Origin of the sequence: Pseudomonas sp. SJZ079, from assembly GCF_007993865.1 — a bacterium.
GTDB lineage: Bacteria > Pseudomonadota > Gammaproteobacteria > Pseudomonadales > Pseudomonadaceae > Aquipseudomonas.
Genome location: NZ_VIUH01000026.1, coordinates 1 through 57671, shown reverse-complemented (window position 1 = coordinate 57671; position 57671 = coordinate 1). Strand labels below are relative to the sequence as shown.

Annotated in this window: 41 protein-coding genes (1 of these 41 running past the window's edge); 31 read left to right on the top strand and 10 right to left on the bottom strand. The window is 64.2% G+C overall.

Going from position 1 to position 57671, the window contains the following annotated elements; translation table 11 throughout:
• The 8 genes from FBY03_RS19255 to FBY03_RS19220 form a co-directional block, all read left to right on the top strand.
• Nucleotides 1-489 carry the 3' end of an acyl-CoA synthetase gene (locus FBY03_RS19255; RefSeq protein WP_147173968.1) on the top strand. 1161 nt of this gene lie to the left of the window's left edge, so only the last 489 of its 1650 coding nucleotides appear in the window; its start codon lies beyond the left edge, outside the window; it ends in the stop codon at nucleotides 487-489.
• Between the two features lie 16 nt (nucleotides 490-505).
• Nucleotides 506-1273 carry a 3-hydroxyacyl-CoA dehydrogenase gene (locus FBY03_RS19250; RefSeq protein ID WP_147173967.1) on the top strand — a complete coding sequence of 256 codons (768 nt, stop codon included), beginning with the start codon at nucleotides 506-508 and terminating at the stop codon, nucleotides 1271-1273.
• A gap of 99 nt (nucleotides 1274-1372) precedes the next feature.
• Nucleotides 1373-2563, top strand: a complete 1191-nt coding sequence (locus FBY03_RS19245) for an acetyl-CoA C-acyltransferase (RefSeq protein WP_147173966.1) — start codon at nucleotides 1373-1375, stop codon at nucleotides 2561-2563.
• 60 nt (nucleotides 2564-2623) lie between these two features.
• Nucleotides 2624-3751, top strand: coding sequence for an acyl-CoA dehydrogenase family protein (locus FBY03_RS19240; RefSeq protein ID WP_147173965.1), 1128 nt, complete (start codon nucleotides 2624-2626; stop codon nucleotides 3749-3751).
• 352 nt (nucleotides 3752-4103) lie between these two features.
• Nucleotides 4104-5246: a gluconokinase, GntK/IdnK-type gene (locus tag FBY03_RS19235; RefSeq protein WP_371920792.1), complete on the top strand. Its 1143-nt coding sequence runs from the start codon at nucleotides 4104-4106 to the stop codon at nucleotides 5244-5246.
• Nucleotides 5247-5310: 64 nt separating this feature from the next.
• On the top strand, nucleotides 5311-6588 hold the full coding sequence (locus tag FBY03_RS19230) for a TRAP transporter large permease (RefSeq protein WP_147173964.1): 1278 nt from the start codon (nucleotides 5311-5313) through the stop codon (nucleotides 6586-6588).
• 112 nt (nucleotides 6589-6700) lie between these two features.
• On the top strand, nucleotides 6701-7714 hold the full coding sequence (locus FBY03_RS19225; RefSeq protein ID WP_147173963.1) for a TRAP transporter substrate-binding protein: 1014 nt from the start codon (nucleotides 6701-6703) through the stop codon (nucleotides 7712-7714).
• Between the two features lie 78 nt (nucleotides 7715-7792).
• Nucleotides 7793-8812, top strand: a complete 1020-nt coding sequence (locus FBY03_RS19220) for a LacI family DNA-binding transcriptional regulator (protein ID WP_147173962.1) — start codon at nucleotides 7793-7795, stop codon at nucleotides 8810-8812.
• Nucleotides 8813-8872: 60 nt separating this feature from the next.
• On the opposite strand, the gene FBY03_RS19215 is transcribed toward FBY03_RS19220, so the two are convergent.
• Nucleotides 8873-9805, bottom strand: a complete 933-nt coding sequence (locus FBY03_RS19215) for a LysR family transcriptional regulator (RefSeq protein WP_147173961.1) — start codon at nucleotides 9803-9805, stop codon at nucleotides 8873-8875.
• 158 nt (nucleotides 9806-9963) lie between these two features.
• Here FBY03_RS19215 and FBY03_RS19210 point away from each other — a divergent pair, with 158 nt between their 5' ends.
• On the top strand, nucleotides 9964-11193 hold the full coding sequence (locus tag FBY03_RS19210; protein ID WP_147173960.1) for an acyl-CoA dehydrogenase: 1230 nt from the start codon (nucleotides 9964-9966) through the stop codon (nucleotides 11191-11193).
• A gap of 154 nt (nucleotides 11194-11347) precedes the next feature.
• Here FBY03_RS19210 and FBY03_RS19205 read toward each other — a convergent pair whose 3' ends face one another.
• From FBY03_RS19205 to xthA, 4 genes are all read right to left on the bottom strand, one after another.
• Entirely contained in the window at nucleotides 11348-11545 is a 198-nt protein-coding gene (locus tag FBY03_RS19205; protein ID WP_147173959.1) for a hypothetical protein, read from the bottom strand.
• The gene (locus FBY03_RS19200) at nucleotides 11542-12540 is read right to left on the bottom strand and encodes a TerC family protein (protein WP_147173958.1); all 999 of its coding nucleotides are present in this window, start codon (nucleotides 12538-12540) and stop codon (nucleotides 11542-11544) included. The genes FBY03_RS19205 and FBY03_RS19200 overlap by 4 nt, the downstream gene beginning before the upstream one ends.
• 267 nt (nucleotides 12541-12807) lie before the next feature.
• Nucleotides 12808-14190 carry a phosphate ABC transporter substrate-binding/OmpA family protein gene (locus FBY03_RS19195; RefSeq protein ID WP_147173957.1) on the bottom strand — a complete coding sequence of 461 codons (1383 nt, stop codon included), beginning with the start codon at nucleotides 14188-14190 and terminating at the stop codon, nucleotides 12808-12810.
• Nucleotides 14191-14387: 197 nt separating this feature from the next.
• On the bottom strand, nucleotides 14388-15200 hold the full coding sequence (gene xthA / locus FBY03_RS19190) for an exodeoxyribonuclease III (protein ID WP_147173956.1): 813 nt from the start codon (nucleotides 15198-15200) through the stop codon (nucleotides 14388-14390).
• Nucleotides 15201-15345: 145 nt separating this feature from the next.
• Between xthA and FBY03_RS19185 the strand changes: the two genes are divergently transcribed.
• The 5 genes from FBY03_RS19185 to tpx all read left to right on the top strand — a co-directional run bounded on the left by FBY03_RS19185 (nucleotide 15346) and on the right by tpx (nucleotide 23734).
• Entirely contained in the window at nucleotides 15346-15987 is a 642-nt protein-coding gene (locus tag FBY03_RS19185; protein WP_147173955.1) for a GNAT family N-acetyltransferase, read from the top strand.
• A 137-nt stretch (nucleotides 15988-16124) separates the two neighbouring features.
• A complete protein-coding gene (locus FBY03_RS19180) occupies nucleotides 16125-17852 on the top strand; it encodes an autotransporter assembly complex family protein (RefSeq protein ID WP_147173954.1) in 1728 nt (575 codons plus the stop codon).
• A complete protein-coding gene (locus FBY03_RS19175) occupies nucleotides 17849-21463 on the top strand; it encodes a translocation/assembly module TamB domain-containing protein (protein ID WP_147173953.1) in 3615 nt (1204 codons plus the stop codon). Before FBY03_RS19180 ends, FBY03_RS19175 begins: the two co-directional genes overlap by 4 nt.
• A gap of 321 nt (nucleotides 21464-21784) precedes the next feature.
• Nucleotides 21785-23161, top strand: a complete 1377-nt coding sequence (locus FBY03_RS19170; protein ID WP_147173952.1) for a sodium:alanine symporter family protein — start codon at nucleotides 21785-21787, stop codon at nucleotides 23159-23161.
• 72 nt (nucleotides 23162-23233) lie between these two features.
• Nucleotides 23234-23734 (top strand): thiol peroxidase, encoded by a 501-nt coding sequence (tpx, locus tag FBY03_RS19165; RefSeq protein ID WP_147173951.1) that lies wholly within the window; start codon nucleotides 23234-23236, stop codon nucleotides 23732-23734.
• Between the two features lie 94 nt (nucleotides 23735-23828).
• Here the strand turns inward: tpx and FBY03_RS19160 are convergent, their stop codons facing one another.
• Nucleotides 23829-24824 carry an aldo/keto reductase gene (locus FBY03_RS19160; protein WP_147173950.1) on the bottom strand — a complete coding sequence of 332 codons (996 nt, stop codon included), beginning with the start codon at nucleotides 24822-24824 and terminating at the stop codon, nucleotides 23829-23831.
• A 117-nt stretch (nucleotides 24825-24941) separates the two neighbouring features.
• Between FBY03_RS19160 and FBY03_RS19155 the strand changes: the two genes are divergently transcribed.
• From FBY03_RS19155 to FBY03_RS19080, 16 genes are all read left to right on the top strand, one after another.
• Nucleotides 24942-25865, top strand: a complete 924-nt coding sequence (locus FBY03_RS19155; RefSeq protein ID WP_147173949.1) for a LysR family transcriptional regulator — start codon at nucleotides 24942-24944, stop codon at nucleotides 25863-25865.
• Nucleotides 25866-26345: 480 nt separating this feature from the next.
• A complete protein-coding gene (locus FBY03_RS19150) occupies nucleotides 26346-27554 on the top strand; it encodes an MdtA/MuxA family multidrug efflux RND transporter periplasmic adaptor subunit (RefSeq protein ID WP_147173948.1) in 1209 nt (402 codons plus the stop codon).
• Nucleotides 27551-30649, top strand: coding sequence for an MdtB/MuxB family multidrug efflux RND transporter permease subunit (locus tag FBY03_RS19145; RefSeq protein ID WP_147173947.1), 3099 nt, complete (start codon nucleotides 27551-27553; stop codon nucleotides 30647-30649). The genes FBY03_RS19150 and FBY03_RS19145 overlap by 4 nt, the downstream gene beginning before the upstream one ends.
• The gene (locus tag FBY03_RS19140) at nucleotides 30646-33753 is read left to right on the top strand and encodes an efflux RND transporter permease subunit (protein ID WP_147173946.1); all 3108 of its coding nucleotides are present in this window, start codon (nucleotides 30646-30648) and stop codon (nucleotides 33751-33753) included. Before FBY03_RS19145 ends, FBY03_RS19140 begins: the two co-directional genes overlap by 4 nt.
• Nucleotides 33750-35219, top strand: a complete 1470-nt coding sequence (locus FBY03_RS19135; RefSeq protein WP_147173945.1) for an efflux transporter outer membrane subunit — start codon at nucleotides 33750-33752, stop codon at nucleotides 35217-35219. The genes FBY03_RS19140 and FBY03_RS19135 overlap by 4 nt, the downstream gene beginning before the upstream one ends.
• A 95-nt stretch (nucleotides 35220-35314) precedes the next feature.
• A complete protein-coding gene (locus FBY03_RS19130; RefSeq protein ID WP_147173944.1) occupies nucleotides 35315-35794 on the top strand; it encodes a chemotaxis protein CheW in 480 nt (159 codons plus the stop codon).
• Complete coding sequence (locus FBY03_RS19125) at nucleotides 35781-37334, top strand: CheR family methyltransferase (protein ID WP_178090712.1); 1554 nt, start codon at nucleotides 35781-35783, stop codon at nucleotides 37332-37334. Before FBY03_RS19130 ends, FBY03_RS19125 begins: the two co-directional genes overlap by 14 nt.
• On the top strand, nucleotides 37319-37927 hold the full coding sequence (locus FBY03_RS19120; protein WP_147173942.1) for a chemotaxis protein CheW: 609 nt from the start codon (nucleotides 37319-37321) through the stop codon (nucleotides 37925-37927). The genes FBY03_RS19125 and FBY03_RS19120 overlap by 16 nt, the downstream gene beginning before the upstream one ends.
• A gap of 17 nt (nucleotides 37928-37944) precedes the next feature.
• Nucleotides 37945-39579 (top strand): methyl-accepting chemotaxis protein, encoded by a 1635-nt coding sequence (locus FBY03_RS19115; protein ID WP_178090709.1) that lies wholly within the window; start codon nucleotides 37945-37947, stop codon nucleotides 39577-39579.
• 64 nt (nucleotides 39580-39643) lie between these two features.
• Nucleotides 39644-41401 carry a methyl-accepting chemotaxis protein gene (locus FBY03_RS19110; protein ID WP_147173940.1) on the top strand — a complete coding sequence of 586 codons (1758 nt, stop codon included), beginning with the start codon at nucleotides 39644-39646 and terminating at the stop codon, nucleotides 41399-41401.
• A 7-nt stretch (nucleotides 41402-41408) separates the two neighbouring features.
• Nucleotides 41409-43607 (top strand): response regulator, encoded by a 2199-nt coding sequence (locus FBY03_RS19105; protein WP_147173939.1) that lies wholly within the window; start codon nucleotides 41409-41411, stop codon nucleotides 43605-43607.
• A 12-nt stretch (nucleotides 43608-43619) separates the two neighbouring features.
• A complete protein-coding gene (locus tag FBY03_RS19100; RefSeq protein WP_147173938.1) occupies nucleotides 43620-44672 on the top strand; it encodes a chemotaxis protein CheB in 1053 nt (350 codons plus the stop codon).
• Between the two features lie 2 nt (nucleotides 44673-44674).
• Entirely contained in the window at nucleotides 44675-48298 is a 3624-nt protein-coding gene (locus tag FBY03_RS19095) for an EAL domain-containing protein (RefSeq protein ID WP_147173937.1), read from the top strand.
• A gap of 9 nt (nucleotides 48299-48307) precedes the next feature.
• Nucleotides 48308-48490: a hypothetical protein gene (locus FBY03_RS19090; RefSeq protein WP_147173936.1), complete on the top strand. Its 183-nt coding sequence runs from the start codon at nucleotides 48308-48310 to the stop codon at nucleotides 48488-48490.
• A gap of 151 nt (nucleotides 48491-48641) precedes the next feature.
• Nucleotides 48642-49325, top strand: coding sequence for a phosphoribosyltransferase (locus tag FBY03_RS19085; RefSeq protein WP_147173935.1), 684 nt, complete (start codon nucleotides 48642-48644; stop codon nucleotides 49323-49325).
• A gap of 20 nt (nucleotides 49326-49345) precedes the next feature.
• Nucleotides 49346-50008, top strand: coding sequence for a dienelactone hydrolase family protein (locus FBY03_RS19080; RefSeq protein WP_147173934.1), 663 nt, complete (start codon nucleotides 49346-49348; stop codon nucleotides 50006-50008).
• A 60-nt stretch (nucleotides 50009-50068) separates the two neighbouring features.
• On the opposite strand, the gene FBY03_RS19075 is transcribed toward FBY03_RS19080, so the two are convergent.
• Both FBY03_RS19075 and FBY03_RS19070 read right to left on the bottom strand, forming a co-directional pair.
• Entirely contained in the window at nucleotides 50069-51184 is a 1116-nt protein-coding gene (locus tag FBY03_RS19075) for a CapA family protein (RefSeq protein WP_147173933.1), read from the bottom strand.
• Nucleotides 51185-51229: 45 nt separating this feature from the next.
• Nucleotides 51230-52207 (bottom strand): ribose-phosphate pyrophosphokinase, encoded by a 978-nt coding sequence (locus tag FBY03_RS19070; RefSeq protein ID WP_147173932.1) that lies wholly within the window; start codon nucleotides 52205-52207, stop codon nucleotides 51230-51232.
• A gap of 379 nt (nucleotides 52208-52586) precedes the next feature.
• Here FBY03_RS19070 and FBY03_RS19065 point away from each other — a divergent pair, with 379 nt between their 5' ends.
• Entirely contained in the window at nucleotides 52587-54653 is a 2067-nt protein-coding gene (locus FBY03_RS19065) for a bifunctional diguanylate cyclase/phosphodiesterase (protein WP_147173931.1), read from the top strand.
• Nucleotides 54654-54788: 135 nt separating this feature from the next.
• On the opposite strand, the gene FBY03_RS19060 is transcribed toward FBY03_RS19065, so the two are convergent.
• Entirely contained in the window at nucleotides 54789-55796 is a 1008-nt protein-coding gene (locus FBY03_RS19060) for a DctP family TRAP transporter solute-binding subunit (protein ID WP_147173930.1), read from the bottom strand.
• Nucleotides 55797-56173: 377 nt separating this feature from the next.
• A complete protein-coding gene (locus tag FBY03_RS19055; protein WP_147173929.1) occupies nucleotides 56174-57463 on the bottom strand; it encodes a glycosyltransferase in 1290 nt (429 codons plus the stop codon).
• Nucleotides 57464-57671 lie beyond the last annotated feature (208 nt).

The following is a 57671-nucleotide window of genomic DNA, read 5'->3' as shown; positions in this document are numbered from 1 at the left end:
ATTCTGGCGCTGGACCGGCCGCGTTCGCCGCTGTTCTGGTTCCCCGGCTACCAGAACATGCCGACCAAGGCCTTCGTCGGCGACTACTACCTCAGCGGCGATACCGTCGAGCTGAACGAGGACGGCAGCATCAGCTTCGTCGGCCGTAGCGACGACGTGATCACCACCTCCGGCTACCGGGTCGGCCCGTTCGACGTGGAGAGCGCGCTGATCGAGCACCCCGCGGTGATCGAGGCGGCGGTGATCGGTAAACCGGACCCGGAGCGCACCGAGCTGGTCAAGGCCTTCGTGGTCCTGCAGCCGCAATTTCGCGCCGACGCCGCACTGGCCGAGGAGCTCAAACAGCATGTGCGCAAGCGCCTGTCGGCGCATGCCTATCCGCGCGAGATCGAATTCGTCGGTGAGCTGCCGAAGACTCCGAGCGGCAAGATCCAGCGCTTCCTTCTGCGCAACCAGGAGATCGCCAAGGCCCAGGCGGCCGCTAACTGAACAAGGAACCACAAACATGCGTATCGAAGACCGGGTATTTCTAATCACGGGTGGTAGTTCCGGCTTGGGCCTGGCCACTGCCCGTGCGCTGATCGAGCACGGCGGCCAGGTGCTGCTGGCCGACATCAACGCCGAGGCCGGAGCGGCGCGCGCCGCGGAGTTGGGCGCCCAAGCGCGCTTCGTGCAGACCGATATCACCCGTGAGGAGGATGGTCGCCGCGCGGTGGCCGCGGCGCTGGAGGCCTTCGGCGGCCTGCACGGCTTGGTCAACTGCGCCGGAGTCGCGCCGGCGGAGAAAATTCTCGGGCGTAACGGCGCCCATGGCCTGGACAGCTTCAGTCGGGTGATCCAGATCAACCTGGTCGGCAGCTTCAACATGCTGCGCCTGGCCGCCGAGGCCATGGCCCAGGGCGAGGCGAACGCGGAGGGCGAACGCGGGGTGATCGTCAACACCGCCTCGGTTGCCGCCTTCGACGGGCAGATGGGCCAGGCGGCCTATGCGGCTTCCAAGGGCGGCGTGGCCGCCCTGACCCTGCCGGCGGCGCGCGACCTGGCACGCTCGGGCATCCGCGTGATGTGCATCGCCCCGGGCATCTTCGAGACGCCGATGATGGCCGGCATGCCGCAGGAGGTGCGCGATTCCCTGGCGGCCAACGTGCCATTCCCGCCGCGCCTGGGCCGCCCGGACGAGTACGCCGCCCTGGTGCGGCACATCATCGAGAACCCCATGCTCAACGGTGAGGTCATCCGTCTGGATGGCGCCTTGCGCATGGCGGCGAAATAACGCGGTCCAACTAATGTGAGTGCCCGAGATTTTTACCTCCCGGGCTATATATGTAGGCTGGGTAGAGCGCAGCGAAACCCAGCGAAGAGGGCAGAACATATGAGCAGTCAACACGATCCGGTGGTCATCGTCAGCGCCGCACGCACGCCGATGGGCGGCTTCCTCGGCGACTTCAACAATGTCAGCGCAGCGCAGCTTGGCGCTGCGGCAATCCGTGCCACCCTCGAGCGTGCAGGCCTGGCGCCGGATGCGGTGGACGAGGTGATCATGGGCTGCGTGCTGCAGGCCGGTCAGGGCCAGGCGCCGGCGCGTCAGGCGGCGCTCGGTGCGGGTCTGAGTCAGGGCACGCCGTGCTCGACGCTGAACAAGATGTGCGGCTCGGGGATGAAGGCGGCGATGCTCGGCCACGACCTGCTGCTCGCCGGCAGCGCCGAAGTGGTGGTCGTCGGCGGCATGGAGAGCATGTCCAACGCGCCCTATCTGTTGGAGCGGGCGCGCAGTGGTTACCGCATGGGCCACGGCCAGGTGCTCGACCATATGTTCCTCGATGGCCTGGAAGACGCCTACGACAAGGGTCGCCTGATGGGCACTTTCGCCGAGGACTGCGCCGAGACCTATGGTTTCACTCGCGAACAGCAGGACGCCTTCGCCATCGCCTCGCTGACCCGTGCGCAGCAGGCCATGAACGAGGGTCGCTTCGCCGCCGAGATAGTCGCGGTCGAGGCCAAGGTCGGCCGCGAGCTGTGTCTGATCGACAGCGACGAGCAGCCGCCCAAGGCGCGCCCGGACAAGATTGCCACGCTAAAGCCGGCGTTCCGCGAGGGCGGTACGGTGACCGCGGCCAACGCCAGCTCGATCTCCGACGGCGCCGCCGCGTTGCTGCTGATGCGCCTGTCCGAAGCCGAGCGGCGCGGCATGACGCCGTTGGCGGCGATCCGTGGGCACGCCAGCTTCGCCCATGCGCCGAATTTGTTCGCCACCGCGCCGGTCGGCGCCGTGCAGCGCTTGATGAGTCGTACCGGCTGGGCGCTGAGCGAGGTCGACCTGTTCGAGATCAACGAGGCCTTCGCCGTGGTGCCGATGGCGGCCATGCGTGACCTGGATATCCCTCACGACAAAGTCAACGTATATGGCGGCGCCTGCGCCCTCGGCCACCCGATCGGTGCCTCGGGAGCGCGGGTACTGGTGACCCTGCTCAATGCCCTGCGTCAGCGTGACCTCAAGCGCGGTATCGCCTCGCTGTGCATCGGCGGCGGCGAAGCCACGGCCATGGCCATCGAACTGCTGTAGGTGCCACTCGCCTCTGTAGGCGACTAGGGCGAAATCAAATTGTTTGCTGGGAGATCGACAATGATTCCATCCGAAGAAGAACTGCAGATCCGCGACATGGCCCGCCAGTTCGCCCAGGAACGGCTGAAGCCGTTCGCCGCCGACTGGGATCGCGAGCATCGTTTTCCCGCCGAGGCCCTGGCCGAGATGGCCGAACTGGGCTTCATGGGCATGCTGGTGCCGGAACAGTGGGGCGGCGCGCAGACCGGCCACCTGGCCTACGCCATGGCCCTGGAGGAGATTGCCGCTGGCGATGGCGCCTGCTCGACCATCATGAGCGTGCACAATTCGGTGGGCTGCATGCCGGTCCTCAAATTCGGCAGCGACGAACAGAAGCAGCGCTTCCTGCGTCCCCTAGCCGAGGGCAAGATGCTCGGCGCCTTCGCCCTCACCGAACCCCAGGCTGGCTCGGACGCCAGCGACCTGCGCACCCGCGCGCGCCGTGATGGCGACCACTATGTATTGAACGGCAGCAAGCAGTTCATCACCTCCGGCAGTCATGCGGGCATGGTCATCGTCTTCGCGGTGACCGATCCGGCGGCCGGCAAGAAGGGCATCAGCGCCTTTATCGTGCCCACCGACAGCCCCGGTTATTCGGTGGTGCGGGTCGAGGAGAAACTCGGCCAGCACGCCTCGGACACCTGCCAGATCCAGTTCGACGACTTGCGCCTTCCTGCCAGCCTGCGCCTGGGCGAGGAGGGCGAGGGCTATCGCATCGCCCTGGGCAATCTGGAAGGCGGACGCATCGGCATCGCCGCGCAGTCCGTCGGCATGGCCCGCGCGGCCTTCGAGGCGGCGCGCGATTACGCCCATGAACGGCAGACCTTCGGCAAGCCGATTATCGAGCACCAGGCGGTGGCCTTCCGCCTGGCCGACATGGCCACCGAGATAGCCGTGGCGCGGCAGATGGTGCATCACGCCGCCAGCCTGCGCGAAGCCGGCTTGCCGTGCCTGACCGAGGCCTCGATGGCCAAACTGTTCGCCTCGGAGATGGCCGAGCGGGTCTGTTCGGCGGCTATTCAGACTCTCGGCGGCTATGGCTACCTTAAGGACTTCCCGGTCGAACGCATCTACCGCGACGTGCGCGTGTGCCAGATCTACGAAGGCACCAGCGACGTACAGCGGATGGTGATCGCCCGCAGCCTGTGAGGCGGTAAAGCTGATCGCGATGTTGTGGAAGGGGCCTTGGCCGCGATCAGTCATAGGTTAGGAGGCCTATCGGGGGCAAGCCCGCTCCCACAGGGGCGGCTGGCGCTTTGTAATCCGTGGTTTACCAAGCGCCCGTGAACGGCCCGGCCATGCACTGTTCGCACGCGCCGCGAGTCCCTCCCGTCAAGGCGCGGCGTGTCTATTCGCGCTGGCCATGCGCGCTATACCCGCAGACACACCTTTCGTCAGTTCCTGCAAACAGTCGCAATTGCAGGGTTGTCGGACAGCTTTGTTAGCGCTACCATTCGGCAAAACAAAAATGGCGCAGTCCTGATAGCGCTTTGGAGAATCGATGAATACTCGCCTTTCTGCCCATGCCGTAGTGCCCGCTGACCGCGCCCTGGTGGTGATGGGTGTCAGCGGTTCCGGCAAGAGCGACATCAGCCAGGCCGTCGCCACCAAACTCGGCTGGCGGCATATCGAGGCCGACCAGTTTCATCCCCAGGAAAACGTCGAACGCATGCGCGCCGGCATCCCGCTTAGCGACGACGACCGCGTGCATTGGCTGGATGCACTGATCACCGAGATGCAGGCTGCTCAACTTGCCGACGAAGGCTTCGTGCTGGCCTGTTCGGCGCTCAAGCGCAGCTACCGCGAGCAGTTACGCAGTGCCGTGCAGGGACTGCAGTTTGCCCACCTGCATATTGATCACGCCACCGCCTTGCAGCGCGTCGGCGCGCGTCCGGGGCATTTCATGCCGACCTCGCTGGTCGATAGCCAATTTGCCACCCTCGAAGCCCCGGTTGGCGAGCGCGGCGTACTGACGGTGGACGCCGCGCAGAGCCGCGCCGCGGTGGTCGAACAAGTCTGCGCCTGGGTGCGTGGCAGTACCGTGGAGCTTGAGATCGCCGAGCAGGTGGATCTTTCTGCACAGTCCTTTGATAGCGCTAACAGTGAAGGCGGCGCTCACCTCACCGGCGCGCCGATTTACGGCGGCGGCCTGGCGCGCGGCTTCGACCGTTTGACCGATAACCTGATGGCGTTGTTGATGGGCTTCATGGTGCTGGTGGTGTTCGGCAACGTGGTGCTGCGTTACGCCTTCGATTCCGGTTGGGCCGGCGCCGAGGAGTTGTCGCGCTTGGCTTTCGTCTGGCTGGTGTTCGTCGGTGTGGCCTCGAGCATGCGCCGTGGCGAGTTGATGCAGTTCTCGCTGATCCGCGACCGCTTTCCGCAGGCCGTGCGACGGCTGGTCGATTCGGCCAGTTGGTTGCTGGTGGCGGCTGCCAGCGGGCTGTCGACCTGGGGCGCCTGGCAGCAGGTGCAGTTCGGCTGGCGCAATTCCAGTCCGGTGGTCGGCTACCCCTTGGCCCTGGCGATGGTGCCGGTGCTGGCCTGCATGGCGGTGCTGGTGCTGCTGGCATTGCTGCAGCTGGTCAACGTCTGGCGCCGGCCACAGACGCAGGCCGCTGCGCTGGCCAATGTCACCGTCGATTGAGCCGCGATACACGTTGCGCTTATTCCAATAACAACACCGGGCACCGCCCACCGAGGACCCGCTGATGACTGTCGCCGTATTCCTTTCTTCCCTGCTGGGTTTCATGGCCTTCGGCATGCCGATCGCCTTCGCCCTGATCCTCACCGGCGCGGCGCTGATGTGGTACCTGGAGTTCTGGGACGTGCAGCTGCTGGCGCAGAACCTGCTGGCCGGCGCCGACAGCTTTCCGCTGCTGGCCGTGCCGTTCTTCATCCTCGCCGGCGAACTGATGAACGCCGGCGGCATATCCAAACGCATCATCACCATGGCCCAGGCCTATGTCGGGCATAAGCGCGGCGGTCTGGGCTTCGTCGCCATCGCCGCCGCGGTGCTGTTGGCCAGCATGTCCGGCTCGGCCCTGGCCGACACCGCGGCCTTGGCCACCCTGTTGTTGCCGATGATGCGTCAGCGCGGTTATCCGCTGCATGCCTCGGCCGGGCTGGTGGCGGCCGGCGGCATCATCGCGCCGATCATTCCGCCGTCGATGCCCTTCGTGATCTATGGCGTGGTGACCAACACCTCGATCAGCCAGTTGTTCATGGCCGGTCTGGTGCCGGGGCTGATCATGGGCGGCGGCTTGATCTTCGCCTGGACCCTGATCGCCCGGGGCTTCACCGAGCCGACGCCGCCCAAGGCGAGCAAGGCCGAGCGGCGGGCCGCCTTGGTCGACGGCGCTTCGGCGCTGATGCTGCCGGTGATCATCGTCGGCGGTTTGCGCTTCGGCATCTTCACCCCGACCGAGGCGGCGGTGGTGGCGGCGGTCTACGCCCTGGCGGTGTCGACCCTGCTGTACCGCGAGCTGAACTGGAGCACGCTGGTCGAGTCGATGACCCGCGCCAGCCGTACCACCGCCTCGGTGATGTTCCTTTGCGCCGCGGCCACAGTGTCGGCCTACATGGTCACCCTGGCGCAGTTGCCGGACGAGATCGCCGCCATGCTTGGCCCGCTGGCCAACCACCCGCAACTGTTGGTGGCGGCGATCATGTTGCTGATGATCGCGGTGGGCATGGTCCTCGACCTGACGCCGACCATCCTCATCCTGGCCCCGGTGCTGGCACCGATTGCGGTTAAGGCCGGGGTCGACCCGGTGTACTTCGGCGTGATGTTCGTGCTGATCGGCTCCATTGGATTAATCACCCCTCCGGTGGGCACCGTGCTCAATGTGGTCGCCGGCATCGGCCGGCTGCGCATGGAAGTGCTGGTGCGCGGAGTGATGCCGTTTTTCCTGATCTACCTGGCCATCGTGCTGCTGCTGATCGCCTTCCCGCAGATCGTCACGCTGCCGTTGGCATGGTTGCGCTAAAGCATCTGCCCGAGCGTATCGCCCGGCGCGCAGGCGTCGGGGTAAGCCCGCTTTTGCCTGATGGCAAAGTTCGTCCCAATCCCTCATCCAACAACAACAAAGGTACCGCCCCATGAGACGTTTTCTGATCACCGGCCTGACCGCCGCCATGTTGCTCAGCCCCCTCGCCAGCCTCAGCGCCCACGCCGATGAGGTCCGCTCACGGATGATTCGCTTCGGTTACGGCCTCAACGAGGACAGCAACCAGGGCCGCGCCGCCAAGCTGTTCGCCGAGGAAGTCGCCAAGGCCTCCGACGGCAAGCTGAAAATGCGCACCTTCGGCGCCGCCAGCCTGGGCGCCGACAACCAGATGCAGAACGCGCTGATCGGTGGCGCCCAGGAAATGATGGTCGGCTCGACCGCCACCCTGGTCGGCATCACCAAGGAAATGGCGGTGTGGGATACGCCGTTCCTGTTCACCAGCGAACAACAGGCCGATGCCGTGCTGGACGGTCCGGTCGGTCGGCAGGTCATGGACAAGCTGGAGGAGAAGGGCCTGGTTGGCCTGGTGTACTGGGAGAACGGTTTCCGCAACATGACCAACAACGTGCGGCCGATCACCAAGCTGGAAGAGTTTTCCGGGATCAAGCTGCGCGTAATGCCCAACCCGGTGTTCCTCGAAACCTTCAAGCTGATGGGCGCCAACGCCGTACCGCTGCCGTTCTCCGAACTGTTCACCGCACTGGAAACCAAGGCGGTGGACGGTCAGGAGAACCCCTTCAACACCATCCTCTCGTCGAAGTTCTACGAGGTGCAGAAGTACCTCACCGTGACCAATCACGTGTACAGCCCGTGGATAGTCACCGCCTCCAAGCGCTGGTGGGACGGCCTGTCGCAGACCGAGCAGGGCATCCTCATGGATGCGGCGATCAAGGCGCGTGACTTCGAACGCCAGGACACCCGCGCCGAGGCCTCCAAGGCGCTGGCCCAGCTGCAAGCCAATGGCATGCAGGTCAACCAGATCAGCGCCGAGGAGATCCAACGCATGCGCGACAAGGCGCAACCGGCGCTGCAGCAGGTGGTCGACACGGTTGGCCCCGAGTTGTTCGAGCAGGTGCAGGTCGAAGTGCAAAAAGCCGCGCAGTGACACATCGGGTACGCTGGCGCCGGGTAACCGGCCAGTGTGCCCTGTTAGAATTGTCAGCCGCCTTTCAGGGAAGTTCTCATGAGCCAACGTCGTCGCCGTTCCGCGGAACGGGTCACCCTGTCCGATGTGGCACGTGCCGCCGGCTGCTCGCTGATGTCCGCCTCGCGCGCGCTGTCGCAACCGGAGATGGTCTCCGATGCGCTGCGCGAGCAGGTGATGCAGGCAGTCAAGCAGCTCGGCTATGTGCCGCATTCGGCCGCCCGGGCGTTGGCCAGTTCGCGCTCCAACCTGGTCGCGGTGATCATCCCGTCGCTGTCCAACTCGGTGTTCGTCGACACCGCCGAGGCCATCCAGCGGGTGCTGATGCCGGCCGGTTTCGAGACCATGATCGGCGTCAGCCACTACCGTGCCGAGGAGGATGAACGCTTGCTGCGTGCTTACCTCGCGCATCAACCGGCGGGCCTGCTGCTCACCGGTTTCGAGCGCAGTGATGCGGCGCGGGAAATTCTTGGCGGCTACCGCGGGCCGATCGTCACCATGATGGAGCTGAGCGACGCGGTGGATGACTACTGCGTCGGCTTTTCCCAGCTGGAGGCGGGCGCGGCCATGACCCGTGCGCTGATCGAGCGCGGCTACCGGCACATCGCCTTCGCCGCCGCGCAACTCGACCCACGCACCCTGCAACGCGCCGAAGGCTATCGGCAGGTGATGCGCGCGGCTGGCCGGCATAACCCGGCGCTGGAGCTGTTGACCCCGGAGCTGTCTTCCATTGGCTTGGGCGCCAACCTGCTCGATCGTTTGCTCGAGCAACATCCGCAGACCGATGCGGTGTTCTTCAACAACGACGACCTGGCCTTGGGCGCCTTGTTCCGTGCGCGCCAGCTCGATCTGGCGGTGCCCGGGCGTCTGGCCATCGCCGGCTTCAACGACCTGCCGGCCGCCGCCTGGGTCCATCCGGCGCTGACCACGGTGCGCACCACGCGCGGCAAGGTCGGCGAACTGGCGGCCGAGATGCTGATGAGCCTGATGCGTGGCGAACAACCGCCCAGCCATCGAGTCGATGTCGGTTTCGAAGTGGTGCTGCGCGACAGCGCCTGATCGCCGCCGGCATCAATAAAAAAACCCGCTGCGCGGGTTTTTTTATGCGATCCGAATCCTTCAGTCCGAGGCTTTTTCCAGTTTCTTTTCCTGCGTGGTCACCTGCTGGCAGATCTCGATGATCTGCTCGCGCATCCAGCGGTTGGCCGGGTCCTGGTCGGTGCTTTCATGCCAGTACAGATGGGTTTCCTGGAGGGCGATGTCGTTCACCGGCAGTTCGATGTAGTGCAAATCGTTACGCCGGGCGAAACGCACCGGCACGGTCATCGACATGTCGGTGTTCTGCATCACGGTAGTGGCCATCAGGTAATGCTGCGAGCGCAGGGCGATCTTCCGCTGCTTGCCCATCTTGCCCAGCGCCAGGTCGACATAGCCGAGGCCGCTGCGGCGACTGGATATATGGATATGAGTCAGCGCCAGGTATTCCTCCAGGCTGATCTTGTCTTTCGCCAGCGGGTGGCCCTGGCGCAGGGCGCACACGTAGCGGTCTTCCATCAGCTTGACGTGACGCACCTGCGGGTCGATGTTGAGCGGCGCATCGACGGCGAAATCCAGGCGCCCGGCTGCCAGCTCCTTGGTGGTTTCGCGGCGGCGGGCGAGCATGCTTTCGATGATCACATTCGGCGCCAGGCGACGCAGGCGCTGGAATAAGGGTGGCAGGATCACCGCCTCGGTAAGGTCGGTCATGCTGATGCGGTAGGTCTTGTTCGCTTGGGCGGGGTTGAAAGTGCGGCTTTCCTGCACGGAGATGCGCAACTGCTGCAGGGCACTGCGCACCGGGCCGATGATGTTCTGCGACATCGGCGTGGGCACCATGCCCTGCGCGGTACGCACGAACAATGGGTCGTTGAAGGTCTCGCGCAGCCTGGCCAGGGCGTTGGAGACCGCCGGTTGGGTGATGCCGACGATCTGCCCGGCGCGGGTCAGGTTGGCCTCGGTATAGATGGCGTCGAAGACGATAAAGAGGTTGAGATCGACCTTGTTCAGATTCATTCCGCACGTGCTCCGGGGGTTGTCCGCATCAGTGAATCATATATCGGTGATGAATGTTTATACACGGTGAAAATAGGTTAGATAAATCTTAATCGCTGTTCTAGCATCATTTCCACATTGTAAAAACCTCACCAAACACCCGACAGAAGGTAGCTCCCATGGATTTCGCCTACTCCCCAAAGGTTCAGGAACTGCGCGAACGCGTCACCGCGTTCATGGAGACCCATGTCTATCCGGCCGAGGCCGTGTTCGAGCAGCAGGTCAATCAGGGTGATCGCTGGCAGCCGACCGCGATCATGGAAGAACTGAAAGCCAAGGCGAAAGCCGAGGGGCTGTGGAACCTGTTCCTGCCCGAATCCGAACTCGGCGCGGGTCTGACTAACACCGAGTACGCGCCGCTGGCGGAAATCATGGGCAGCTCGCTGATCGGTGCCGAGCCGTTCAACTGCGCCGCGCCGGACACCGGTAACATGGAAGTATTGGTGCGCTATGCCAATGAGGCGCAGAAGGAACAATGGCTGAAGCCGTTACTGAGTGGCGAGATTCGCTCGGCCTTCGCCATGACCGAACCGGGCGTGGCTTCATCGGACGCCACCAATATGCAAGCCAGCGCCGTGCGTGAGGGCGACGAGTGGGTGATCAACGGGCGCAAATGGTGGACGTCGGGCGCCTGCGACCCACGCTGCAAGATCATGATCTTCATGGGCCTGACCAATCCGGACGCCCCGCGCCACCAGCAGCACTCGATGATTCTGGTGCCGATGGATGCACCCGGCGTCAAGGTCGTCCGGCCGCTGCCGGTGTTCGGCTACGACGATGCGCCGCACGGTCACGCCGAAGTACTGTTCGAGAACGTGCGGGTGCCGTACGAGAGCGTGCTACTGGGCGAGGGCCGTGGTTTCGAGATCGCTCAGGGTCGCCTCGGCCCAGGCCGCATCCACCACTGCATGCGCTCGATCGGCATGGCCGAGCGTGCCCTGAAGCTGATGTGCGAACGCTCGGTCAACCGCACCGCGTTCGGCAAGCCGCTGGCCCGTCTGGGCGGTAACATCGATCACATCGCCGACTCGCGCATGGAGATCAACATGGCGCGCCTGCTGACCCTGAATGCGGCGTACATGATGGACACCGTCGGCAACAAGATCGCCGCCAGTGAAATCGCCCAGATCAAGGTAGTGGCGCCGAACGTCGCGCTCAAGGTGATCGACCGTGCCATCCAGATCCATGGTGGCGCCGGGGTCTCCAACGATTTCCCGCTGGCCTACTGGTACGCCATGCAACGCACCCTGCGCCTGGCCGACGGCCCGGACGAAGTGCACCGCGCGGCGATCGGCAAGTTCGAAATCGGTAAATACATGTCGCGTGAGGCGATGAAAGCCAGCCGCTAAGCCGACAGAGCCTCTGGCATCAGGCAGCCTGTGAAGGAACCAGCTTGCTGGCGATCCTGACGCGCCATTGCCGCGTCAGCAGCTGACTCCATATAGAAACAGCCGCAAACCACAAGGCCCGCATCGTGCGGGCCTTGTGCTTTTTACGGAAAACTCAGGACGGCCGGCGGTCCGCATCATCATCCTGTTGGTTCTGCTGCCTCAGCCAGCTCAGGCGCATGTGCAACTGGGCGGCAAAGGCGCGCGCGGCCAGCTCTTCCTGGAAGGTCAGGGCGCGGCGGCCCATGCGTACCTGCCACAGCTGGCGGCCGCCGTGCTGCAGCGGTTCGATCTGTATATCGACTCTGTTCAATTGCCTTGCCGGTCCTTTATCGGGCGATTGCGGGTTTTCAACAGCGACAACAGCACGCCCCCCGCCAGTAGGCCAAAGGTTACGCTAAGCGAGACCAGGGCTGGAATCTTGCCGATAAAACCGTGCAGAAAAATCTTTCCGCCGATGAACACCAGCACCAGTGCCAGGGCGTATTTCAGGTAAATGAACCGATGCATCAGCGCCGCCAGGGCGAAATACAGCGAGCGTAAGCCGAGAATCGCGAAGATGTTCGAGGTGTAGACGATAAACGGGTCCTGGGTGATGGCGAATACCGCCGGCACACTGTCCACGGCGAACAGCAAATCGGCCAGCTCGATCAGCACTAACGCCAGCAGCAGTGGCGTGGCATAACGCAACGTCTTGCCGCTAGCAGGGTCGCGCAGGCGCACCAGAAAGCGCCCGTCGTGCAGCTCATCGGTGATGCGAATATGTCGGCGGAGAAATTTCAATATGAAGTTTTGCGCCAGATCGGGGTGTTGTTCCTCGCGGCTGAAGAGCATTTTGATGCCGGTCAGCAGCAAGAAAGCCCCGAACAGATAGAGCATCCAATCGAACCGCTGCACCAGTGCGGTACCCAGTCCGATCATCAGCGCGCGCAGCACGATCACCCCGAGAATGCCCCAGAACAGCACGCGGTGCTGGTAACGCCGGGGAATGCCGAAGAAGCCTAAAATCAGCGCCATGACGAACACGTTATCCATCGACAGCGATTGCTCGACCAGAAACCCGGTGTAGAACTCCAGCGCCGCTGTCGCCCCCAGTTGCCACCAGACCCAGCCACCGAAGGCCATGCCCACGCTGAAGTAGCCGCTGTAGAGCAGCAGGCTCTCGCGGATTTCGATCTCATGTTGCTCGCGATGCAGCACACCGAGGTCGAACACCAGCAGCGCCAGGACGATGCCGATGAACGCTAGCCAGAACCAGCTGGGGGTGCCGAGAAAAGGACTGCTGAAGAGATCCGCTAGAGCGGTCATAGACCCTCTCTGTTGTCCGCCTAAGTTGAACATCAACTTAGTGACGCCGACATCACGGTGAGGGTTCACCGCCAGAGGGGCCCGGTGTCACATAGGCTTAAGGCTAGAGGCGAAAGGCGAGGGCGGCAAATACGCAGCAGTTACCCCCTAGTACTCGCCACCCTGATTCGGTGCAGCGGGATGATTGCCTGGGCCTGGTACTGAAAGCCGGCGACAAGCCATGTGCAGTGGGGATGTCGCCAACATATGCGCTATCAGGGCAAAGCTTCAGTACACCCAGACTTCGACACGCCGGTTCTTGATGCGGCCCTCATCGGCATCGTTAGCGGCGACCGGCAGTTCGTCACCCAACCCGGTTATTTCGCGGAAGATAACCCCCTGTTTGGCCAGCTCGCGGCGTACCGCCATGGCTCGCAGCTTGGACAGCAACTGGGCGCGGGCCGGATCCGATTTGGGGTCGCCAAAGCCCACCAGCACTACTTTGTGCTGCAGCTTGTCCTGGCTTTTCAGGTAATCAAGCAGTCGTTCGAGGTCACGCTGGGCCTTGTTGTCCAGGCTGGCGCTGCCTTGCTGAAAGCGGAAGTTCACTGACAAGCGCTGCGCTTCACCCGCCAGCACCCGATAGGCCGCCGGCATGGCGCTGTTGGGCGTGACCTTGACCGCCTGCACGGTCTGCGCGATGAAACCGTTCTGCGCGACAATGGCTTGGCCGCGTGGGCTATGGGCAAAGCGCACCAGGGCCTTGGCCCAGGGGTTTTCCAGGGTCTCTTGGTTGTACAGAAACAGGCGACGAGACAGCGGGTAATCCTCGGTGGCTATCAGGGTCACGCTCGGCGGCATCGGCTGCGACTCGCCGGCGGCGATGGCCACGGCTTTGGCCTGTCGAATAGACGGCAGACCGATAAAGCCGATGCCTTGCGGGTCCTGGCTGACCCGGTCGGAGAGCAGGTCGCTGGACTCGAAACGCTGGGCAGTCGCCGACAGGGTCTTGCCATTCGCGCTCAGCACCAGCTCTTTGAAGGTGTCGTAGGTGCCGGAGTTGTCATCGCGGGCATACAGTTTGATGGTTCCGCTATGACCGCCCAGTTGTGCCCAGTCGGTCACTTCGCCGGCGAAAATGCGGGCCAGTTGATCGGTGTGCAGGGCGCTGATCGGGTTGCTCGGGTGGAGGATGATCGCCAGGCCATCGATGGCGATGATCTGCTCGGCGCTACGACTGCGCAGATTGCCCAAGGCTTGCAGGGCGTCGAGTTCGCTGTCCTTGATCGGTCGCGAGGCGGCGGCCAGTTCGGCGCTGCCATCTTTCAGTGCGGCAAACCCGGTACTGGAGCCGTGGGCGGCTACATCGACCGTCACGCGGCGGCCATCGGCAGTTTTACCGATGATTTTCTGCTCGTTCTCTGCCGCGCCGGCTTCTACCCGAATCGCGCTCAGGCCTTGTTCCTCGAACAGTCCCCTGACCAGCGCCGGACCGAGCTTGGCGCCTATGGTGTTGGAACCCTGGATGCGCAGCGCGCTGCTGTTATCGGCGGGGATCGGCAGGGCGGCGTACGTCGACCAGGGCAGAACGCAGCAGAGTAAACCGAGCAGCAGCGAGGCTGCGGAGCGGTTCCAGGTGGCGTGACGGGCAGTAATTGTGGCGCGCGGCATGCGGCATACACCTTCTATGGGTGAATGAGAGTGCCGCGACGATAAGACAATAAAGTGACAGCAATGTGACAACTGCCGGAGGGCTAGACCGCTCTGAGACGGCTGTTGCAGGTGCTGCCGAGGTTAGCAGACCGACCCGAGACGTTGAGAAGGGTCGGCGGGCGCCGTCAGTGCCAAACCCTCCACCCGGCAATGCTTTAGCTGAGCTCGAGCCAGATCGGTGCGTGATCCGAGGGTTTCTCCATGCCGCGCAGCTCATAGTCGATACCGGAGGCCTTGAGGCGCGGCTGCAAGGCGTGAGAGGCGAGGATCACATCGATGCGCAGCCCGCGTTTCGGTTCATCCTCGAAGCCCCGGCTGCGGTAATCGAACCAGCTGAATCGATCGTCGACCGCCGGGTACAGGTGACGGAAACTATCGGTCAGCCCCCAGCTCTTCAAGGTCGCCAGCCATTCGCGTTCTTCCGGCAGGAAACTGCACTTGCCGGTTTTCAGCCAGCGCTTGCGGTTCACTTCACCGATGCCAATGTCGCAATCCTCTGGCGAGATGTTGATATCGCCCATCACCACCAGCGGCTGCTCGGGTTGGAATTGGCTGACCAGCAATTGCTGCAAATCGGCGTAGAAACGCTGCTTGGCCGGGAACTTGGTCGGGTGATCGCGGCTTTCACCTTGCGGGAAGTAACCGTTCATGACCGTCACCGGATTGCCTTGGGCATCGGCAAAGGTGCCATAGATGAAGCGCCGCTGCGCGTCCTCGGCATCGCCCGGAAAGCCCTTGTGCAGCGCCAAAGGGGCCTGGCGCGAGAGCAGGGCAACGCCGTAGTGACCCTTCTGGCCGTGGTAATGCACGTGGTAACCAAGGGCGCGGATGTCGGCTTCGGGGAATTGCTCGTCGGCGACCTTGGTTTCCTGCAGGCCGATCACATCCGGCTGGTGTTTGTCGATCAACGCCGCCAGTTGATGCGGGCGCGCACGCAGGCCGTTGATATTGAAGGAGACGATCTTCATGGTCGGCAGGTCCTGAGCTTTCTATCTGGAGAGCCTGCGATGCTAGCCGATCCAGCGGGCAGGGGGCCAGTTATCTGGCAGGTGTGGGAATGCGGTGCTAACGTGGCGTTGGGCCCAATAAATAAAGAACAAGAGGTCACTGCGTATGCCGAACAGTCCTGCTGAAGTTCGTTTGCTCGATGGGGGGTACGCCCGCGAGGCGCGCTCGCTGCTGTACCACGCCTACCGCCATACACCGACTTTTTCCTACCTGTTCGAAGCCGAACGGCCGGGCTATGACCAGCGCGTGCGCGCCACGGTGCGCGAACTGGTACAGCAACACTTCAGCGAAGAGCTGCCGGCACTGGGCCTGTTGATCGACGACCGTCTGATCGGCATGGCGCTGATTGCCCCACCACAGCGCCGCCTGGATATCACCGAGAGCTGGGGCTGGCGCATGCGCATGCTGTTGACCGCCGGTTTTCGCTGTACCAAACGCTACCTGGCCTACCATGACGCGGTGCTCGCCTGCCTGCCGCCCGGTCCTTACCATGTGCTGCCCCTGCTGGGTATTCACCCGGAGTTCCAGGGCCAGCATTTCGGCGAACAATTGCTCGAAGCGCTGCACAACTGGTGCGCCGATGAGGCCAGCTCGCAGGGTGTGGTGCTGGATACCGGCGATGCGCACTACCTGGATTTCTACAAGCGCCAGGGCTACGAGGAGGTCGGCGTAGTGGCGATCGGTCCGATCATCGAACACGTGTTCTTTCACCCTAATCCGCAGCAGGCGATTAAAGCCAGCGCTTGATCCCGGGCGCTACTGGCGGCTTATCGAGCTCAGGTTCGGCAGCTGTAATGAGTGCCATGGGGCGCGCCGTCGATTCTCGCTGGCACAGGTGCTATCCGCTCTAGGATGGTGCTTGCCGCGTGGTAGCATCCCAGTCTATGAGCCTGCTCACCAAACTCTGCACCACCTTCGCGCTGTTGCTGCTTAGCTCGTCCGTCCTGGCCGAGGCGCGGCTGCTCGTCCGCGTCGAGCCGGCCAACAAGGCGCTGAAAGACAACGTGGTGGGTTATGTCGGCAGCCTGGGCGAGCGCGATGCAGAGTCCTTGCAGCGTTTGCGGCGGGTGGCGGAGGCCCAGGCAGAAAAGGCTGCGCAGGCCTTGGGCTACTACCAGGCGCAGATCAGCACTGAGGTGGATGAGGCCGATCCACCCGGCTTGATCATCCGCATCAGCCCTGGCGAGCCGGTGCGGCTGCGCGATGTGACCCTGCGAGTCGAGGGGCCGGCCAGCGAGTTGAAGGCGTTTCGTCTGCCCAAGAAGGCCCGACTGCAATCTGGCGAAGTACTCAACCACGGCCGCTATGAAGCGGCCAAACGGCATATCCTCAACCAGGCCGCACGTTACGGTTTCTTCCAGGGGCGCTTCACCCGGCAACGTCTGGACATCGACCCGCGTGCCGGGGTGGCAGATGTCGAGCTGATCTATGCCAGCGGCCCGCGCTATCGCCTGGGTACGATCGAGTTTGCCGGCGACGTGCCCTTCGATGAGCAACTGCTGCAACGCATGGTGCCGTTCGCCACGGACAGCCCTTATGACTCCGAACTGATCGCCGAGCTGTACCAGGCGCTGCGCTCCAGCGGTTACTTCGAGTCGGTACGGGTCGATGCCAACCCCGCCGAGGCTGAGCAGCAGCGGATTCCGGTGAAGGTGCAACTGCACACGCGCTTACCACGCACCATGGGGCTGGGCCTGGGCTTCTCCACCGACGTGGGGCCGCGCGGCAAGGCCAACTGGACGCGGCACTGGGCCAACCCGCAAGGGCACAGCTATGGCGCGGAGACGGAGCTGTCGGCGCCACGGCAGAACGTCGGCCTGTGGTATGACGTGCCACTGGACCCACCGCTGACCGACAAGCTGCGCTATGCCGGCGGCTATCAATATGAAGAGCTGGCCGATACCGACAGCCTCAGTCGCCTGCTGACCCTTGGTCCTGAATGGCACAGCAAGCTGGAGAGTGGCTGGCAGCGGGTGATTTCCCTGAAGTGGCAACACGAGGAATACCGCCTCGGCGATGACGCGGGCCTGAGTACCCTGCTGATGCCCGGCATCAGTTACGCCTACCTGAAGAGTGACAACCCCCTCGACCCGAGCCAGGGTTATCGCCTGCAGTTCGACCTGGCGGCGGCCAAGGAAGGCCTGTTCTCGGACGCCAACGTGCTGCACGGCAATGTCGTGCTCAAGGGGCTGACCACCCTGGCGCAGAAGCACCGCTTCCTCGGTCGGGTGCAATTTGGGGCCACCGAGTCCAATGGCTTTAGTGGGGTGCCGCCGTCCCTGCGCTTCTTCGCCGGCGGCGATCAGACCGTGCGCGGTTACGACTACCAGAGCCTGTCGCCGGAGAACTCGGACGGCGACAAGATCGGTGGACACTACCTGTTTGCCGCCAGCGCCGAGTATCAATACAGCGTGGCCGAGCGCTGGCGGGTGGCGAGCTTCATCGACCAGGGCAACGCGTTCAATTCGCTGGACTTCACCGGATTGAAAAGCGCGGTCGGCATCGGTTTGCGCTGGGTCTCACCGGTTGGCCCACTGCGCCTCGACCTGGCCCATCCGCTGGATGACCAGGGCGGCGTGCGCCTGCACTTTTCCATGGGGCCGGAGCTGTGAAGCGGGTGCTGAAAAACAGCCTGTTGGGCCTGCTCGGCGGCGTGTTGCTACTTCTGTTCTGCCTGACGCTATTACTCGGCAGCACTGCTGGCAGCCGCTGGACCCTGGCGCGCGTGCCGGGCTTGCAGGTGGAGAATTTCAGCGGCCGGCTGGCTGGGCAGTGGTTCGCGGAGCGGCTGACCTGGCAGCGGGGTGACGACCGGGTGGCGGTCAGCGCGGCCGAGTTCGCCTGGTCGCCGCACTGCTTGCTGCGCCTGACCCTGTGCATCGAGCGACTGCACGCCGAGCAAATCAGCCTCACGCTGGCACCCGGCGACGAAGACAGCGACGAGCCCCTGAGTCTGCCGGAGTTGCACCTGCCGTTGGCCTTGCGCCTGGGCGAAGTGCGTATCGGCAGCTTGCTGCTGGATGGCGACGAACAGCTGCAAGGCCTGCAATTGGCCGCACAATGGCGCGCGGACGGTCTGCAGATCGACAGCCTGAGCCTGCAACGGGGTGACTTGGCGCTGGACCTGCACGGCAGACTGGAACCCCGCGGCGCCTGGCCGCTGAGTGCCGAAGGCAGCCTGAAGCTGCCCGCGCCCGATCAGCAACCCTGGCAGCTGGTCGTGCAGGTCAGTGGTGAACTGCTCAACAGCCTGCAGCTGATCGCCGATAGCACGGGTTACCTGAACGGCCGGCTGACCGCCGAGGTGCAGCCGTTGGCCGAGCACCTGCCAGCCCGTGCGCAGTTGCTGGCCGATGGTTTCAAGGGCAGCAGCGAACTGCCGGATACCCTGCGCCTGGATAAGCTCGAACTCAATGCCCAGGGCGACCTGGCCAAGGGGTATCGAGTCAACGGCAGCGCTGAGCTGCCGGGGCAGGGCGGACCGTTGGCCCTGACGCTACAGGGCCTGGTTGACGCGGGCGGCGCCGAGGTCGCGGCGTTGGACCTGAACGCCAGTGCCGAGCAACGCCTGCACCTCAGCGGCCAGCTCGACTGGCGCGAGGACTTCAGACTCGACAGCCGTTTCGACTGGCAGGATTTCCCCTGGCGCCGGCTCTACCCCACGGCTGAAGAGCCGCCGGTGCTGCTGCGTCGACTCAAGGGCGAATTGGCGTACCAGAATGGCAATTACCTGGGCCACTTCGACGCCGACCTGGAAGGCCCGGCGGGCGCCTTCAGCCTGCAGAGCCCGTTGAGTGGTGACCTGCAGCAGGTGCACCTGCCCGAACTGCAGCTACGCGCCGGTCAGGGACAGGCCGATGGCCAGCTGAGTCTGGGCTTCGCCGATGCCTTGGAATGGGATGCACAACTGCAGCTGAGCAACTTCGATCCGGCCTACTGGCTGGCGGAGTTGCCCGGTCAACTGGCCGGCCCGCTGCGTAGCCAAGGCCAATTCAAGGACCAGCAACTGAGCCTGAGTGCAGATATCGACCTCAAGGGACGTTTGCGTGGCCAGCCGGCGCAGTTTCAGGCCCAAGGGGCGGGTGCCGGCGAGCAATGGACGTTGAGTCGGCTGGACCTGCGCCTGGGCGATAACCGTATCCAGGGCAGTGCGGTACTGGCTCAGCGCCTCAGCGGGCAGTTGCGCCTGGCTTTACCACATCTGGGTCAGCTCTGGCCTCAGTTGCAGGGGCAGCTCGACGGCCAGCTCGACCTGGCGGGAACCCTGCAAGCCCCGCAAGGCCAGTTGCACCTGCAAGGCCAGCGTCTGGCGTTCGCCGAGCAACGGCTGCAGCGTTTGCGCCTCGAGGCCAGCCTCGACAGCGCCCAGCGGGCTCGGATCGAGCTGAATGGCGAGGGCATCGCCCAGGGCGAGACCCAGCTCGGCCAACTGACACTCGAGGGGCAGGGCGATCAACGGCAGCAGCAGCTTGAGCTCAAGCTGCAAGGCCCCTTGTTGCGCAGCAGCTTGGCCCTGGACGGTCGTCTGGATAAAGGCACCTGGCGTGGCCGCCTGAGTCGCGGCGAGGTGCAGAGCGGCGGGCAGGATTGGCGCCTGCAACAGCCGGCCACGCTGGAACGCCTGGCCACCGGCCAGCTCAACCTGGGCGCGCACTGCTGGCGTTCGGGTCCGGCCAGCCTGTGCGGTGGGGAGCAACGCCTGCAGCCTGAGCCGAAGCTGCGCTATCGCCTGAGCGATTTCCCACTCGACAGCCTGGCGCAGTGGCTGCCGAAAGACTTCGCCTGGCAAGGCCAGCTCAACGCCGAGGTGCAACTGGACCTGCCGGCCAGCGGACCCTCCGGGCAAATCCTGCTGGATGCCGGCAGCGGTGTCTGGCGCATTCGCGAGAAGGGGCAATGGCTGGACTTTCCTTACGACAGCCTGCGCCTGAGCAGTCAGTTGCGTCCGCAGCGCATCGACACGCAGTTGAACCTGCGCGGGGCGAGAATGGGTGAACTGACGCTGCTGGCTCAGCTCGACCCGCGCCCGGCAGATAAGCCACTGTCCGGCGAGTTCCGCCTCAGCGGTCTGGATCTGGCGCTGGCAAAGCCCTTCGTGCCGATGGTCGAGCAGCTGAGAGGGCAGCTCAACGGAGACGGCACATTGTCCGGCAGCCTGCTGGCGCCACAGGTCAACGGTCGTGTGCAACTGAGCAATGGCGAAATATCCGGCGGCCAGCTGCCGACCCAGATCGAGGACCTGCAACTGCAGGCACTGATCGCCGGCGAGCGTCTGCAACTCAGCGGCGGCTGGCGCAGTGGTGAGCAGGGCCAGGGTAGCCTGAGCGGCGAGTTGGCCTGGAGCGAAGGGTTGAACGGTGAATTGCGCCTGCGCGGCAGCCACTTGCCGGTCAATGTCGAGCCCTATGCAGACCTTGAGGTCGAGCCGGATCTGCGCCTACGCATCGCCGACGAGCAGTTGTCGGTGGCCGGCAAACTGCTGATCCCCAGTGGCAAGATTGTCATCCGCGAGCTGCCGCCGTCGACGGTGAAGGTGTCCGAGGATGCGCGGATCATCGGTCGCGAAAGCGCCGAGCGGCGACCCACGGCGATTGCCATGGACATCGATGTCGAGGTCGGTCAGGAGCGCCTGAGCTTCACCGGTTTCGGCCTGAAGGCCGATCTGGCGGGGCGCGTGCATATCGGCGATGACCTCGACACACGCGGTGAACTGAACCTCAACAACGGTCGTTTCCGCGCCTATGGCCAACGCTTGACCATTCGCCGCGCGCGGCTGCTGTTCGCCGGCCCGATCGATCAACCCTACCTGGATGTCGAGGCGATTCGCCGGGTCGATGGGGTCACCGCCGGGCTGCGCCTGAGCGGCAATGCCGAACAGCCGAAATCCGAGGTGTTTTCCGAGCCGGCGATGAGTCAGGAACAGGCGCTGTCGTATCTGGTGCTGGGTCGGCCGCTGGGGCAAAGCAGTGGTGAAAGTAATCTGCTGGCTCAGGCCGCGTTGTCCATGGGCTTGGCCGGCAGTTCCTCACTGACGGGCAGTGTCGCGAACCGCCTCGGCATCCAGGACTTTCAACTGGACACCGAGGGCAGTGGTACCAGCACCAGTGTGGTCGCCAGCGGTAACCTGTCGGAGCGTCTGAGCCTGCGCTATGGCGTGGGCGTGTTCGAGCCGGCGAACACCGTCGCGTTACGTTATGAGCTGAGTAAACGCCTCTACCTCTAGGCTGCCAGCGGTTTGGCCAGCTCCCTCGATATCTTTTATAAGCGTGACTTTTAAGCCTGCATGAGGCGTTGTTATCGACGTCTGCGAGCCTGCCGCCGGACAATATGGCGTGCTAGCATCGCTGTGATTGGGTCCCAGACTCGCCCCGGCCTGTCAGGCCAATTCAGCATCGGCGTGGATGGACGGTAACGTCGATTGTCGACCTGGACGTGACCGGTCGCAGCATCACGCTGTCAGCTTAGCGAGCGTGGCTTACCCGCGGTGCGTCTGATCGAGCAGGGCAAACCGCTCGTGCTTAACCAGAAGAAAAAGGAGCTTCAGATGGAATTCATCAGCACCCTGGTCAATCAGATCAATGGTTTCGTCTGGGGGCCGCCGATGTTGCTGCTGATTCTCGGCACCGGCCTGTTCTTGATGCTGCGGTTGAAGCTCATGCCACTGACCCACATCGTCATGGGTTTTGCCTTGATGTGGCAAGGGCGCAAGAAAGACGACGAGGAGAGTGGCGAGATCAGTCCGTTCCAGGCGCTGATGACCTGTCTGGCGGCGACCGTGGGGACCGGTAATATCGCCGGTGTGGCCACTGCGATCTTCCTCGGCGGCCCCGGCGCGCTGTTCTGGATGTGGTGCACCGCCTTGGTCGGCATGGCCACCAAGTACTGTGAAGTGGTGCTGGCAGTGCATTACCGCGAGAAGGACGAGCGCGGCGAGCATGTCGGCGGGCCGATGTACGCGATCAAGAACGGCCTGGGCAAGAAGTGGCTATGGCTCGGCACCGCGTTCGCCATCTTCGGCGGTTTTGCCGGTTTCGGTATCGGCAACATGGTCCAGGTCAATAGCATGGCCCATGCCCTGGAGGCGACTTTCGCGATTCCGACCTGGGCCACCGGTGTGGTCACCATGGTTGTGGTCGGCCTGGTTGTGCTCGGCGGTATCAAGCGTATCGGTAGAGTCGCCGCGACCCTGGTGCCGTTTATGTGTCTGGCTTACATCATCGCCGCCATCGTCGTGCTGGTGGTGAATGCCGCGGCCATTCCGGCGGCGTTTGCGCTGATTTTCACCCACGCCTTCAGCCCCGTTGCGGCCACTGGCGGCTTTGCTGGCGCTGCGGTCATGGCGGCGATCCGCTTCGGCGTGGCGCGTGGCATCTTCTCCAACGAGGCCGGTCTCGGTACTGCGGGGATCGCCCAGGCCGCCGGCACCACCAACAGCCCGGTGCGCTCGGGGATGATCGGCATGCTCGGCACCTTTATCGACACCCTGGTCATCTGCAGCATGACCGGTCTGGCGATCATCGCTTCCGGCGTCTGGACCACGGGTGCCAGCGGTGCGGCACTCTCGGCGGCTGCATTCGAATCGGCCATGCCCGGTCTCGGCGGTTCAATATTGACCATCGCCCTGGTGGTGTTTGCCTTTACTACCATCCTCGGCTGGAGTTATTTCAGCGAGAAGTGCTGGGAGTTCATGGTCGGCACCAAGGTGATCCAGCCGTTCCGTTTGCTCTGGGTATTGGCCGTACCCTTCGGTGCCACCGCACAGTTGGATTTCGTCTGGCTGGTCGCAGACACCTTGAACGGCCTGATGGCAATTCCCAACCTGTTGTCCTTGTTGCTGCTTAGCCCGATCGTGGTGAAACTGACCCAGGTTCATTTTGCGAAGAATAATGATGTGTCGCTCGCGCGCGGTAAAAATACCTGACTGTATGGTCAGATATTTCTGCGCACTGTGTTTTACTCACAACCCCTCCACTTTCTAGAAAGGATCAACCTCATGTCACAAGTCACCCTCAAAGGTAGCCCGGTACAAGTCGCTGGCGAATTTCCGCAAGCCGGCCAGCAAGCGCCTGCGTTCACCCTGGTCGGCGCTGGTCTGGCCGACGTCAGCCTGAACAGTCTGTCCGGCAAGCGCAAAGTGCTGAATATTTTCCCGAGCGTCGACACCCCGACCTGCGCTACTTCGGTGCGTACCTTCAACGCCAGTGCCAGCAAACTGGCCAACACCGTGGTGCTGTGTATTTCCGCCGATCTGCCATTCGCGCAGGCGCGTTTCTGCGGCGCCGAAGGGCTGGACAACGTGCTCAACCTGTCGACCATGCGCGGCACCGAGTTCCTCAAGAACTACGGTGTGGCCATTGCCGACGGTCCGTTGGCCGGCGTCGCGGCGCGCGCCGTGGTGGTGCTGGACGAGAACGACAAGGTGCTGCACAGCGAGTTGGTCGCCGAAATCGGCAGCGAGCCGAACTACGATGCGGCCATCGCCGTACTCAAGTAAGCGCCGCTAGACATGCAACCGGCCTACCTCGGTAGGCCGGTTGCATGTCTAGGGTTGGCTAACCTCGGGTAGCCAAGTCGTGGTCCAGCGGCCCTTAACGCGTGAGCTGGGCCATGGAGGCTGGCGCGTAACGCTCGCCCGCGGCTACCTGCGGCGGGAAGATGGCGTTTAGTACGGCCAGCTCCGCCTCCGTCAGCTGAATCTCCAGCGCAGCGATATTCTCCTCCAGATAGCGACGGCGCTTGGTGCCGGGGATCGGGATCAGATCGTCGCCCTGGGCCAGCACCCAGGCCAGGGCCAGTTGCGAGGCCTTGACGCCTTTCTCCTCAGCCAGCCGCTCGACCTGGGCCACCAGTTGCAGGTTCTTGGCGAAGTTCGCCCCCTGAAAGCGCGGACTGCTGCGCCGGTAGTCGTCCTCGGCGAAGTCCTCGGGGCTTTTCAGGGCGCCGGTGAGAAAGCCCCGACCCAGCGGACTGTAGGGAACGAAGGCGATGCCCAGCTTGCGGCAGGTGGCCAGTACGCCGTTTTCTTCCGGGTCACGGGTCCACAACGAGTACTCGCTCTGCACGGCACTGATCGGATGCACGCGGTGGGCGCGTTCCAGCGTGTCGGGCGCCACTTCGCAGAGCCCCAGGTAGCGCACCTTGCCTTGCTGCACCAGTTCGGCCATGGCGCCGACGGTGTCCTCGATCGGCACATTCGGGTCGATACGGTGCTGGTAGTAAAGGTCCAGATAATCGGTGTTGAGGCGCTGTAAGCTGCCTTCGACGGCTTGGCGCAGGTAATCCGGGCTGCCATTCAGACCTCGGCTCTGCGGGTTACTGGGATCGCGCACGATCCCGAACTTGCTGGCGATCACCGCCTGATCGCGTTTGCCGGCCAAGGCGCGACCGAGCAGCTGTTCGTTGCTGTGCGGCCCATACATATCGGCGGTATCGAGGAAGTTGAGTCCCAGTTCCAGGGCACGGTGCAGGGTGGCGATGGACTCCTGGTCATCGCGCCCGCCGCTATAGAAATCGCTCATGCCCATACAGCCAAGACCGATTGCCGAGATTGCCGGGCCCTGGGCCCCTAGACGACGCGTTTTCATGATTGACTCCTGTGTAGAACAGCTGATGACCTGGTCGATTCTGACCATTGATGATCAATGGATAAACAGCTCTAATACGCATTAACTATTCGTAAAAACACAATAATTAGGTGAGCCATGGACCGTTTGCTTGCCATGCAGGTGTTCACCCGCATTGTCGAGCTGGGCGCTTTCGGCAAGGCGGCGGACAGCCTGGGCCTGCCGCGGGCTTCGGTGACGCTGCTGATCAAGCAGCTGGAGCGGCACCTGGGCGTGCAGTTGCTGCACCGCACCACTCGCCAGGTTAGCCCGACCCTGGATGGTCATGCTTACTACGAACGCTGCCTGCGGCTGCTGAGTGACTTGGAGGAGACCGAGTCGTGCTTCTCGCAGACGCGCAACAACCCACAAGGCCGCTTGCGGGTGGACCTGCCGACCTCACTGGCGGCGCGGGTGGTGATTCCCGCATTACCGGAGTTCTGCGCCCGCTACCCGCGCATCCAGCTAGAAGTGGGCGCCAGCGATCGACCGGTGGACCTGATTCGCGAGGGCGTGGATTGCGTCCTGCGCGCGGGCGAGGTGCATGACACCAGCTTGGTGGCCCGGCCGCTGGCACAACTGCCGCAAATCACCTGCGCCAGCGCCGCTTATCTGCAGCGTCATGGCACACCGCGCAGCATCGACGAACTGCAGGGCCATCTCGCGGTTAACTACCTGTCAGCGCTGACCGGCCGCTGTTTCCCGCTGGACTTCATCCGTGATGGCGAACGCATCGAGTTGCAGTTGCCCGGCAGTCTCTCGGTCAGCAGCGCGGAAAGCTATGTGGCGGCGTGCGAGGCCGGCATGGGGATCATTCAGGCGCCGTATTACCACCTGCGCGAGCAACTGGCGGCCGGCACGCTGTGCGAGGTACTGGCACAGTATCGACCCGCTGCCATGCCGCTGACGGCGTTGTATCCCCAGCAGCGCCAACTCTCCCGGCGGGTGCGGGTGTTCGTCGACTGGCTGGTTGAGCTGTTCGCCCGCGAGGATCTGGCCAGCTGCCCGCAACCCCTGGATTGAGCGGCGGCGAAGCCCTTTAACAGGCCGTTGAAAAATGTAGCGAGCGATGGTTAGGGCCGTACCCGTTCCCTACGGCTAACGGCATTTCCCACATCCATGTGGGTCACGAGGCGAAACCAGCCGAAAAGGCGCACGACTGCATGGATGCAGGAGGTAGGGCGAAGCAGGATGCCCGAGCCGAGTGTACGAGTTGTACATAAGCATTTGATTCGCTTTGCTCACCCCTTCGGGGCCGCGCTGAAGCGCGTTCAACGCTGCGCTTTTGTGAGGCTGATTTCAACGCCGCATAGCCGAGCACAGTAGTTTTCAACGGCCTGCTTACCACAACGCAACATCCTGAAACGGCCTGCATGCGGGTGCTTTTCTGTTGTCGCTCAACCACTTGGTCAGTCCGCGAAGGGTAAATGGCCGGTAAAGATTCTATGCAGCGCGACAGACACTGCTTATCGTTCAGGCTCTCAAGCACAGTGACTGCAGACCATGCCCGATACCCGCTCGACTCCGCGCCTTTCCCGCACCTGGCTGATCGTCCCGATCCTCCTCGCCAGCGCCCTGTTGCTGTGGTGGCTGTGGCCGGGAAAACCGGCCGAAGAAGCTGGGCGTGCCGGCTCCTGGGGCCGAGATGACGGCCCGGTGCCGGTCAGGGTCGCGACGGTCGGCCAGGGCGATTTCGATATCGAGCTGAAGGCCCTGGGCACGGTGACCGCGCTGAATACCGTGAGTGTGCGCAGCCGGGTGGAGGGTGAGTTGCTAAAGCTGCTGTTCGAGGAGGGGCAGCAGGTCAAGGCCGGCGATCCACTGGCGCAGATTGACCCGCGTGCCTACCAGATTGCCCTGCAGCAGGCGCAAGGCGCGCTGCTGGAGAACCAGGCCCAGCTGAACAACGCCGAGATCGACCTGGCCCGCTATCGCGGTCTGTTCGACGAGGACTCCATCGCCAAACAGACCCTGGATACCCAGCAGGCGCTGGTCAACCAGTACCGCGGCACGCTAAAGACTAACCAGGCTGCGGTGGCCAACGCGCGCCTGAACCTGGAGTTCACCCGGATAGTCGCACCGATCGACGGCCGTCTCGGCTTGCGCCAGGTGGACGCCGGCAACCTGATCGGCAGCGGCGACACCACGCCCATCGTGGTCATCACCCAGGTCAAACCGATCACGGTCAACTTCACCCTGCCGGAAAATGAGCTGCCGCCGGTGCTGGCCCGCGTGCGCCAGGGCGAGCAATTGCGCGTGCAGGCCTGGGACCGTAGCGAACAACAACTGTTGGCCGAAGGCACGCTGCACAGCCTGGATAACCAGATCGATACCGCTACTGGCACCGTCAAGCTCAAGGCACGCTTCGAGAATGCCGACGAGCTGCTGTTCCCCAACCAGTTCGTCAACGTGCGCCTGCGCGTGGAAACCCGCAAGGCGGCCACCCTGATCCCCTCGGCGGCGCTGCAATACGGCTCGAAAGGCACCTTCGTGTTCCTCCTCGATGGGCAGGACAAGGTACAGATCCGCCCGGTCAGCGTCGGCGCCAGCGATGCCGGCAGCGTGTTGATCAGCGACGGGCTGGCCGTGGGCGAGCGCCTGGTGCTGGAAGGGACCGACAAGCTGAAACAGGGCAGTGCGGTGCAGGTCATCGCCAAGCCAGCGGATGCAGCGCAGGCCAGCAAGCCGGCACGTGCGAAGAAAGACGCATGAACGCCTCGCGCCTGTTCATCCTGCGGCCGGTCGCCACCACGCTGCTGATGCTGGCGATTTTCCTGGTGGGCCTGATCGCCTATCGGCTGCTACCGGTGTCGGCCTTGCCCCAGGTGGATTACCCGACCATTCGCGTGCTGACCCTGTATCCAGGTGCCAGCCCCGATGTGATGACCAGCGCAGTGACCGCGCCGCTGGAGCGCCAGTTCGGGCAGATGCCGGGGCTGCAACAAATGTCCTCGGCCAGTTCCGGTGGCGCCTCGGTGATCACCCTGCGGTTCGCCCTGGAGGTCGACCTGGATGTGGCCGAGCAGCAGGTGCAGGCGGCGATCAATGGTGCCACCAACCTGTTGCCCAACGACCTGCCGGCGCCGCCGGTGTACAACAAGGTCAACCCGGCGGACACCCCGGTGCTGAGCCTGGCGATCAGCTCGGCGACCCTGCCGCTGACCGAGGTGCATGACCTGGTTGACACGCGCATGGCGCAGAAGATCGCGCAGATCAGCGGCGTCGGTCTGGTCAGCCTGGCCGGCGGCCAGCGCCCGGCGGTGCGCATCCGCGTCGACCCACAGGCCCTGGCCAGCCACGGCCTCAACCTGAGTGATGTGCGCAGCCTGATCACTGCGTCCAACGTCAACCAGCCCAAGGGCAACTTCGACGGCCCGACCCGGGTCTCGCAGCTCGATGCCAACGACCAGCTCAAATCCGCCGACGAGTACCGCGGTCTGATCCTCAAGTATGAAAACGCTGCAGCCCTGCGCCTGCAGGATGTCGCCAGCGTGGTCGATGGCGCCGAAAACCTGCGCCTGGCCGCCTGGGCCGACCGCAACGAGACGGTGCTGCTGAGCATTCAACGCCAGCCGGGCGCCAACGTGATCGAGGTGGTCGACCGCATCCACAGGCTATTGCCGAGCATCACCGCCGGTTTGCCCGCCAGCATCGAGGTCAAGGTGCTCACCGACCGCACCCAGACCATCCGCGCGGCCATCGGCGACGTGCAGTTCGAGTTGCTGTTGGCCATCGCCCTGGTGGTGCTGGTGACCTTCCTGTTTCTGCGCAAGCTGTCCGCCACCCTGATCCCCTCGATCGTCGTGCCGCTGTCGCTGATCGGCACCTTCGCGGTGATGTACCTGGCCGGCTTCTCGATCAACAACCTGACGCTGATGGCGCTGACCATCGCCACCGGTTTCGTGGTGGACGACGCCATCGTCATGCTGGAAAACATCAGCCGTCATCTGGAGGCGGGCGAGACGCCGCTGAATGCCGCACTCAAGGGCGCCAAGCAGATCGGCTTCACTTTGATTTCGCTGACCCTGTCGCTGATCGCCGTGCTGATTCCGCTGCTGTTCATGGCCGACGTGGTCGGGCGCCTGTTCCGCGAATTCGCCATCACCCTGGCGGTGGCGATCCTGATTTCCCTGCTGGTCTCGCTGACCCTGACGCCGATGATGTGCGCGCGCCTGCTCAAACAGGAAAAGGAAGAAGAGCAGGGGCGTTTCTACCGCGCCAGTGGCGCCTTTATCGATGGCCTGATCGAGCGCTACGGAGTGGGCCTGCAGTGGGTACTCAAGCGCCAGACCCTGACTCTGCTGGTCGCGCTGGGCACCCTGGGCCTGACCGTGCTGTTGTATCTGGCCGTGCCCAAGGGCTTTTTCCCGGTGCAGGACACCGGCGCGATCCAGGGTATCTCCGAGGCGCCGCAGAGCATTTCCTTCGGCGCCATGAGCGAGCGTCAGCAACGCCTGGCCGAGGTGATACTGACGGACCCGGCGGTGGCCAGCCTGTCGTCCTATATCGGCGTGGACGGTGATAACCCGACGCTGAACAGTGGCCGCTTGCTGATCAATCTCAAACCGCATAGTGAGCGCGAGGTCACCGCCAGTCAGGTGATCGAACGCCTGCGTCCCGAACTGGCCCAGGTGCCGGGTATCCAGTTATACCTGCAACCGGTGCAGGACCTGAGCATCGAGGACCGGGTCAGCCGCACCCAGTTCCAGTTCAGCCTGGAGTCGCCGGATATGGCCCTGCTGGAGAGCTGGACGCCCAGGCTGGTTGAGGCCCTGAGTCAGCAAGCGGCGCTCAGCGATGTGGCCAGTGACCTGCAGAACCGTGGCCTGCAGGTGTATCTGCAGATCGACCGCGACGCCGCCGCGCGGCTGGGTGTGAGTGTCAGCGCCATCGATGACGCGCTGTATGACGCGTTCGGCCAGCGGCAGATCTCGACCATCTTCACCCAGGCCAGCCAGTATCGGGTGGTGCTGGAGAGCCAGGGCGCCGGCAGCCTCGGCCCGGCGGCGCTGGAACAGATCCATGTGCGCAGCGCCAGCGGCGCACAGGTGCGCTTGTCCGCCTTGGCGAAGATCGAGCAGCGCTCGGCGGCACTGCTGGTCAACCATATCGGCCAGTTTCCGGCGGTCACTGTGTCGTTCAACCTGGGCGAGAATACCTCGCTGGGCGAGGCGGTGGCGGTGATCGAACAGGTCGAGCAGGCCATCGGCTTGCCGGCCGGCATCCAGAGCCGCTTTCAGGGCGCCGCCGAGGCCTTTCGCAGCTCGCTGTCGAGCACCCTGTTGCTGATCCTGGCGGCTGTGGTGACCATGTACATCGTCCTCGGCGTGCTCTACGAGAGCTATATCCACCCGATCACCATCCTCTCCACGCTGCCCTCGGCCGGGGTCGGCGCCTTGCTGGCCTTGCTGTTGAGCGGTAACGACCTGGGTCTGATCGCCATCATCGGCATCATCCTGCTGATCGGCATCGTCAAGAAAAACGCGATCATGATGATCGACTTCGCCCTGGAGGCCGAACGTCAGCAGGGCCTGGCCCCCGAGGCGGCGATCTACCAGGCGGCCTTGCTGCGTTTCCGGCCGATTCTGATGACCACCCTGGCGGCGCTGTTCGGCGCCATTCCGCTGATGCTGGCCAGCGGCTCCGGGGCCGAACTGCGCCAGCCCCTGGGCATCGTCATGGTCGGTGGCCTGCTGCTCAGTCAGGTGTTGACGCTGTTTACCACACCGGTGATCTACCTGTGGTTCGACCGCCTTTCGCGGCGCCTCAGTGGACGCAGCGCGGCGGGTGTCGTGATCCAGCCATGAACCTCTCGGCGCCCTTTATCCGTCGCCCGGTGGCGACCCTGCTGCTGAGCCTGGCGATTCTCCTGCTCGGCGGCCTGACCTTCGGCCTGTTGCCGGTGGCGCCGCTGCCGAAAATGGACTTCCCGGCCATAGTCGTCGATGCCAGCCTGCCGGGCGCCAGCCCGCAGATCATGGCCTCCAGCGTGGCCACGCCGTTGGAACGCTCGCTCGGCACCATCGCCGGCATCAGCGAGATGACCAGCCGCAGCAGCCAGGGCAACACGCGGATCATCCTGCTGTTCGACATCGACCGCGATGTCGATGCCGCCGCCCGCGAGGTGCAGGCGGCGATCAATGCCGCGCGCAACCTGCTGCCCAGCGGCATGCGCAACATGCCCAGCTACCGCAAGGTCAATCCCTCGCAGGCGCCGATCATGGTGCTGTCGATGACCTCGCCGGTGTTGCAGAAGGGCGAGCTGTACGACCTGGCGTCCAGCGTGCTGGCGCAGAAGCTGGCCCAGGTGCAGGGCGTCGGTGAGGTGCAGATCGGCGGCAGCTCGCTGCCGGCGGTGCGCGTGGCCTTGGAACCGCGCCTGCTCGACCACTACGGCATCGCCCTGGACGAGGTGCGCGAGGCGATCAGCCAGGCCAACGTCGACCGGCCCAAGGGTTCGTTGGAGGACGGCACGCGGCATTGGCAGATACAGGCCAACGACCAGCTGGCGAAGGCCGCCGACTACCGCCCGCTGATCATCCGCTACCAGAACGACGCGGCGGTGCGCCTGGGCGATGTCGCCGAGGTCAGCGACGGCGTGCAGGACCGCTACAACAGCGGCTTCTACAACGACAATCCGGCGGTGCTGCTGGTGATCAATCGCCAGGCCGGCGCCAACATCATCGAAACCATCGCCGACATTCGCGCCCAACTGCCGGCCTTGCAGGCGGTGATGCCGGCCAACGTCACCCTGGAAGTGGCGATGGACCGCTCGCCGGTGATCCGCGCCACCCTGCATGAAGCCGAACGCACGCTGTTGATCGCCGTAGCCCTGGTGATCCTGGTGGTGTTCGCCTTCCTTGGTCGCTGGCGCGCCGCGCTGATCCCAGCGTTGGCGGTGCCGGTGTCGCTGGTCGGCACCTTCGCGCTGATGTACCTGCTGGATTTCTCGCTGAACAACCTGTCGCTGATGGCGCTGATCATCGCCACCGGCCTGGTGGTGGACGACGCCATCGTGGTGCTGGAGAATATCTCGCGGCATATCGAGGCCGGCGAAACGCCCATGGCGGCGGCGTTCAAGGGCTCGCGCGAGGTCGGCTTCACCCTGTTGTCGATGAACCTGTCGCTGGTGGTGGTGTTTCTCTCGATCCTGTTCATGGGCGGCATCGTCAGCAACCTGTTCCGCGAGTTTTCCATCACCCTGGCGGTGGCCATCCTGATCTCCATGCTGGTGTCGCTGACCCTGACGCCGATGCTCTGCGCCCGCTGGCTCAAACCCGAGCGGGCAGAAGGCGAGCAGGGCGGCTTGCAGCGCTTCGGCGCACGGCTGCAGACTCGCGTGCTGGCGGCCTATGCGCGCAGTCTGGATTGGGCTTTGCGCCATCACCGCCTGACCCTGTTTAGCCTGCTGGCGACCGTGGCCTTCAATGTATTTCTGTTCGTCGAAGTGCCGAAGACCTTCATGCCGCAGCAGGACACCGGCCAACTGATCGGCTTCGTCCGTGGTGACGATGGCCTGTCCTTCCAAGTCATGCAGCCGAAGATGGAAATCTACCGCCGTGCCTTGCTCGCCGACCCGGCGGTGCAGAGCGTGGCCGGCTTTATCGGTGGCTCCGGCGGGATCAACAATGCCTTTCTGGTGATTCGCCTGAAAGCCATGGCCGAACGCGATCTGTCCGCCCAGCAGGTGATCGATCGCCTGCGCGACAGCGTGCCGAAGGTAGCGGGTGGGCGCCTGTTCCTGATGCCGGATCAGGATCTGCAATTCGGCGGGCGCCAGGGGCGCAGCTCGGAAAACGAGTATGTGCTACTGGCCAGCGAGCTGGACGACCTCAGCGCCTGGCTGCCGAAGGTGCGCGACGCCCTGGCGGCCTTGCCCGAGCTGACCGACATAGACGCCAACGAAGGCGAGGGCGCGCAGCAGATTCGCCTGGTCGTCGACCGCGACGCCGCCCGGCGTCTGGGCGTGGACATGAGCATGGTCACCGCGGTGCTGAACAACGCCTTCAGCCAGCGGCAGATTTCCACCATCTACGACAGTCTCAACCAGTACAGCGTGGTGATGGAAATCAACCCCAAGTACGCCGAATACCCGGAGGCGCTCGAGCAGATCCAGGTGATCGGCGCCGAGGGCCAGCGGGTGCCGCTGTCCAGCTTTGCTCGCTGGGAGCGCAGCCTGGAAGAGGACAGGGTCAACCATCAGGGCCAGTTCGCCGCGGACAGCATCGGCTACTCCCTGGCCCCTGAGGTGACTCAGGAGCAGGCCAATACGGCCATCGCCCGGGCGGTGGCCGAGATCAACCTGCCGACCGAGGTACAGGGCAGCCTGGGCGGTACCGGCGGCGCCTTCGCCAGCGCCGCCAAGGGCCAGCCGCTGATGATCCTCGGCGCCTTGCTGGTGGTCTACATCGTGCTGGGCATCCTCTACGAGAGTTACATCCACCCGCTGACCATCCTCTCGACGCTGCCCTCGGCCGGGGTCGGCGCCTTGCTGGCGATCATCCTCAGCGGCGGCGAGTTCAGCCTGATCTCGCTGCTCGGCCTGTTCCTGCTGATCGGCGTGGTGAAGAAGAACGCCATCCTGATGATCGACCTGGCCCTGCAGCTGGAGCGCCAGGACCGGCTCAGCCCCGAGGAGTCGATCCGTCGCGCCTGTCTGTTGCGTTTCCGGCCGATCATCATGACCACATTGGCGGCCATGCTCGGCGCCTTGCCGTTGCTGCTGGGCATGGCCGAAGGCGCGGAGATGCGCCAGCCGCTGGGCCTGACCATCGTCGGTGGGCTGATCCTCAGTCAGTTGCTGACCCTTTACACCACCCCGGTGGTTTACCTCTATCTCGACCGTCTGCGTCACCGGGTCAACCGCTGGCGCGGCGTGCGCACCGATGCCGCCCTGGATACCCCCGTATGAAGCCTGTAATCCTGCGTTCGCTGTGCCTGAGCCTGGCCGCCTTGGCCCTCAGTGCCTGTGCCATTGGCCCCGACTACCGGCGCCCGGACTCGGCCAGCGCCCTGCACTTCAAGCAGGCCGCCGGCTGGAAGGCCGCCGCGCCGGCCGATGAGGCGCTGCGCGGTGACTGGTGGCGGCTGTATGGCGACAGCCAGCTGAACCAACTGGTCGAACGCCTGAATGCAAACAACCAGAGCCTGGCCAGCGCCGAAGCCCAGTACCGCCAGGCCGTCGCCCTGGCGCGCGGTGCGCGGGCCGCGTTCTTTCCCAGTGTCGGTTTCAACAGCGGCGTGACCCGTGCCGGGCAGGGTGGTGGTGACAGCACCATTAGTACCAGCAGCGGCATCAGCGTCAGCGGCTCCAACGCCTCGCAGGTCTCGAAGACCTACGACGTCAACCTCGGCGTCAGTTGGGAGCTGGATATCTGGGGCAAGCTGCGTCGGCAACTGCAGGCGGACAACGCCAGCATGCAGGCCAGCGCCGCCGACCTGGCAGCCGTGCGCCTGAGCCAACAGTCGGAGCTGGTGCAAAGCTACCTGCAGCTGCGCGTGCTGGATGAACAGAAGCGCCTGCTGGATGCCACGGTGGCGGCCTATCAGCGCGCGTTCAGGATCGCCGACAACCAGTACCGCGCCGGCATAGTGCCGAAGTCCGACGTGACCCAGGCGCTGACCCAGCTGAAGAGCACCGAGGCCGAGGCAATCGACCTGGAGTTTCAGCGCGCCCAGCTCGAGCACGCCCTGGCGGTGCTGGTTGGCGTGGCGCCGGCCGCGTTCGAGCTGGCCAGTCGCGAGCATATCCCCGGCCTGCCGGCGGTGCCGCTGAGCCTGCCCTCGGCGCTGCTCGAACGCCGTCCGGACATCGCCGCCGCCGAACGCCGGGTGATCTCGGCCAACGCCGCCATCGGCGTGGCCAAGGCCGCCTACTACCCCGACCTGACGTTGTCCGCCAGCGGGGGCTATCGCAGCGGCAGCCTGAGCGACTGGATCAGCGTGCCCAACCGTTTCTGGTCGATCGGCCCGGCGTTCGCCGTCAACCTGTTCGACGGTGGCCTGATCCGCTCCCAGGTCGAGCAAAACGAGGCGCGCTACGACCAGACCGTGGCCGATTACCGGCAAACCGTGCTGGAGAGTTTCCGCGAGGTGGAGGACTTTCTGGTGCAGCTGGCGGTGTTCGAGCGTGAGGCCGTGGTGCAACAGCAGGCGCTGGAGGCTGCGCGCGAGTCGCTGCGGCTGATCCTCAACCAGTACCAGGCTGGCACCGTGGGCTTCAGCGATGTGGTCATCGTGCAAACCAGTGCCCTGAGCAACGAGCGCACCCGCCTGACCCTGCAAGGCAACCGCCTGACCGTCAGCGTGCAGCTGATCGCCGCCCTGGGCGGTGGTTGGCAGGCGCAGCAGGCTAGCGAGAGCCCGGACGCGCCCTAGCAGCTGGCTGTTGCGAGTAGGTCGATTACTGGACGCGGGATAAGCCTGAGCTAGGGTACAAGGTAGTAATAGCCTTTGGTGACAGGGAAGCATCTATGGATAGATACCTAGTGTTGCCGTTTTGGTTGTCGGGTCAACATTTGGCGGTGGCCCTCGACCAGGTGGTTCGAGTGCTGCCGGCACTGCGCAGTACCCCCTTACCGGGGGCGCCCGAATCGATCTGTGGCCTGGCCAATGTGCGTGGCAGACTGCTTCCCGTGGTGGATCTGGCCCGGCGTTTCGGGTGGCCAGCGCCCGCACTGACCCTGTGGCAACCCTTTATCTGGCTGACCAGCAGCAAGCGCGAGTTGTTGCTGCCAGTGGAGCAGGTGGAGGCCGTGAGTGCCTGTGCGGCGGCGGACTTCACCCCGGCACCGGACCCGCGGGTGCCCTCCAGCCTGTTGCGCGGCGTGCTGCGCAGCGCCGAGGGGCTGTTGCTGATCCAGGATGTCGAACAGCTGCTCAGCGACACCGACGAAGCTCGCCTGGTTGAGCTGCTCACGCTCAGGGAGGAGTCCATTGATGTCGCGCGGTGAGCCAAACGGCTCGCCGCGGCTGCTGGCGGCCCTGAGTCACAAGGTTCTGCAGCATGTGGGCATTGACTTCTCAGGCCCGCGTCGCGGTGATCTGCTGCGCCGCCTGCAGCTGCTGGCCCTGGAACGGCAAATAACGGACTTCGACAGCTGGGTGCAGCAACTGGCGTTCGCCGATTGGGACGCCGCCCAGGTGCAATCCCTGATCGCGGCCTTCACCGTTGGCGAAACCTATTTTCGCCGCGATGCCGAGGCTTTCGACTGGCTCGCCCGCCATCATCTGGCGCCGTTGATGGCGCGCCGCCGTCAGGAGGGCCGGCGACACCTACGCCTATGGAGTGCCGGCTGTTGTACCGGCGAGGAGGCCTATGGCCTGCTGTTCCTGATCGACGAGCTGCTGGGCGGCGAAAGCGCCGACTGGTCCGTGGAGTTGGTGGCCAGCGACATCAATGGAGCCTTTCTCGCCCGGGCCGAGCAGGGGGTCTACGGGCGCAACGCCTTTCGCAGCAGCGAGGAGGATTTTCGCCAGCGCTATTTCCAGGCCGAAGGGCCCCAGTGGCGGGTGCGTCCCGCCTGGCGCCAGCGCATTCGCTTCGTCCAGTACAACCTCGCCGATGGCTGTCTGCCGCCTGCGCTGGCAGACGCCGATCTGATTCTGTGCCGCAACGTCCTGATGTACTTCTCGACCGGCCGGGCGCTTGCCGCGGTGCGGCGTCTGCTGGGCAGTCTGAGTGCCGACGGAATTCTGCTGCTGAGCGCCGTCGAGGCCAGTCTGGCGACTCAGGCGGGGCTGGTCGGCAGCTGGGCCGGCTGCAACTACGCCCTGGCACCTGCTGCGCGGCAGGACGTCCGGGTGAGCAGCCCTGCGCCAAGCCGAGCACTCGCGGCCGAGCCGGTGGTCCTCGGCAAGGCCGGCCCCCTGTACATCAAGCAGAACCGAGGCGAGGCTCGACTGCCTGCGCCTGCCGCCAGCCCTGCGCCTGCCGAGCAAGCCGCGGCCGAAAGCGCCGATGCCATCCGCGAGCGGCGCTGGCAGCAGGTTGCCCGGGCCCAGGCCAGTGGTCTGCACGAGCAGGTCCGGGAAGCGTTGCAGGCCTACCTGAGCTGCCCTGGGCTGAGCCGCAGCCAGCAACACCAGGCTTGTCTGGCCATGGCGCAGAGTTGGGCCGATCAGCAGCGACCCGAGCAGGCCCAGGAGTGGTTGCAGCGGGCGCTCGCCCTGGATAGCAACTCGCCCAAGGCCTATTGGCTGCAGGCCCTGTTGGCTCAGCAGAGCGGCGACCTCAGCCTGGCCCAGGCGGCCCTGCAGAAGGCGCTGTATCTGGACCCTGAGTTTATTCTCGGCTACTTCTTGCGCGCGCGCCTGCTGCGCGCTGAAGGACAGGCGCGCGCCGGCGAAAAAGCCCTGCAGGTATGCCGGCAGCTGCTCTTGGCCCAGGACGTGGCCTCCTTGGTGCCGCAGGGCGATGGCCTTAGTTGCGTGCAGCTGCTGCGTTTGTGCGATCAACTACTGGAGGAACCGAGTGGATGTCCGAGCCATTGAAGCAGGATCAGCGCTGGGAGCAGATACGTCAGCGGCTCGCCCAGTTCGAAACCCGGCTGGCAGGCGGTTTCGCCGTGGATGCCGAGGAGCGCGATCTACGCTTGCTCGAGCGAACCCGGCAATGGGCCACGGTGGTCGAAGAGGAACAAGCCGATGGTTGGCTGGAAGTCCTGAGCTTCAGCATCAGTGGCGAGCTGTATGCCATCGAGAGCGAGCATGTCGCCGAGGTGCTGCCGCTGGCCCAGTACACCCCCCTGCCGAGCACGCCGCCCTATGTGCTGGGCATAGTCAACGTGCGTGGGCATATCGTCTCGCTGCTCGATCTGCGGGTACTGTTCGAACTGCCGATCAGTGGCCTGTCCGACAAGAATTTCATGGTGATCCTGCGCAACTCGGAGATGGAGTTTGCTCTGCTGATCGATCGGGTCCTGGGTATCACGCGGATCCGCCAGGAGGCTCTGCAAGGCGAGTTGGCCAACCTCACCGGCGTGCGGGCGGCCTACCTGCTCGGCGTCACCGCCGAGCAATGGACGGTGCTGGATGGCGGGCGGCTGCTGGGTGACCCTAACCTACGGGTGATGGACGAGGATTAATGGCAATGGAGGGTGCAATGGACAGGCTATTTAAATTGAGTATCGGCAGCAAACTGATCGCCGCCTTCACCGTGCTGATCGCAGGATTCGGCATCCTGCTGTTCAACAGTCTGGAACGTTTCGCCAACCTGCAGAAGGTCGAGGAGGAGCAGTTTCGGCAACACTATTCGCGCGTCTCCGATGTGAAGGAGTTGCGTCTGAACATCGCAGCCCAGCGCACCGATTTGATGCAGGCCTCGAACGAAGAGGCGCAGGCCGACCTGCCAGGCATAGAGGAGGGGATCCGCCGGCGCACCGCAGAGAACGAACGACTGGTGAAACGCCTGCAGCAGGCGGCAGGCGATGATCCGGAGTTCGCCGACCTTCTCGAGGAAATGCTGGCGGTGCGCCTCGCCCTGAAGCAGACCCGTGCGGAGCAGCTGGAATTGCTCCGCACCGGCGCATTCGAGGAGGCGCGCCAGTTGAGCACGGGGCTACAGCTCGATCGCATGAAGAGGATTCATGAACTCGGCCTGCAGCTATCCAATGTCACCGATCGGCGCGTCGTCGCAGCCCTGGAGCGCTCACGCCAGGCGTTGGAGGCCCAGCGCGAATGGGTGTTCCGTTTGAGCCTGCTGCTGGTCGGCGTCAGTGCCTTGTTGGCCTGGCTGCTAAGCCGGCACATCGCCCAGCCGCTGTCGCGTCTGACCGGTTGGGCGGAGCGCATCGGTCGCGGCGAGATACCCGAGGAAATCGTCACCAGCGCTCGGCAGGACGAGGTTGGTCGACTGACCCAGGCCTTCGGCAATATGAGCCAGTACCTGCGCGAACTGGTACAGGAGATGAATGAAGGCATCTCGGTGCTCGCCTCGTCCAGTGAAGAAATTCTCGCCGCCACCAGCCAGGTGGCCGCCAGTACCCAGGAAACCGCCACCGCTATCAGCGAGATAGTCACCACGGTCGAGGAGGTCAAGCAGACCGCGGTATTGGCGGGCAGCAAATCGCAGACGGTGGCCGAGAGCACTGAGCGCACCCGGCAGGTGGCGTTGAGCGGGCGCGAGGCAGTGGAGGAAGCGCTCAAGGGCATGGGGCAGATCCGCGAGCAGATGCAGGCGGTGGCGGAAAGCATCATGCGCCTGGGCGAGCAGAGCCAGACCATCGGCGAGATAGTCGCCTCGGTCGGCGACCTGGCCGAGCAGTCCAATCTGCTCGGGGTCAACGCCTCGATCGAGGCGATGAAGGCCGGCGAGGCGGGCAAGGGCTTCTCGGTGGTGGCCCAGGAGGTCAAGGCCCTGGCCGACCAGTCGAAACAGGCCACCGCCCAGGTGCGCGGCATTCTCGGCGAGATCCAGAAGGCCATGACCAAGGCGGTGCTGCTGGCCGAACAAGGCAGCAAGACGGTGGAGACCGGCTACGAACGGGCGCAGTCGAGCGGCGAGGCAATCCGCACCCTGAGCAGCAATATCGAGGCCTCCAGTGAGGTGGCCTTGCAGATTGCCGCCACCAGCCAGCAGCAGATGGTCGGCATGGACCAAATCGTCACGGCCATGGCGAGCATCCGCCAGGCCAGCCAGGACAACGTCGGCGGCACCCAACAGGTCGACCTGGCGGCGCGCAACCTGCACCAGCTGGGGCTAAAGCTCAAGGGCTTGGCGAGCCGATTCAAGCTGTAAGGAGGATGCAGGATTCGTTGTGCACTGCCCCGCGGGGGTGGCCTAGGGACAAGGAGAAGCGAGAATGCTAGGAAATATTGCCAACCTGCGTATCGGCAGCAAGCTGGTTCTGGTTTTTGCCGTACTCATAGTCGCTTTCGGCGCCCTGCTGATCACTTCGCTGCAGCGTTTCGCCGATCTGCAGAAGAGTGAGGCCCGGCTGTTCCAAGGCAGCTTAGAGCGGGTATCCAAGGTCAAAGAACTGCGCATCAACATCATCACCCAGCGTGCCGAGCTGTTGCAGGCGATGGCCAATAGCCAGGGCGACAAGCTGCGTCAGAGCGAGGGCGAGATCGAGGCCTTATCTCGGGCCAATGATCGCCTGTTCGATGAGCTACTCGGTGGCCTGGGCGATGACGGCGAGACGCGCCGGCTGCTCGACCAGCTGATCGGCGTGCGCGCCGCCTTCGTCGAGACCCGCGACCAGCAATTGTTGCCACTCATCCGCAGCGGGCAGCTGGAGCAGGCTGAGGCCCTGGCCTTGGGGATTCAGCTCGAACGGATGGTGCAGATCAATGACCTGGGGTTGCGTCTGGCCGAACTCACCGAGCACAACGTACGCCAAGCACTGGTCCGCTCTGAGGAAACAGTGGAGCGCCAGCGCGTGGAGCAGCTGTTGGTCGGGGCGCTCGTATTGATCTTCGGCATGCTCATGGCCTGGCTGCTCAGCCGGCACATTGCCCAGCCACTGGCGCATCTGACCCTAATGGCCGAGCGGATTAGCCGCGGTGAAATACCCAGGGAGCTGCGCAGCGAGAGCCGCCGTGACGAGGTCGGTCGACTGGCCCTTGCCTTCAGCCAGATGAGCCAGTATCTGCTGGCACTGGCTGCCAAGGCCGAGTATCTGGCCCAGGGGCACCTGAGCCAGGACAGTCAGCCGGTATCCGACCAGGATGTGCTGGGTACCGCCTTCGCCACCATGTTGGCCAACCTGCGCAACCTGGTCGGGGAGCTCAACGAAGGCATCACCGTGTTGGCGACGTCCAGCGAGGAAGTGTTGGCGGCCACCAGCCAAGTGGCCACCAATACTCAGGAAACCGCCACCGCCATCAGCGAAATAGTCACCACGGTGGACGAGGTCAAGCAGACCGCCGTACTGGCCAGCGGCAAGGCGCAGTCGGTGGCCGACAGCACCGCGCGCACCCGCGAGGTGGCCCAGGGCGGGCGCCAATCGGTGGAGGAGGCGCTCAAGGGCATGGGGCAGATCCGCGAGCAGATGCAGGCGGTGGCGGAAAGCATCATGCGCCTGGGTGAGCAGAGCCAGACCATAGGCGAAATAGTCGCCTCGGTCAGCGACTTGGCCGAGCAGTCCAACCTGCTTGGGGTCAACGCCTCGATCGAGGCGATGCGGGCCGGCGAGACCGGCAAGGGCTTCTCGGTGGTGGCCCAGGAGGTCAAGGCCCTGGCCGACCAGTCGAAACAGGCCACCAACCAGGTGCGTGGAATCCTCGGCGAGATCCAGAAGGCCATGACCAAGGCGGTGCTGCTGGCCGAACAGGGCAGCAAGACGGTGGAGGCCGGCTACGAACGGGCGCAGTCGAGCGGCGAGGCGATCCGCGCCCTGGACAGCAGCATCGCCGAGTCCAGTGAAATGGCCCTGCAGATCGCCGCCACCAGTCAGCAGCAGATGGTCGGCATGGACCAGGTCGCCAATGCTATGAGCAGCATTCGCGAGGCCAGCCAGAGCAATGTCAGCGGTACGCGTCAGATGGACCAGGCCACCCGCAACCTGCATGAGTTGGGTGTAAAACTGCAGGGCCTCGCGGCCCAATTCAAGTTGTGAGTAGAACATGAGCCTGGACCGTAAAGCGCTGCAGCAGCGCCTGCTGGAAAGCTTCCGGATCGAGGCGGGCGAGCGCCTGGGCGTGCTCGCCGACACCTTGGCGAACTGGCGCGAGGCCGGCGCCAGTGACGACTCCATCGAGTCGCTGTTTCGCGAGGTGCACAGTCTCAAGGGCGCTGCCCGGGCGGTCAGCCTGCCGTCGATCGAACGCCTCTGCCATGCCTGGGAGAGCCTGCTGGGGGCGATTCGCGGCGGACAGCTGGAGCTGACCGCGGAACGTGTCGAGTTGTGTCGGCACGCCCTGCGCGCGGTGCAGCAGTTGCACGCCGGACAAGAGCCTGGCTCCGGCGAGTCCGAACTGCTGTGCGGCCAGCTGGAAAGCGCCGCGCGTGGCGAAGCCGTCGCCCTGCCGAGGACGCCGCTGACCAACCCTGTGCAACCGGCTGATCCCAGCATGGTCAGGGTTTCCACACGTCGCCTGGACACCTTGCTGTTTCACAGCGAAAGCCTGCTGCAGCACAAACTCGAAGCCCAGGCCTATGCGCGCCGCCTGCGTGAGCACGCGCAGGCCTTCGAGCCGCAGCGAGGCAAGCGCCTGCTCGATGCCGGCAACTTAAAGCAGCTGCATGCAGGCTTGGAGGCCTTGCCCCTGACCAGCCGGGATGCCCTGAAGGGCCTGCTCGATTATCTGAACTGGAGCCAGGCGCAGCTCGACCGCCTGCATTTCGAGGCAGTCCACCTGGAAAAGGCAGGACGGCACCTGGCCCAGGGCTTGGCGCAGCTCTCAGATGCCCACGTCGGCGAGCTGCAGGCGGTGCTGTTGCTGGCCGGTAGCAATCTGGTGGAAGGGCTGCCGGCCATGGTCCAGGACTTGGCCAGCCAGGCCGGCAAACGTGTTGACCTGCAGGTGCGCGGCACCGATCTGCAGGTCGACAAGCGCATCCTCGACGAACTGCGCACCGTACTCACCCACCTGCTACGCAATGCCGTTGATCATGGCCTGGAGTCGCCGGACCGCCGCGTAGCCAACGGCAAGCCGCCCGTCGGGCGGCTGCAGGTCGAGTTGTTACAGGAGTCGGCGGATCGTTTCGAGCTGCGCGTAGAGGACGATGGCGCGGGTATCGACGTCGAGGTCTTGAGGGCCAAGGCACTGGCTGCCGGGCTGCTCAGTGCGGAGCAGGCCGAGGCGCTTAGCGAGGCGGAATGCCGGCGGCTGATCTTTCGCTCCGGGCTGTCGACCAGCGCGTTGATCACCGACTTGTCCGGGCGCGGCCTGGGCATGGCCATCGTCCAGGAGGCGGTCGAACGGCTCGGCGGACGCATCGATCTGGAGTCCAGCCCAGGCCAGGGCACTTGCCTTCACCTGCACCTACCACTCAGCCTGTCGACCTTCCGTGCAGTGATCGTACGCATCGCCGAGCGCACCTTCGCCATGCCGGCCCTGGCCGTGGAGCGCTGCCTGCGGCTGCCGTCCAGTGCCGTGAAGAATCTGGAGAACCGCCCCTCGCTGACGCTCGACGGGCGAGTGCTGCCGGTCTGGGCCCTGGCCGACGTGCTCGGCCTGAGCAGTTCGGTGGGCAGGGATGACGACCTGACTCTGCTGCTACTGAAAGTCCGTGGGGAACCCTTCGTGCTGCTGGTCGACGAGCTGCTCGGTGACCAGGAAATCACCGTCAAGAGTCTCGGCCGTCAGCTGCTGCGGGTGCGCAACCTGTTAGGGGCGACCCTGCTCGGCGACGGGCAGCTGGTGCCCATTCTGCATCCGGGAGACCTCTACCGTAGTGCCCTGTCGGTGGGGGCCGGCAGCCTTGAGCGCAACGTGCAGGAGACGTCTGGCAACACTGCGCAACGCCTGCTGATCGCCGAAGACTCCTTTACTTCGCGCGGCCTGCTGAAAGCCATCCTGGAGGGCGCCGGTTACCAGGTGGCAACGGCCAACGATGGCCTGGAAGCCTGGAACACCCTGAAGCAGGGGGCGTTCGATCTGCTGGTGTCGGATGTGGAAATGCCGCGTATGGATGGTTTCACCTTGACCCAGCGGATTCGGCTCGACCGTGAGCTGACCGACTTGCCGGTGGTACTGGTGACGGCATTGCATTCGGCCGAAGACCGCGCTCGCGGTCTGGAGGTTGGGGCCAATGCCTACCTGGTGAAAAGCGGCTTCGAGCAGGATAGCCTGCTGGACGCCATTCGCCGTTTGATTTGATTGGGAGCAGTCATGCGCGTGCTGATTGTCGACGACTCACCGGTATTGCGCATGTTGCTGCGCTCGGTGTTCGAGGATGAAGGTTTCGAAGTGCGTGAAGCGGACAGCGGCGAACAAGCCTTACGTCTGCTGGAGGGCTATCGACCCGACATCATCACCATGGATGTGCACATGCCGGGCATGAACGGTTATGAAACCACGGCGCGCATTCTCGAGCTCTATGCCCTGCCGGTGGTGGTGGTGACCGCCAGCGCCAATGCCTATGCGGCGGCGACGGCCATGCACGCTCTGGAAGCCGGTGCCCTGGCGGTACTAGAGAAGCCCCAAGGGCCAGAGGCGGCTAATTTCAAGCAGCTTATCGGGGCGCTGGTGCGCACCCTGCGCAGCATGGCGCAGGTCAAGATAGTGCGGCGACCGCGCGCAGTGAAGACGCTGACTGCTGCGCCACTCAGGGCGCCGCTGAGTTCGGAGAGCCCAAAGCTGGTGGCCATTGCCGCGTCCGCCGGTGGCCCGGTTGCGCTCAAGGCGCTGCTGTCACACCTGAGCGCACAGCAACCCTGGCCGCTGCTGCTGGCCCAGCATATTAGCGTAGGATTTCTCGGCAGTTTTCGCGACTGGCTGGCGAGCGTCTGCAGCTTGTCGGTGAGTATCGCCGAGCACGGCCAGCTGCTTCAGCCAGGGGGGCTGTACCTGCCGCCTGACGGCAGTCATCTGGGCGTCAGCGCCGAGCTGCGGGCTCAGTTGCAGGGCAGCAACGGCGAGCTGTACTGCCCTTCGGCCGATCACCTGTTCCGCAACGTGGCGCAGCGCCTCGGCAACCAGGCCATCGGCATCCAGCTGTCCGGTATGGGCCGGGACGGGGCCGAGGGACTCGCCGAACTGCACCGCTGCGGGGCCCTGACCATTGCCCAGGAGCCGACCAGTGCGCTGATCGATGCCATGCCACGGGCGGCGATCAAGTTGCAGGCGGCGCGCCAGGTGTTGCCACCGGAGGCGATTGCGGCGCTGCTCAATTCGATTGCGCTACGCAGCCTTTCCCGCAGTACTGGGTCAGAAGGAGATTGACCATGTTCGACAACGCGGAAATTTTGATAGTCGAGGACAGTCCGACCCAGGCCACTGAACTGCAGTTCCTGCTGGAGTCCGCCGGTTGCCAGGTACAAGTCGCGCGCAACGGCGTGGAGGCGCTGGAGTTTCTGGCCGGATATTTGCCGACCATAGTCATCAGCGATATCGTCATGCCGCAGATGGATGGCTATGAACTCTGTCGCCAGCTCAAGGGCGACCCGCGCACCAAGGGCATCCCGGTGATTCTGGTGACTAGCCTGGCCGATGCGCGGGATGTGGTGCATGGCCTGGCCTGCGGCGCCGACAATTTCATCGTCAAGCCCTATGACGAGAAATACCTGATGTCGCGCATCCGCTATTTCTTGGTCAATCTCGAACTGCGCAGCAACGAGCGGGTGCAAATGGGCGTGGAGGTGGTACTGGAGGGTGAGCGGCACTTCATCACCGCCGGCCGTCAGCAAATTCTCGACCTGTTGATCTCCACTTACGAGCAAGGCGTACGGCTCAACCACGAACTGCTGGCCAAACACGACGAGCTGACCCGCAGCAACTCGCTGCTGAACTGCCTGTTTCACTTCACCAGTGGTCTGAGCGATGCCAGCAGCGAGCGTCATGTGATCGATACGGCCCTGGGGCGCATCCTCGAGTTCCCCAATGCCGTGGGCACCTGGTTGCTGCTGGCCGATACCGCCGAACCGGGTGGCTCGCTGCGGGTAGCGGGTTCCCGCGGGCGTGACGGCGATTACGACCTGGGGCGCTTGACGAGTTGTTCGCTGAACTGCCCATGTCGGCACGCCTGGCTCCACGACCAGCTGAGCGCGCCGTGCAATATCGCTGCTTGCCCGGCCCTGCAACAGATGGGGGAAGGCAGCCACGCGAGCATCCCCTTGCTGCTTGGCGGCGAAACCATCGGCATGCTCAATGTGGTGCGCACTCAGGCGCAGAGCTGGCCGGTGGATGCGCTCAACGCCCTGGCCTCGATCGGCCGCCAGTTCGCCATGGCCCTGGGCCGGGTGCGTCTGTTCGAGAGCCTCGAGCAACTGGTGGAACAACGTACTGGGGCGCTGGCGCAGAACGAGGCCTTGCTGCGCAAGATTCTCGACAACCTGCCAGTCGGTGTCTCTGTCGCCGACAGCGAGGGCCGGCTGATCCTCAGCAACGCCGAGAACGGGCTGATTTGGGCCGGGCCGCAACCCGCGGACCTGGACGACTATGCTCGCCATCACGGCGTCTGGGCGGAACGCGGCGAGTCGCTGCAGGCCGAGGACTGGCCGCTGGTCAGGGCCGTGCGCAATGGCCAGGTGCTGCGCAACGAGGTGATCGATATCCAGGCCTTCGATGACAGCCACAAGACCATTCTCAATTCCGCTGTGCCGTTCCACGACCAACATGGCGTGCTCCAGGGCGCCATAGCGGTGATCCAGGACATCAGCGAGCAGCGTCAGCGTGACCTGGAGATCCGTATCCGCACGCGGGCGATGGAAGCCTGCGTCAACGCCATCGTGATCACCGACAATCAGCTCGACGACCAGCCGATCGTCTACGTCAATCCGGCCTTCGAGCGCATCACCGGCTACCGCAGCGAGGAGGTGCTGGGGCGCAACTGCCGGCTCTTGCAGGGAGAGGAGACCGAGCAGCCGGAGCTGGCCAGCGTCCGTCGGGCGCTGCAAGCCGAGGAGGAGGGTAGAGCCGTGCTGCGTAACTACCGCAAGGATGGCTCGGCCTTCTGGAACGAGCTGCGCCTCGCCCCCGTGGTGAACGATCGCGGCCGGGTCAGCCACTTCGTCGGCATCCTCAACGACATCACCGAGGCCAAGCGCTACCAGGAGGAACTGGAGCACCAGGCCAACCACGACAGCCTGACCGGGCTGCCCAACCGCAACCTGCTCAACGATCGCATCCACCAGGCCATCGCCTTCGCCAGCCGCAATCAGGGTCAGTTCGACCTGGTATTCATGGACATCGACCATTTCAAGGTGGTCAACGACAGCCTGGGCCACAGCGCCGGCGACCAGCTGCTGGTGCAGGTGGCCGAGCGCCTGCGCGGCTGCGCGCGGGAATTCGACACAGTGGCACGTTTGGGGGGCGACGAGTTCGTCATTCTGTTGGCCGATGGTGGCCAGCTCACCAGGCGCATCGACGGCCTGGGGCGTTTTCAGCAGTGCGTCGCCGAGCCCATGCTGCTCGACGGCCAGGAAGTGGTGGTCAGTTGCAGCATTGGCTTCTGTTGCTTCCCCGATGACGGACGCGACCTCGGTACCCTGTTGCGCAACGCCGATACCGCCATGTACCAGGCCAAGCATCAGGGTCGCAACCGCATCTGCGCGTTCATGCCGCAGATGAACGAGCAGATGCAGCGGCGCCTGATGCTAGAGCGCGATATCCGTTATGCCCTGCAGCACGATGAGTACAGGGTGGTTTATCAACCGCAACTGGACCTGCACACCGGTCGCCTGTGCGGCTTCGAGGCCCTGGTGCGCTGGAACCATCAGGGCAAGCAGGTGATGCCCGACGAGTTCATCCCGCTGGCCGAGGAAACCGGCCAGATCGTTGCCATCGATCTCTATGTGTTCGATGCCGTTTGCCGGCAAATGCGGGTCTGGGAGAGCAGTCTGCTGGGGGTGAGCGTCGCGGTGAACTTCTCGGCCGTCAGTTTCATGGCCGCCGATTTCGTCTCGCGCATCCAGCAGATCCTCAGCCAGCAGGGGGTGGCGCCGTTCCGCTTCAAGCTGGAGGTGACCGAGACCATGCTGATGACCAATGCCGAGGAAGTGCTGGTCAAGATGCGCGAGTTGATCGGCCTGGGCATCCGCTTCTCGATCGACGATTTCGGTACCGGCTATTCCTCTCTGGGCTATTTAAAGCGCTTTCCCTTCAGCGAGTTGAAGATCGACCGCAGCTTCGTCACCGATGTGCACTTAGACCCGGACAGTGCCTCGCTGGTGCGCTCGATGATCTCGATCGGCCACAACATGGGCATCAAGGTGATTGCCGAAGGGGTGGAAACCGCCGAGCAGCTCGGTTTTCTGCGGGCTGCGGGTTGCGACGAGTTGCAGGGCTACTATTACTCTCCGCCGCTACCACCCCAGGCATGCCTGCAGTTCCTCGACGAGGGCGCCGAGTTGGAGCTGCCGGCGATCATGGTTGACGAGCAGGAGCACTACCTGTTGCTGGTCGATGATGAGCAGAGCAACCTCGATACGCTGCTACGCGAGCTGCGCCTGGAGAAATACCGCACCCTGACGGCCAGCAACAGCGCCGAGGCGTTGGCCCTGCTGGCAACTCATCCGGTGGGCGTGGTGTTGAGCCAGCCGCGTCTGGCCGATATGGATGGAGTGGAGTTCCTACGCCGGGTCAGGAGCATCTACCCAGAGATCATTCGCATGGTGTTGAGCGACGCCAGCGAGATTGGCCTCATCCTCAAGGCCGTCAACGAGGGTGTGATCTACCGATTCATCAGCACCCCTTGGGATGCCGATGACCTGCGCAGCCAGTTGCGCGACGGTTTTGCCCAGTGTCATCTGGTGCAGGAAAACCGGCGCTTGCGTCAGCAACTGCTGGACCAGCAGGGCTATCGGCCAGCCGGCACGCCGGCCGATACAGCAAGGGATAAGGCAGGCTGATAGGGCAGCATGAAGCTGTACCAGGGTTTTATCGGCCATTGGCAATACTTCACTGATCCGGCTCAACACCGAGACCGGATGCGAGATCCTGACCAAGGCCGCATGCCTCAACCCCGAGTTCTGGTGCAGGACCTTCTGGTGCAGCTGATCGCCGCCTTGGGCGGCGGTTGGCAGACGCTGCAGCCGGAGTAAATATAGGGGCGACGTTGCAATATTCGGATGGGCCGGCTGGTTAGAGGAAAGCGATATAAACCAGCGGTTGCCGCCGCTGTAGCGGCGCCCGACTATTGACCCTGATAGGCCGCGCGCCTCTCGGGCCAGCGCGCGAGCAAGGGGTAGTGCTATGACTCCAGATGCTCCTCTGCATATTCCCATTCGCGACAGGGCGGCCGCGGGCGAATGCCTGGCGCAGCTACTGCTGGCGTATCGACAATGCCCCGACGTGATCGTACTGGCCCTGCCACGCGGTGGGGTACCTGTGGCTTACCAGATCGCCAGTGCCTTGGACGTGCGCCTGGATCTGATGCTGGTACGCAAGCTCGGCGTCCCCGGCCATGCGGAGCTGGCCATGGGCGCCATCGCCAGTGGCGGGGTGCGGGTGATCAACCACGACGTGCTGCACTACGCACGCATCGACCAGGCCAGCATCGATGCGGTGGCCGCGCGGGAAACCGAGGAGCTGCAGCGCCGTGATCGCGCTTATCGCGGCGAACGGCCGGCGCCGGTGCTGTGTGACCAGCAGGTGATCCTGGTCGACGATGGCGTGGCCACCGGCGCCACCATGCAGGCGGCGATCCGCGCGGCACGTCAGCAGCGTCCGGCAAGCATCGTGGTCGCGGTGCCGGTGGCGGCGCCTGACAGCGTGCAACTGCTGCGCAATCAGGTCGACGAAGTGGTCTGCCCGTTGATGCCCGAGATGCTGATGGCGATCGGTCGCTGGTACCTGGATTTCGACCAGACCTCGGACCGTGAAGTGCTCGACCTGTTGCAGCGTGCCTGGCAGCGCCCCTGCGAATCAGTCAGCTGATGCGCCGGAGACACCCGTCCATGCAAACGCCCGTCCGACGCTTATTGAACCTGACCCTGAGCGATGTGCAGTTGGCTGCCGACTTGCTGCTGCCCGAAACCGCGACGGGGTTGGTGGTGTTCGTGCATGGCAGTGGCAGCAGCCGGCTCAGCCCACGCAATCGGCAGGTGGCGCTGTATTTCAACGGACGCGGGCTGGCCACCTTGCTGTTCGACCTGTTGACCGAGGTGGAACAACGCCTGGACCAGGTCAGCCGAGCGCTACGCTTCGACATTCCGCTGCTGAGCAGGCGCCTGCTCGGGGTGATTGACTGGCTCGCCGCCGACAGCGACTTGCGGCACCTGCGCCTCGGTTTGTTCGGCGCCAGCACCGGCGCCGCCGCGGCGTTGATTGCAGCGGCGCAACGTAACCAGCGGGTGCAGGCGCTGGTCAGTCGCGGCGGCCGTAGCGACCTCGCCGGTGCCGCGCTGAGCGAGGTGCTGGCGCCGACGCTGTTGATAGTCGGCGGCGAGGACTCCCTGGTGCTGCAACTGAATCGTCAGACCAGCGAACAACTGCGCTGTACCCAGCGGCTGGCGGTGATACCCGGGGCGAGCCACCTGTTCGCAGAGCCCGGAACCTTGGAGGAGGTGGCTCGGGAAGCTGGCGACTGGTTCGAGCGTTACCTGGGCGCTTCGCGGTAATCGCCGCCAGCACTGCGCATTCTGACGCAGCAGCGCGATACCCAAGCTCTGCTCTTGATTCTATTCACTCGGCCAAACCAGGCTGAAGCTCCCGCCGCTGCCAGGTCGCAGGCTGCAGCCAAAAGCGGCGCACTGGCGCAGCAGGCTGTCGTGCAGCCATTGCCGGTCTGATCCTTCGGCAGGCTGGATGCTCAACCGCCGCTGCTGGGTGGGCAGCATCTCCAGGGCCAACAGGCGGCCGTCGGCGGCCAGCTCGGCGAAATACAACAGCCCCAGGTCGGCGCGATAGCGTGCGTGGCTGTCGATGCCTTCGTAATCGTCGAGCAGATCGCCGCAACCGTAGAGAATCAGACGCTGGCGGTACACCTCGAGCGCCTTGATGTGGTGCGAGGAATGGCCGTACAGCACATCCACCCCGGCCTGGTCGATCAAACCGTGGGCGAAGCGCACCTGCTCCGGCGCGACGGCGAAGCCCCAGTTGCCGCCCCAGTGCAGGGAAACGACAGCCACATCGCCGGAGTGTTTCGCCGCGGCGATGCACGCTGAGACCCGCTGCAGGCTGTGCGCCGTGAGATCGTCCAGGCGCGCGACGCCCGCTTGTCGCTCGCTGGCCGCCCAATCTGGCGGCACCCCGCAATCCGGGGTGGCCCAGGCGAACAGCAGCAGGCGTCGGTCATTGGCCAGGGGCAGCACCGCCGGGGCTTCGGCAGCTGTCAGGTTTAGCCCGGCGCCGGCGTGTTGTAGACCCAGGTTGTCCAGGCTGTGCAGGGTATCGATCAAACCCTGTTCGCCCCAGTCCAGTACATGGTTGTTGGCCAGCACGCAGCAGTCGATGCCGGCTGCTTCGAGCAGGGGCAGGTTGGCCGGATTCATCCGGTAGTTGATGCCCTTCGGCTGCGGCTGGCCGCGCCGGGTCACGGCGGTCTCCAGATTGACCAGACGCAGTGCCACGTGGCGGCGCTCCAATGCCGGCAGTGCCACGCCCCAGATATAGGAAAAATCCACCGGTCGCGAGATCGGTCCGTTGCGCCGCTCGGCCAGGCGCACATAGTCGTCGGCATCCTTGACCCACGCTTCGTAGAGGCGCGGATTGCCCGGAAACGGCAGGATCTGATCGACACCGCGGGCCGTCATCAGGTCGCCGCCGAGAAACACCGTGTAGCTGGCGCTGTGCATGCTTGCCTCGTGCTCCCGCCGGCAGCTACTCGAGCCGGGCGCTGGTCATGGTCGGCTCTCGCTGGCCACCAAGCCGTATTCCTCGGCTAACAGCGCCGCCACCAGCGCGGTGGTATCGAGGATGTCCAGGCGTTGTGCCGCCAGACTGGGATCGAGACGAAACGGCGGCACGCTGTCGCAGATCGCCAGGCGTTCGAACAGTGGGCTGTCGAGCAGTTCGCTGCCACCGGTGAACAGGCCATGTGCCGCTGCGGCGAAGACTCGCGTGGCGCCGGCGGCCTGGCAGGCGTGACCGGCGTGCAGCAGGGTGGCGCCGGTACTGATCATGTCGTCGAAGATGATCGCGGTCTTACCCTGCACCTCGCCGCTCAACCGCGTGCCACTGAGCACTTCGTTGTTGCGGTACTTTTCCACGATGGCGCCACTCACGGGTCGTCCCAGACGGCGTTCGAGGGCCTGGCGAAATTGCTCGGCGCGCTTGGCCCCGCCGGTGTCGGGGGAGACCGCCACCACCTCGGCGTCGCCGATCAAACCGGCAAAGTGCTCGGCGAACAGCTCGGCGCTGTGCAGGTGCTGGGTGGCAATGCGGAAGGCATTGTCGAAGGCGGCCACGTTATGCACCTCCAGGCTCAGCAGCCGGTCGACCCCGCTGGCTTCGAGCAGGGTGGCGACGTAGCGGCTGATGATCGGGTCCTGGAACTCGGTGCGGCGTTCCTTGCGCGCATAGCACAGGTAGGGGGCGATCACCTGCACGCGGCGGGCTCCGGCATCCTTCAGCGCGGCGCAGAAGAACATCAGGCGACAGAGCTTGTCGTGGACGCTGTACTCGGTGTCGTCGTAGAGCCCGTGAAAGACAACCGCCTGACGACCGTTGAGCGGTTCCAGCGCGCGGCTCTTGTGCTCGCCATCCTCGAACACATGTTCCTCATGCGCAGCCAGTTGGCAACCGAGTCGCTGCGCCACGCGGGCGGCATAGTCCTGGTTGCCGCGCAAGGCAAACAGCAGGGGATACTCTGGGTTCATGGCAGGACTCCTTCGGGAGGGGATGCTCCGTAGGCCGGCGCAACGCAGCACTGTCGAACCAGCCGCGCCGGTTGTCCTCTAGCGCAGCGGGGAGGTACTGGCTGAATGTTGAGACGATTCAGCAGACTCTTATTCAGCTTAGTCGAGCGCGCAACCGATCAGCCAGAGCCTCAGGCTCATATCGGGCAATCCTACTCAGGCTTAACGCTAATCGTCGTCCAGCGCCAAACGCGACCGCAGCAGGGCGACCTGCTCGCACCGTTGTGCAGCGGACGAGTGGCTGCCGCGCTGGCGTGGTGATGGCGATGAGTAATCGTTAGAATGCCGGGCGCCTGCAAAGGGCGCCCATTTGCTCATCAGAGCGCTGTAGAGACTTGCAATGCTGACCGCTAGCTACGACCTCGTCCTGGTACTGATTTCCCTGGCTGTGGCTATTCTGGCGTCCTATACCGCGCTCGACCTGGCCGGACGTGTCAGCACCGCCACGGGCCCAGCCGTACCGCTGTGGATCTGCGGTGGCGCGGTGTCGATGGGGATCGGAATCTGGTCGATGCACTTTATCGGCATGCTGGCGTTCAGCCTGCCCATCCCCTTGGGCTATGACCTGAGCATTACCCTGCTGTCCCTGGCGGTAGCCATGCTCGCCTCGGGCTTTGCCCTGTGGCTGGTCAGCCAGGCGCAGATGCCCCTGTGGCACTGGCTGCTTGGCGCACTGGCGATGGGCGCCGGGATCAGCACCATGCATTACCTCGGCATGCACGCCTTGTTGCTGCAACCGGGTATCGAGTACGACCCGCTGCTGTTTGGCCTGTCGTTGTCGATCGCCGTGGCGGCTTCGGCGGCGGCCCTGTGGATCGCCTTTCGCTTGCGCCAGCACTCGCCCTATATACGCCTTCTGCGCGCCGGCGCGGCCGTGATCATGGGGCTGGCCATTGTCGGCATGCACTACACCGGCATGGCCGCGGCGAACTTTCCACTCGACAGCTTTTGCGCCGCCGCCAATAGCGGTCTGGACAGCGCCTGGCTGGCCAGCTTGATTATTGTCGTGACCTTGGCCGTACTGACGATTGCCTTGCTGACCTCGGTGCTCGACGCGCGTCTCGAACAACGCACCGCCGCGTTGAGCTGCTCACTGGCCGAGGCCAATCAGGAGCTGACTGAACTGGCGCTGCATGACAGCCTGACCAAACTGCCCAATCGTCTGTTGTTGGAAGACCGCATCCAGCAGAGCATCCACAAGATGGCGCGCAGTGGTGGCCACTTTGCGCTGATGTTCATGGATCTGGATGGCTTCAAGCCGGTCAATGACGCTTACGGTCACCACATCGGTGATCAGTTGCTGCACGAGGTTGGCCTGCGTTTGCGCGAGCGTTTGCGCGCCCAGGACACCCTGGCACGGGTTGGCGGTGATGAGTTCGTGCTGCTGGCCGAATTGCGCGAGCCGAACGATGCGGTGAATGTCGCCGAGCAGATCGTCAATCTGCTTAGCCAACCCTTTCAGGTCGGCGAGCACGAGCTGCGCGTGTCGACCAGCGTCGGCATCGCCTTGTACCCAGGCGATGGGGCGAACCAGCAGGAACTGCTGATGAATGCCGACGCCGCCATGTATCACGCCAAAGGCGCTGGCAAAAACGGTTACAGCTTCTTCGAAGCATCGATGAATACCAATGCACGCAATCAACTGCAGTTGCTCAACGACCTGCGCCTGGGTTTGGAACGCGAAGAGTTTTGCCTGCATTACCAACCCAAGTTCGACGCCGTTAACGGCCGTCCGGTCGGCGCCGAAGCCCTGTTGCGTTGGCAGCACCCCGAACGTGGACTGGTGCCGCCCAGCGAGTTTATCGCTCTGGCCGAGAAAACCGGGTTGATCATCGCCATCGGCGACTGGGTCCTGCATCAAGCCTGCCGGCAGATGCGCCAATGGTATGAGCAGGGATTTCGTGACTGGCGGGTGGCGGTCAATCTCTCGGCCTTGCAGTTCTGTCATGCCGGATTGGTCGAGAGTGTCGCCAACGCCCTGGCGCAACATCAGCTGCCGGCCAATTGCCTGACCCTGGAAATCACCGAGACCACGGCCATGAGCGATGCCGACGCCAGCCTGCAGGTGCTCAAGCAGCTGGCGGAAATGGGCGTCGACTTGTCCATCGACGACTTTGGCACCGGCTATTCGAGCCTGCTCTACCTCAAGCGCTTGCCGGCCAACGAGCTGAAAATAGACCGGGGCTTCGTGCGTGACCTGGTCCACGATGGCGATGACGCCGCGATCATTACCGCGATCGTCGCCCTCGGCCAGGCGTTGAACCTGCGGATCGTCGCCGAGGGCGTGGAAACGCGTCAGCAGCAAGTCTTCCTGACCGATCTGGGCTGCAACTCACTGCAAGGCTTTCTGCTGGGGCATCCGTTACCGGCGGAGCAATTCATGCAGGCGATCGAAGCCGCCGCCTAGGCGAAGTCACGCAGGAGCCGAGTGCCTGGGCCTGCCAACCAGCCGGGTAAGGCTCGACGGTTGGCAGGCGCGGCGTGCGGCGCGGCACCTGGTGCCCTATAGGCCTACAACCAAGCGCTTGAGCGCAGGGCCCGATCACTTGCGCTGTTTGCGATTGACGGTCTGTGCGGCTTTCATCACATCGGCGCCGATCTCGGTCTCGAAACGTTGCCATACCGGACGCATGGCGCTGCGCCAGGCCTCGCGCTGCTCTGCGTTGAGGCTCAACACCTGGCTGACGCCGGAGGCTTCGATGCGCTGCCGGTCGGCCAGATTGTCAGCCTCGGCCTGACGATTGACCGCATAGGTGACCTCGTCGATGATTCCTTCCAGCTCGACTCGAATGCTGTGGGGGATGCGATACCAGAAGCGCGGATTGCTCACCAGCATGTAGTCGAGTACGCCGTGGTTGGTCTCGGTGATATAGGGCTGCACGCTGTGCAATCTCTTGCTGTAGATATTCGACCAAGGGTTCTCCGCACCTTGCACCTGGCCCTTCTGCAGGGCGTTGAACACCTCGGCGAACGGCAGCACCAACGGTTTGGCGCCGAGCTGTTGGAACTGCGCCTCGAGCACCTGCGAAGGCTGGATACGAAAGCTCAAACCCGCGGCATCGGTGGGCATCAACAGGGTCTTGCTCGCCGACAGTTGTTTCATGCCGTTGTGCCAATAGGCCAGGCCGACGATGTCCTGCGCTTCCATCGAACGCAGCAGTTGGCGACCTTTGGCGCGTTTCTGGAAGCGGTTGACCGCGTCCAGGTCATCGAACAGAAATGGCAGGTCGAATACCTGTAACTGCTTGGTGTACTGACCGAACTTGGCCAGGGAGGGCGCCAGCAGCTGCACCTGGTCATTGCGCAGTGCCTCCAGCTCGTCGGCGTCGCCATACAGCGAGGAGTTGGCATACACCTCGACCTTGACCTTGCCGGCCAGGCGTTCTGCGACCAGGCGTTTGAACAACAGGGCGCCCTGGCCCTTGGGCGTGTTATCGGCGACCACATGGGCAAACTTGATCAGGATCGGCCCCTGGTCCTGGGCTCCGTTGGCGCTGGCAGCAGCTAGGGCCAGGGCGCAGGCGGCCATGGCGAACATCGACTTGAACATGCGGGTGTCCTTTCTTGTTATCGGTATTTGCGAACGGTGCGAGCGCTCGCCGCACCGTGATCCCTGGCTGTGACTTGGCTGTGCCAATGTGCCATCCGCGACTATCGGCTCGCGTGCAGGTTCAGGGCAGCACCCGCTCTGTATCGCAATGCCTATGCCAAGACCCGGAAGACGGCCGAGCCCTTGCATAGCAGAGAAATGGGTGTGATCCAGTTCGCATGAGCTGGCGGAGTCTCGCCATATCGGACCCGGCTATCGGCAAAATTCCGCCGATAGCACTGCCCCCAGCCGTAGGCTGGCGTAGAGCGCAGCGAAACCCAGCACAGCAGCTCAACAGCCACCCGCAAGAAAACCGGCGTGCCACTAACAGCCGGAAATCAGGTCCGAGTGACCTGGTTCTTCGCGGCGATCCATTGCGACATGTACTGCGTGCTCTTGTGCTGGTGGTGTCGCAGCATGGCGCCGACGAAATTCTGCTGGCGATGCGCCTCCCGCTCTGCAGCGAGCCGCTGCAACCGCGCGATCAAAGCCTCGCCAAGTGCGCCGCGCTGGAAACGCTGTGCCAATATCGCCGCGCCGCGTTGCTGCGCCTGCAGCCAGAGTTCGCGGTCCTGGTACAGCTTTACTGCCGCGTCGGCCAGATCGGCGAGGTCTTCGACCACAGCGCCGGCCCAGGGCAGCTCGCCGCACATGCCCTCGCTGCCGATCGCCGTGGTCACGCTCGGCGTGCCGCAGGCCATGGCATCGGCCAGCTTGCCTTTGATCCCCGCGCCAAAGCGCAGCGGCGCCAGGCAGACCCGCGCCTGGCTCATCACCCGGTGTGCATCGTCGACCCAGCCGAGCACATGAAAGCCTTGCTTGGCGTTGTGCAGCGCAGTGGCCTTGGGCGGCGGGTAGGCGCCGTAGACATGCAGCTGGGCCTGCGGCAGGCGCTGACGAATCAGCGGCCACAGCGCATGTTTCAACCACAGCACCGCATCCCAGTTAGGCGCATGGCGGAAGTTGCCGATGCTGATGAAGTGCGCGCGTTGCTCGAACTCCAGGCAAGCCGTGCTTGGCGGAATCAGCATCAGCGCGCAGTGGTGCAGCAGCGCGGCGGGTACGCCGAACTGTTCCTGCAACAGTTGCATCTCGAACTCGGAAATCATCAGCGTCAGGTCGCTGCGGTAGATCGCGGCGATCTCGCGCTGCGCGCTGTCACTGGCGGCCATAGCCGCGAACAGCTGCTCTGGACTGGCCTGCACCGCGGTTAACTGGTGTTTTTCCGCTTCGCTGGCGCACGCCTGCTGCGCGCTTTTCAACAACTGCTGACGGGCCTCGCGCAGGCTGTGCAGGTCGCTGGTGTCGAGCACCCGCAGCGCCGTCGGGCAGGCGCGCTCGACCCGCCAGGCGAATTGTTCTTCGGTGAAGAAGCGGTCGAACAGCACCAGATCCGGCTGCAACTCGGCGACGTAGGCATCGAAGCTGTCGCAATTCAGCGCGATAGCCACTTCCGGCACACCCAACTCGCGCAGGTCGGCCCGGTGCTCCGACAGCGCCGCGGCGCAGGCGAAGCTGACCTGCCAGTTCTGGGCGCGGAACAGTTCGAGCAGCTCGATCATGCGGCTGCCGGCAGCCGAAGAACGGGGCTCGGGCCAGACGTAACCAATAACCAGGACTTTCTGCATGGAGGTGTGGGATCGATGGAAGAGGGCGGCGCGCGAGTATAACGCCCTGCGTTCGAATCGGCTGGCTGAGCGCTCTACCGTGTACGCGATTGAGCAATCCTTTGCGCAAAAAAAAGGCTATGTCCCAATAGCGTGTTGCATGGTGCGTCCAACCGCCTCCTGGATACAGTGAGCCGGCCGAATATGCTGCTGATAGCGCTCAAGCATG

What these genes read in the sequence shown, in the direction of transcription:
- FBY03_RS19060 (WP_147173930.1), bottom strand. Translation starts at nt 55,796, where the DNA reads ATGTTCAAGTCGATGTTCGCCATGGCCGCCTGCGCCCTGGCCCTAGCT.
- FBY03_RS19160 (WP_147173950.1), bottom strand. Translation starts at nt 24,824, where the DNA reads ATGAAAACGCGTCGTCTAGGGGCCCAGGGCCCGGCAATCTCGGCAATC.
- xthA (WP_147173956.1), bottom strand. Translation starts at nt 15,200, where the DNA reads ATGAAGATCGTCTCCTTCAATATCAACGGCCTGCGTGCGCGCCCGCAT.
- FBY03_RS19170 (WP_147173952.1), top strand. Translation starts at nt 21,785, where the DNA reads ATGGAATTCATCAGCACCCTGGTCAATCAGATCAATGGTTTCGTCTGG.
- FBY03_RS19145 (WP_147173947.1), top strand. Translation starts at nt 27,551, where the DNA reads ATGAACGCCTCGCGCCTGTTCATCCTGCGGCCGGTCGCCACCACGCTG.
- FBY03_RS19180 (WP_147173954.1), top strand. Translation starts at nt 16,125, where the DNA reads ATGAGCCTGCTCACCAAACTCTGCACCACCTTCGCGCTGTTGCTGCTT.
- FBY03_RS19240 (WP_147173965.1), top strand. Translation starts at nt 2,624, where the DNA reads ATGATTCCATCCGAAGAAGAACTGCAGATCCGCGACATGGCCCGCCAG.
- FBY03_RS19090 (WP_147173936.1), top strand. Translation starts at nt 48,308, where the DNA reads ATGAAGCTGTACCAGGGTTTTATCGGCCATTGGCAATACTTCACTGAT.
- FBY03_RS19075 (WP_147173933.1), bottom strand. Translation starts at nt 51,184, where the DNA reads ATGCACAGCGCCAGCTACACGGTGTTTCTCGGCGGCGACCTGATGACG.
- FBY03_RS19085 (WP_147173935.1), top strand. Translation starts at nt 48,642, where the DNA reads ATGACTCCAGATGCTCCTCTGCATATTCCCATTCGCGACAGGGCGGCC.
- FBY03_RS19230 (WP_147173964.1), top strand. Translation starts at nt 5,311, where the DNA reads ATGACTGTCGCCGTATTCCTTTCTTCCCTGCTGGGTTTCATGGCCTTC.
- FBY03_RS19140 (WP_147173946.1), top strand. Translation starts at nt 30,646, where the DNA reads ATGAACCTCTCGGCGCCCTTTATCCGTCGCCCGGTGGCGACCCTGCTG.
- FBY03_RS19070 (WP_147173932.1), bottom strand. Translation starts at nt 52,207, where the DNA reads ATGAACCCAGAGTATCCCCTGCTGTTTGCCTTGCGCGGCAACCAGGAC.
- FBY03_RS19080 (WP_147173934.1), top strand. Translation starts at nt 49,346, where the DNA reads ATGCAAACGCCCGTCCGACGCTTATTGAACCTGACCCTGAGCGATGTG.
- FBY03_RS19130 (WP_147173944.1), top strand. Translation starts at nt 35,315, where the DNA reads ATGGATAGATACCTAGTGTTGCCGTTTTGGTTGTCGGGTCAACATTTG.
- FBY03_RS19125 (WP_178090712.1), top strand. Translation starts at nt 35,781, where the DNA reads ATGTCGCGCGGTGAGCCAAACGGCTCGCCGCGGCTGCTGGCGGCCCTG.
- FBY03_RS19225 (WP_147173963.1), top strand. Translation starts at nt 6,701, where the DNA reads ATGAGACGTTTTCTGATCACCGGCCTGACCGCCGCCATGTTGCTCAGC.
- FBY03_RS19235 (WP_371920792.1), top strand. Translation starts at nt 4,104, where the DNA reads ATGAATACTCGCCTTTCTGCCCATGCCGTAGTGCCCGCTGACCGCGCC.
- FBY03_RS19200 (WP_147173958.1), bottom strand. Translation starts at nt 12,540, where the DNA reads ATGACCGCTCTAGCGGATCTCTTCAGCAGTCCTTTTCTCGGCACCCCC.
- FBY03_RS19055 (WP_147173929.1), bottom strand. Translation starts at nt 57,463, where the DNA reads ATGCAGAAAGTCCTGGTTATTGGTTACGTCTGGCCCGAGCCCCGTTCT.
- FBY03_RS19195 (WP_147173957.1), bottom strand. Translation starts at nt 14,190, where the DNA reads ATGCCGCGCGCCACAATTACTGCCCGTCACGCCACCTGGAACCGCTCC.
- FBY03_RS19110 (WP_147173940.1), top strand. Translation starts at nt 39,644, where the DNA reads ATGCTAGGAAATATTGCCAACCTGCGTATCGGCAGCAAGCTGGTTCTG.
- FBY03_RS19135 (WP_147173945.1), top strand. Translation starts at nt 33,750, where the DNA reads ATGAAGCCTGTAATCCTGCGTTCGCTGTGCCTGAGCCTGGCCGCCTTG.
- FBY03_RS19185 (WP_147173955.1), top strand. Translation starts at nt 15,346, where the DNA reads ATGCCGAACAGTCCTGCTGAAGTTCGTTTGCTCGATGGGGGGTACGCC.
- FBY03_RS19120 (WP_147173942.1), top strand. Translation starts at nt 37,319, where the DNA reads ATGTCCGAGCCATTGAAGCAGGATCAGCGCTGGGAGCAGATACGTCAG.
- FBY03_RS19245 (WP_147173966.1), top strand. Translation starts at nt 1,373, where the DNA reads ATGAGCAGTCAACACGATCCGGTGGTCATCGTCAGCGCCGCACGCACG.
- FBY03_RS19210 (WP_147173960.1), top strand. Translation starts at nt 9,964, where the DNA reads ATGGATTTCGCCTACTCCCCAAAGGTTCAGGAACTGCGCGAACGCGTC.
- FBY03_RS19100 (WP_147173938.1), top strand. Translation starts at nt 43,620, where the DNA reads ATGCGCGTGCTGATTGTCGACGACTCACCGGTATTGCGCATGTTGCTG.
- FBY03_RS19150 (WP_147173948.1), top strand. Translation starts at nt 26,346, where the DNA reads ATGCCCGATACCCGCTCGACTCCGCGCCTTTCCCGCACCTGGCTGATC.
- FBY03_RS19155 (WP_147173949.1), top strand. Translation starts at nt 24,942, where the DNA reads ATGGACCGTTTGCTTGCCATGCAGGTGTTCACCCGCATTGTCGAGCTG.
- FBY03_RS19220 (WP_147173962.1), top strand. Translation starts at nt 7,793, where the DNA reads ATGAGCCAACGTCGTCGCCGTTCCGCGGAACGGGTCACCCTGTCCGAT.
- tpx (WP_147173951.1), top strand. Translation starts at nt 23,234, where the DNA reads ATGTCACAAGTCACCCTCAAAGGTAGCCCGGTACAAGTCGCTGGCGAA.
- FBY03_RS19215 (WP_147173961.1), bottom strand. Translation starts at nt 9,805, where the DNA reads ATGAATCTGAACAAGGTCGATCTCAACCTCTTTATCGTCTTCGACGCC.
- FBY03_RS19065 (WP_147173931.1), top strand. Translation starts at nt 52,587, where the DNA reads ATGCTGACCGCTAGCTACGACCTCGTCCTGGTACTGATTTCCCTGGCT.
- FBY03_RS19105 (WP_147173939.1), top strand. Translation starts at nt 41,409, where the DNA reads ATGAGCCTGGACCGTAAAGCGCTGCAGCAGCGCCTGCTGGAAAGCTTC.
- FBY03_RS19250 (WP_147173967.1), top strand. Translation starts at nt 506, where the DNA reads ATGCGTATCGAAGACCGGGTATTTCTAATCACGGGTGGTAGTTCCGGC.
- FBY03_RS19115 (WP_178090709.1), top strand. Translation starts at nt 37,945, where the DNA reads ATGGACAGGCTATTTAAATTGAGTATCGGCAGCAAACTGATCGCCGCC.
- FBY03_RS19095 (WP_147173937.1), top strand. Translation starts at nt 44,675, where the DNA reads ATGTTCGACAACGCGGAAATTTTGATAGTCGAGGACAGTCCGACCCAG.